General features: G+C 42.1%; 52 protein-coding genes, 2 tRNA genes and 1 pseudogene (1 of these 55 cut by a window edge). 22 read left to right on the top strand and 33 right to left on the bottom strand.

From position 1 onward, the window contains the following. The 7 genes from HMPREF0106_RS09975 to rhaB form a co-directional block, all read right to left on the bottom strand. Positions 1-755: the beginning of a two-component regulator propeller domain-containing protein gene (locus HMPREF0106_RS09975; protein ID WP_009040263.1), read on the bottom strand. 3,271 nt of this gene lie to the left of the window's left edge; 755 of the gene's 4,026 nt are visible here — the first part of the coding sequence; the start codon lies at positions 753-755; its stop codon lies beyond the left edge, outside the window. Between the two features lie 108 nt (positions 756-863). After that, positions 864-1,763 (bottom strand): AraC family transcriptional regulator, encoded by a 900-nt coding sequence (locus HMPREF0106_RS09980; RefSeq protein WP_004310460.1) that lies wholly within the window; start codon positions 1,761-1,763, stop codon positions 864-866. A gap of 184 nt (positions 1,764-1,947) precedes the next feature. Continuing rightward, complete coding sequence (fucO, locus tag HMPREF0106_RS09985; RefSeq protein ID WP_004299884.1) at positions 1,948-3,102, bottom strand: lactaldehyde reductase; 1,155 nt, start codon at positions 3,100-3,102, stop codon at positions 1,948-1,950. 96 nt (positions 3,103-3,198) lie between these two features. Next, positions 3,199-4,008, bottom strand: a complete 810-nt coding sequence (rhaD, locus tag HMPREF0106_RS09990; RefSeq protein ID WP_004299882.1) for a rhamnulose-1-phosphate aldolase — start codon at positions 4,006-4,008, stop codon at positions 3,199-3,201. Positions 4,009-4,100: 92 nt separating this feature from the next. Further along, complete coding sequence (rhaT, locus tag HMPREF0106_RS09995; protein WP_009040262.1) at positions 4,101-5,120, bottom strand: L-rhamnose/proton symporter RhaT; 1,020 nt, start codon at positions 5,118-5,120, stop codon at positions 4,101-4,103. Between the two features lie 3 nt (positions 5,121-5,123). Further along, a complete protein-coding gene (locus HMPREF0106_RS10000; RefSeq protein WP_009040261.1) occupies positions 5,124-6,380 on the bottom strand; it encodes an L-rhamnose isomerase in 1,257 nt (418 codons plus the stop codon). A 50-nt stretch (positions 6,381-6,430) separates the two neighbouring features. After that, positions 6,431-7,888 (bottom strand): rhamnulokinase, encoded by a 1,458-nt coding sequence (gene rhaB, locus HMPREF0106_RS10005; protein ID WP_008645225.1) that lies wholly within the window; start codon positions 7,886-7,888, stop codon positions 6,431-6,433. A 235-nt stretch (positions 7,889-8,123) separates the two neighbouring features. Between rhaB and HMPREF0106_RS10010 the strand changes: the two genes are divergently transcribed. The 9 genes from HMPREF0106_RS10010 (at position 8,124) to HMPREF0106_RS10050 (ending at position 16,110) form a co-directional block, all read left to right on the top strand. Beyond that, complete coding sequence (locus HMPREF0106_RS10010; protein WP_004310466.1) at positions 8,124-8,597, top strand: arginine repressor; 474 nt, start codon at positions 8,124-8,126, stop codon at positions 8,595-8,597. Positions 8,598-8,624: 27 nt separating this feature from the next. After that, entirely contained in the window at positions 8,625-9,203 is a 579-nt protein-coding gene (locus tag HMPREF0106_RS10015) for a GNAT family N-acetyltransferase (RefSeq protein ID WP_004299851.1), read from the top strand. Between the two features lie 13 nt (positions 9,204-9,216). After that, positions 9,217-10,425, top strand: coding sequence for an argininosuccinate synthase (locus HMPREF0106_RS10020; RefSeq protein ID WP_004310468.1), 1,209 nt, complete (start codon positions 9,217-9,219; stop codon positions 10,423-10,425). After that, the gene (gene argC, locus HMPREF0106_RS10025) at positions 10,422-11,390 is read left to right on the top strand and encodes an N-acetyl-gamma-glutamyl-phosphate reductase (protein ID WP_004313800.1); all 969 of its coding nucleotides are present in this window, start codon (positions 10,422-10,424) and stop codon (positions 11,388-11,390) included. The genes HMPREF0106_RS10020 and argC overlap by 4 nt, the downstream gene beginning before the upstream one ends. 12 nt (positions 11,391-11,402) lie before the next feature. Next, positions 11,403-12,524, top strand: a complete 1,122-nt coding sequence (locus HMPREF0106_RS10030; protein ID WP_008776405.1) for an aspartate aminotransferase family protein — start codon at positions 11,403-11,405, stop codon at positions 12,522-12,524. Between the two features lie 136 nt (positions 12,525-12,660). Further along, entirely contained in the window at positions 12,661-13,434 is a 774-nt protein-coding gene (proC, locus tag HMPREF0106_RS10035; RefSeq protein ID WP_008776406.1) for a pyrroline-5-carboxylate reductase, read from the top strand. Between the two features lie 40 nt (positions 13,435-13,474). Then, positions 13,475-14,029 (top strand): helix-turn-helix domain-containing protein, encoded by a 555-nt coding sequence (locus HMPREF0106_RS10040; protein WP_004313803.1) that lies wholly within the window; start codon positions 13,475-13,477, stop codon positions 14,027-14,029. Between the two features lie 7 nt (positions 14,030-14,036). After that, entirely contained in the window at positions 14,037-15,692 is a 1,656-nt protein-coding gene (locus HMPREF0106_RS10045) for an AMP-binding protein (RefSeq protein ID WP_009040259.1), read from the top strand. A 217-nt stretch (positions 15,693-15,909) separates the two neighbouring features. After that, a complete protein-coding gene (locus HMPREF0106_RS10050) occupies positions 15,910-16,110 on the top strand; it encodes a DUF2007-related protein (protein WP_009040258.1) in 201 nt (66 codons plus the stop codon). A gap of 177 nt (positions 16,111-16,287) precedes the next feature. Here HMPREF0106_RS10050 and HMPREF0106_RS0124810 read toward each other — a convergent pair whose 3' ends face one another. Beyond that, the gene (locus HMPREF0106_RS0124810; RefSeq protein ID WP_004305010.1) at positions 16,288-16,722 is read right to left on the bottom strand and encodes a hypothetical protein; all 435 of its coding nucleotides are present in this window, start codon (positions 16,720-16,722) and stop codon (positions 16,288-16,290) included. A gap of 1,063 nt (positions 16,723-17,785) precedes the next feature. On the opposite strand from HMPREF0106_RS0124810, the gene HMPREF0106_RS10055 reads away from it, so the two are divergent. Continuing rightward, positions 17,786-19,870: a BT4734/BF3469 family protein gene (locus HMPREF0106_RS10055; protein ID WP_009040255.1), complete on the top strand. Its 2,085-nt coding sequence runs from the start codon at positions 17,786-17,788 to the stop codon at positions 19,868-19,870. 289 nt (positions 19,871-20,159) lie between these two features. Here the strand turns inward: HMPREF0106_RS10055 and HMPREF0106_RS10060 are convergent, their stop codons facing one another. The 15 genes from HMPREF0106_RS10060 to prmC form a co-directional block, all read right to left on the bottom strand. Next, positions 20,160-20,681 (bottom strand): ORF6N domain-containing protein, encoded by a 522-nt coding sequence (locus tag HMPREF0106_RS10060; RefSeq protein ID WP_008024499.1) that lies wholly within the window; start codon positions 20,679-20,681, stop codon positions 20,160-20,162. Positions 20,682-20,709: 28 nt separating this feature from the next. Beyond that, on the bottom strand, positions 20,710-21,765 hold the full coding sequence (locus HMPREF0106_RS10065; protein WP_008024497.1) for a virulence RhuM family protein: 1,056 nt from the start codon (positions 21,763-21,765) through the stop codon (positions 20,710-20,712). Positions 21,766-22,210: 445 nt separating this feature from the next. Then, the gene (locus HMPREF0106_RS10070; RefSeq protein WP_004310490.1) at positions 22,211-23,353 is read right to left on the bottom strand and encodes a DUF1735 and LamG domain-containing protein; all 1,143 of its coding nucleotides are present in this window, start codon (positions 23,351-23,353) and stop codon (positions 22,211-22,213) included. Between the two features lie 32 nt (positions 23,354-23,385). Continuing rightward, on the bottom strand, positions 23,386-24,507 hold the full coding sequence (locus HMPREF0106_RS10075) for a glycoside hydrolase family 18 (protein ID WP_004310491.1): 1,122 nt from the start codon (positions 24,505-24,507) through the stop codon (positions 23,386-23,388). A 33-nt stretch (positions 24,508-24,540) separates the two neighbouring features. After that, entirely contained in the window at positions 24,541-26,181 is a 1,641-nt protein-coding gene (locus HMPREF0106_RS10080; protein ID WP_009040254.1) for a SusD/RagB family nutrient-binding outer membrane lipoprotein, read from the bottom strand. A gap of 15 nt (positions 26,182-26,196) precedes the next feature. Next, positions 26,197-29,520: a TonB-dependent receptor gene (locus HMPREF0106_RS10085; RefSeq protein ID WP_009040253.1), complete on the bottom strand. Its 3,324-nt coding sequence runs from the start codon at positions 29,518-29,520 to the stop codon at positions 26,197-26,199. A 161-nt stretch (positions 29,521-29,681) separates the two neighbouring features. Continuing rightward, positions 29,682-30,668 (bottom strand): FecR family protein, encoded by a 987-nt coding sequence (locus HMPREF0106_RS10090; RefSeq protein WP_008645190.1) that lies wholly within the window; start codon positions 30,666-30,668, stop codon positions 29,682-29,684. Between the two features lie 70 nt (positions 30,669-30,738). Then, positions 30,739-31,281: an RNA polymerase sigma-70 factor gene (locus HMPREF0106_RS10095; RefSeq protein WP_004314638.1), complete on the bottom strand. Its 543-nt coding sequence runs from the start codon at positions 31,279-31,281 to the stop codon at positions 30,739-30,741. 281 nt (positions 31,282-31,562) lie between these two features. Further along, positions 31,563-31,646, bottom strand: a tRNA-Leu gene (locus HMPREF0106_RS10100). A 16-nt stretch (positions 31,647-31,662) separates the two neighbouring features. Next, positions 31,663-31,735: transfer RNA gene (locus tag HMPREF0106_RS10105), tRNA-Gly, on the bottom strand. 93 nt (positions 31,736-31,828) lie between these two features. Then, positions 31,829-33,169, bottom strand: a complete 1,341-nt coding sequence (gene argH / locus HMPREF0106_RS10110) for an argininosuccinate lyase (RefSeq protein ID WP_004305025.1) — start codon at positions 33,167-33,169, stop codon at positions 31,829-31,831. Between the two features lie 10 nt (positions 33,170-33,179). Beyond that, entirely contained in the window at positions 33,180-33,590 is a 411-nt protein-coding gene (locus tag HMPREF0106_RS10115) for an SRPBCC family protein (protein WP_009040252.1), read from the bottom strand. Positions 33,591-33,685: 95 nt separating this feature from the next. Continuing rightward, complete coding sequence (gene pyrE, locus HMPREF0106_RS10120; protein ID WP_004313008.1) at positions 33,686-34,324, bottom strand: orotate phosphoribosyltransferase; 639 nt, start codon at positions 34,322-34,324, stop codon at positions 33,686-33,688. A gap of 78 nt (positions 34,325-34,402) precedes the next feature. Further along, positions 34,403-34,885: a regulatory protein RecX gene (locus tag HMPREF0106_RS10125; protein ID WP_009040251.1), complete on the bottom strand. Its 483-nt coding sequence runs from the start codon at positions 34,883-34,885 to the stop codon at positions 34,403-34,405. Beyond that, positions 34,882-35,718, bottom strand: a complete 837-nt coding sequence (gene prmC / locus HMPREF0106_RS10130; protein ID WP_009040250.1) for a peptide chain release factor N(5)-glutamine methyltransferase — start codon at positions 35,716-35,718, stop codon at positions 34,882-34,884. The genes HMPREF0106_RS10125 and prmC overlap by 4 nt, the downstream gene beginning before the upstream one ends. A 36-nt stretch (positions 35,719-35,754) precedes the next feature. Here prmC and ribD point away from each other — a divergent pair, with 36 nt between their 5' ends. From ribD to HMPREF0106_RS10170, 8 genes are all read left to right on the top strand, one after another. Then, a complete protein-coding gene (ribD, locus tag HMPREF0106_RS10135; protein WP_009040249.1) occupies positions 35,755-36,810 on the top strand; it encodes a bifunctional diaminohydroxyphosphoribosylaminopyrimidine deaminase/5-amino-6-(5-phosphoribosylamino)uracil reductase RibD in 1,056 nt (351 codons plus the stop codon). Between the two features lie 142 nt (positions 36,811-36,952). After that, positions 36,953-38,461 carry a DUF6242 domain-containing protein gene (locus HMPREF0106_RS10140; RefSeq protein WP_009040248.1) on the top strand — a complete coding sequence of 503 codons (1,509 nt, stop codon included), beginning with the start codon at positions 36,953-36,955 and terminating at the stop codon, positions 38,459-38,461. 25 nt (positions 38,462-38,486) lie between these two features. Beyond that, entirely contained in the window at positions 38,487-39,221 is a 735-nt protein-coding gene (locus tag HMPREF0106_RS10145; RefSeq protein ID WP_004313004.1) for an isoprenyl transferase, read from the top strand. Positions 39,222-39,251: 30 nt separating this feature from the next. Further along, positions 39,252-41,906: an outer membrane protein assembly factor BamA gene (gene bamA / locus HMPREF0106_RS10150; protein WP_004313003.1), complete on the top strand. Its 2,655-nt coding sequence runs from the start codon at positions 39,252-39,254 to the stop codon at positions 41,904-41,906. A 23-nt stretch (positions 41,907-41,929) separates the two neighbouring features. Then, positions 41,930-42,445: an OmpH family outer membrane protein gene (locus HMPREF0106_RS10155; protein ID WP_008776422.1), complete on the top strand. Its 516-nt coding sequence runs from the start codon at positions 41,930-41,932 to the stop codon at positions 42,443-42,445. Positions 42,446-42,501: 56 nt separating this feature from the next. Further along, the gene (locus HMPREF0106_RS10160) at positions 42,502-43,017 is read left to right on the top strand and encodes an OmpH family outer membrane protein (protein WP_004310501.1); all 516 of its coding nucleotides are present in this window, start codon (positions 42,502-42,504) and stop codon (positions 43,015-43,017) included. Between the two features lie 108 nt (positions 43,018-43,125). Further along, positions 43,126-43,968: a glutamate racemase gene (murI, locus tag HMPREF0106_RS10165; protein ID WP_008024472.1), complete on the top strand. Its 843-nt coding sequence runs from the start codon at positions 43,126-43,128 to the stop codon at positions 43,966-43,968. Positions 43,969-44,041: 73 nt separating this feature from the next. Continuing rightward, entirely contained in the window at positions 44,042-44,275 is a 234-nt protein-coding gene (locus HMPREF0106_RS10170; RefSeq protein ID WP_004313000.1) for a DUF2007-related protein, read from the top strand. On the opposite strand, the gene HMPREF0106_RS10175 is transcribed toward HMPREF0106_RS10170, so the two are convergent. After that, positions 44,244-45,392, bottom strand: coding sequence for a pyridoxal phosphate-dependent aminotransferase (locus tag HMPREF0106_RS10175; protein WP_032851424.1), 1,149 nt, complete (start codon positions 45,390-45,392; stop codon positions 44,244-44,246). The genes HMPREF0106_RS10170 and HMPREF0106_RS10175 overlap by 32 nt on opposite strands. A gap of 105 nt (positions 45,393-45,497) precedes the next feature. On the opposite strand from HMPREF0106_RS10175, the gene proB reads away from it, so the two are divergent. From proB to HMPREF0106_RS10190, 3 genes are all read left to right on the top strand, one after another. Next, on the top strand, positions 45,498-46,580 hold the full coding sequence (proB, locus tag HMPREF0106_RS10180) for a glutamate 5-kinase (protein WP_008645179.1): 1,083 nt from the start codon (positions 45,498-45,500) through the stop codon (positions 46,578-46,580). 290 nt (positions 46,581-46,870) lie between these two features. Continuing rightward, a complete protein-coding gene (locus HMPREF0106_RS10185) occupies positions 46,871-48,127 on the top strand; it encodes a glutamate-5-semialdehyde dehydrogenase (RefSeq protein ID WP_008645178.1) in 1,257 nt (418 codons plus the stop codon). Between the two features lie 79 nt (positions 48,128-48,206). Beyond that, positions 48,207-49,163, top strand: coding sequence for an acetylornithine carbamoyltransferase (locus tag HMPREF0106_RS10190; RefSeq protein ID WP_008024468.1), 957 nt, complete (start codon positions 48,207-48,209; stop codon positions 49,161-49,163). A 177-nt stretch (positions 49,164-49,340) separates the two neighbouring features. Here HMPREF0106_RS10190 and HMPREF0106_RS10195 read toward each other — a convergent pair whose 3' ends face one another. From HMPREF0106_RS10195 to rpmH, 7 genes are all read right to left on the bottom strand, one after another. After that, a complete protein-coding gene (locus HMPREF0106_RS10195; RefSeq protein ID WP_009040245.1) occupies positions 49,341-49,733 on the bottom strand; it encodes a rhodanese-like domain-containing protein in 393 nt (130 codons plus the stop codon). Positions 49,734-49,747: 14 nt separating this feature from the next. Further along, positions 49,748-50,449 carry a hypothetical protein gene (locus tag HMPREF0106_RS10200; RefSeq protein ID WP_008024467.1) on the bottom strand — a complete coding sequence of 234 codons (702 nt, stop codon included), beginning with the start codon at positions 50,447-50,449 and terminating at the stop codon, positions 49,748-49,750. Next, positions 50,446-51,594 carry a 1-acyl-sn-glycerol-3-phosphate acyltransferase gene (locus HMPREF0106_RS10205; protein ID WP_009040244.1) on the bottom strand — a complete coding sequence of 383 codons (1,149 nt, stop codon included), beginning with the start codon at positions 51,592-51,594 and terminating at the stop codon, positions 50,446-50,448. The genes HMPREF0106_RS10200 and HMPREF0106_RS10205 overlap by 4 nt, the downstream gene beginning before the upstream one ends. 7 nt (positions 51,595-51,601) lie before the next feature. After that, positions 51,602-52,576: a D-alanine--D-alanine ligase gene (locus HMPREF0106_RS10210; RefSeq protein WP_004312992.1), complete on the bottom strand. Its 975-nt coding sequence runs from the start codon at positions 52,574-52,576 to the stop codon at positions 51,602-51,604. Then, entirely contained in the window at positions 52,573-53,646 is a 1,074-nt protein-coding gene (locus tag HMPREF0106_RS10215; protein WP_004312991.1) for an RluA family pseudouridine synthase, read from the bottom strand. Before HMPREF0106_RS10215 ends, HMPREF0106_RS10210 begins: the two co-directional genes overlap by 4 nt. A 26-nt stretch (positions 53,647-53,672) precedes the next feature. Further along, on the bottom strand, positions 53,673-54,323 hold the full coding sequence (locus tag HMPREF0106_RS10220; protein WP_009040243.1) for a PASTA domain-containing protein: 651 nt from the start codon (positions 54,321-54,323) through the stop codon (positions 53,673-53,675). 371 nt (positions 54,324-54,694) lie between these two features. After that, positions 54,695-54,853 carry a 50S ribosomal protein L34 gene (rpmH, locus tag HMPREF0106_RS10225; protein WP_004299762.1) on the bottom strand — a complete coding sequence of 53 codons (159 nt, stop codon included), beginning with the start codon at positions 54,851-54,853 and terminating at the stop codon, positions 54,695-54,697. Positions 54,854-55,045: 192 nt separating this feature from the next. Here rpmH and efp point away from each other — a divergent pair, with 192 nt between their 5' ends. Next, a complete protein-coding gene (gene efp, locus HMPREF0106_RS10230) occupies positions 55,046-55,612 on the top strand; it encodes an elongation factor P (protein WP_004312989.1) in 567 nt (188 codons plus the stop codon). 67 nt (positions 55,613-55,679) lie between these two features. Here the strand turns inward: efp and HMPREF0106_RS10235 are convergent, their stop codons facing one another. Both HMPREF0106_RS10235 and HMPREF0106_RS26050 read right to left on the bottom strand, forming a co-directional pair. Further along, positions 55,680-57,080, bottom strand: coding sequence for an alkaline phosphatase (locus tag HMPREF0106_RS10235; protein ID WP_008776432.1), 1,401 nt, complete (start codon positions 57,078-57,080; stop codon positions 55,680-55,682). A gap of 75 nt (positions 57,081-57,155) precedes the next feature. Then, a pseudogene (locus tag HMPREF0106_RS26050) lies at positions 57,156-57,425 on the bottom strand (DUF6377 domain-containing protein); the annotation flags it as partial. Positions 57,426-57,671 lie beyond the last annotated feature (246 nt).

Raw genomic sequence — 57,671 nt, 5'->3', positions numbered from 1 at the left:
TCATCCCGGACCGTGTAAACACTCTTGTTGTTATAATCATAATGATGTATGACTGCACCTTGAGGTGAAAAACAGAAAACACCATGATCCTGCGAACCGATCCAAATATTCTGATCGTTACTTTTTATCAGTTTCATCACCTTGATTCCAGGCAAATAAAGCGACATCGATCCACAAGTATCCACACGCATCACCCCGCCATCTTTCAAAGCAACCCAAAGATTTCCTTCCGAACCTTCTACCATTGTCGGCCCGGTGTCCGGCAAATGTACCTCCGCATACATGGGTTTCACGGAACGGGTATTCTTATCATACAAGAAGAGTTTTCCCCCTTCTGCAATCCACACTCCCAGCTTTCCTTTGGCAAGAGTGGAAGGAGAAGGCACCGGAAGAATATAATATTTCTCCGTTTCAAGGTCGAACTGGAAAAGTCCGGTAGAAGTCAAGAGAAAAAGACTCCCCTGGCCGTCCTCCACCATCTGGGTGACATATAGATTACCATAACTGATGGAATCGTTATGAAAATGATTAAAGACTTTGATATGATTGCCATCGAAACAATTCAGACCATCCAGCGTGGCAATCCATATACGCGACTTCTCATCCTGGCAAATATCGCTCACCGTTATTTGCGACAATCCATCCTCCACACCCAATGTTCTGAACTTATATTCCTGTGATTGAAGAGGAGATATAAATCCTAAAAGAGATAACAGAATAAGAAAATGGATCTTAGATAGTTTTTGTCCGCGCATATCAAGAATGATGGTTTATAGCACATTATCTTCGCCACAAAAGTAACAGTTTTTATGATATTCCCAAAATCAGAGCCAAATAACTAATAGATATGGACTTCATCCTATTCATTCTTCCCGCCCGAACGAACGATACTCCAACGGAGTAAGTCCCGTACGTTTCTTGAAGAAAGAGAAAAAATATTCGGTTGACTGGAAACCTAGAAAAAAAGAAATCTCTTTTACTGACTGGGAAGTTCCCACCAGCATTTGTTTAGCTTTACGAAGTTTCAATTCCTGGAAATATTTAGCAGGAGCATAACCTGTATACTCCTTAAAAACACGCCGAAACCATGAATAACTAATATTGAGTCGCATAGCCAACTCTTCCGGGTCCACATTGCCGGAAACATTTTCATTCATAATGATTTTTGCCTGTTCGATCTTCTGATCCACATCACTCATCTCAAAAACCTTATTCTTGGAGACGGAAAGAATCATCCCTATCATGTGGAGCACAATCCCGGAAAGATATTGTTGCGCGGAAATCTTATCCGCTTCGGCTACGGCAAGAGCACGGGAGAATAATGAGACTAACTCTTCATTAAGGCCTATTTCCAGTATTTGCTGTTCCTGCGACAAAAAAGCATCATCAACAATGGCGTCTATCATAGGCCCCTCGAAACCGATATAATATTCCGTCCAACCAGTCTGCCGCAACGGGCGATAAGTATGCCATTGTCCGGGAAACAATACCATCAACCGACCTTTACAAACTTGCTTTTCAGAGGTAGAATCGGATGAAAACAAACCACGTCCCTTGGTGATATAAACCAATTGATACTCACGAAGCACTCTTCCTTTTTCTGCATTAAAGAAGTAACCGGAAGGATGCTCTTTCAACGGATAAGGTGAATCAGGAGGAATGGATTGATAGCCGACGGTATTTACCCATAGCCCGAATTTACGGTCCATGTCATTTACAATCAGATATTTAAATTCTAATCCTAAACTATTATCCTCGATCATACCAGTGTGTTTTCATGCAATTGAGTTGGACAAAAATAGGAATTATTTTCAGAAAAACACCACAGATTACACAGATTACACAGATTTACACAGATTTAATTCTTAAATATCGACTTCCGATTAGAAAATAATCTGTGTAAATCTGTGTAATCTGTGGTGAAAAGAACTTCCGCAAAAACTAACTTTAGAAAGCTTTGCGATATAGAGCTTCGATATCTGCTACCGAAGTAGGACGAGGATTACCGCCTGTACAAACATCATTGAAAGCAGCTACAGCCAGTGCAGGAATATCTTCTTCCTTCACATTGATTTCATGTAATTTCTGCGGTATATTGATACTGGCAGAAAGTGCTTTCACTGCCTCAACAGCCGCTTTTACTCCCTCGGCTTCACTCATTCCGGTAGTGTCCACTCCCATTGCTTTCGCAATATGGATATATTTCGGAGCTGCCGGAGATTCAGCATTGTATTCCATCACATACGGCAACAATAAGGCATTGGCTACCCCATGAGGAGTATCATAGAACGCACCTAGCGGATGCGCCATCGAGTGAACAATTCCTAAACCGACATTCGAGAATCCCATACCGGCAATATATTGTGCCTGTGACATAGCTTCGCGGGCTGCCACATCTTTACCATTATCCACAGCTGCTTTCAAGTTTTGAGCAATCATTTCAATGGCTTTCAATTCGAACATATCGCTCATTACCCAGGCACCCGGAGTGATATAACTTTCGATGGCATGAGTCAAAGCATCCATACCGGTAGCTGCAGTCAATCCTTTGGGCATTGAGTACATCAGTTCAGGGTCTACGATAGCTACGGCAGGAATGTCGTTCGGATCTACGCAAACCATTTTCTTGCGGGCATCTTCATCAATAATCACATAATTGATCGTTACCTCGGCAGCTGTTCCGGCAGTAGTAGGCAGCGCGAAAGTAGGCACCGCTTTGTGTTTGGTATCGGCTACCCCTTCCAGAGATTTCACGTCTGCAAAATCCGGATTGTTCACAACAATACCGATTCCTTTGGCAGTATCAATGGAAGAACCGCCGCCCAAAGCAACGATAAAATCGGCTCCGGAAGCTTTGTATGCTGCCACACCGTTTTGTACATTTGCAATCGTAGGGTTCGCTTTTACATCACTATAAAGTTCGTAAGGAATCTGATTTTCATCAAATACTTTAATGATTTCGGCAGCTACACCAAACTTGATAAGATCTTTATCCGTTACAAAAAAGGCTTTCTTAAAGCCACGTCTGGCTGCTTCCACAGCAATGACACTACGGCATCCGGCACCGAAGTACGAAGTTTCGTTTAAAATAATGCGATTCATGGTTATCTATTTGTTTAAAGGGTTAACCGCAGCACCTTCCAGGGTAGAAAATGCCACGGTTTCTAAAGTAATTAAAATCAATGACTAGTATAAATCTTATTTAGGAAGATTGAAAGCTACTGACATTTCTTTCATCTGTTCCTGACTCATACCATCCGGTTCGAAGCCCATATTTTTAGCTGCGATATAAATCAGAGCCGACTTATTGAGTACATCAATCTGATCGAATGCCTGCATCGCATCGCAATCCACTGCAAATACGCCATGTTTCTCCCACATCACCACATCGTAATCCTGCAATTCTTTGATGGTAGCTTCAGCCAATTCCACCGAGCTAGGTAATTTATAAGGAATGATACCCAAACCACGCGGGCAGAATGCCTTTGTTTCAGGAATCATACTCCACAACAGATTGGTAGCCACATCTTTTTCCAGAAACTTCGGACAATGTGTCATGGCAATCAGTTCGATCGGGTGTGTGTGTACAGATGCTTTATAAGGAGAGTTTTTGCTCAACAGGTCATTGTGTACGCTCAAGTGAGAAGGCAATTCCGATGTCGGGGCTACAGCTTCATCCGCAATAATCACATAGCTGGCACAGTCATCCAGAATACGGATTACCGAACCATTTTCCATCGGCCAGCGGGCTAAATCACGCATGCGTTTATTAGTTCCCTTGCAGTAGAAATAGCAGCCTTTCAGATAAGGAAGAGTCACACCGATAGATTTTACTTCGCTGATCGGCTTCATCTGACGGATTTCATCGTCTACAAACTCTGTGATATTAACAGTGATATTACCACCATTACGTTCAGCCCATCCTTTCTGCCACAAGTATCCGGCAACTTCTGCTACCTTGTTTACTTCTTTGGCAAGTGCCGGACGATTCTCTAAAATTGATTTCATTATATATATATTTTAATTAGGCACGGATTACACGGATTTTGCCGCAAGTTATAAAAAAACTGCGTAACCCGTGTAATCCGTTCTTGATTTTTTTAAAACAAATTTGGGAACACTAAAGAGAAGATAAGGACGATCAGACCAGCTATCAGCACAGTTATGGTCTTGTTTGACACCCCTTTCCATTCTTTCAGAATTATTCCCCAAACATTACTAAAGGTTACGTTCAATGCCATCAGAATACACCAGGAGAAAGCCAGTAACACCGGGCTTTCGGTGAGGAAGCTCTTACCCATTTCCAGTCCGAAAAACTGCATATACCATAGTACACCAGCCAACGCACAGAACACTAGATTATTGCCCCACACTTTTCCTTTAGCATAGTCACCCATCGATTTATTAGCTACATTCTGTTGCAAACAGTAAGCTGCATTTGTCAGGAAGCCTCCAAGCGTAACCAGAAAGATAACAGGAAGACCGGCATAAAGTCCTTCCACTCCACCAGCCAAAGCGGCTTCTTTGATAGGTGTTCCTGCATCCAGTCCCAAAGCAAAGCAGGCACTCATGACACCAGCCAAAAGTGCAACCAGTAACCCTTTTGTCAATGCAAAGTCTTTTACGGCAGCACGTTTTTCTTCTTCACTCATGTTTTGCGCACGCAAGCTACCGGCATACCCGATAATAGCAATACCTGCCAACGTGATGCAAACACCCAACAAAAGAATCAGCCCGTTACCTTCAAACAAGTTTGTACCGGCAAAAAGAGCCGGAAGAAGGGTACCGAACCCGGCACAAGTACCCAGTGAGATACTCTGTCCGAGCGCAACACCCAAATAGCGCATGGAAAGTCCGAAAGTCAACCCTCCTACTCCCCACAATATACCATAAAAGATGCTCATTCCAGCACCTCCTGCTCCCCACAAGTGGAACAAACTGCTCTCTTGGGGTACACCCAGTAGTGAACCCAGGAACGGGAACACTAACCAGGCAAATACACCTTGTATTAACCAGAAGCTTTCCCAGCCCCATTCTTTTACCTTTTTGATAGGTACATAAGAACTGGACTGGCAAAAGCTACCGATGGCTATAATCAATAAGCCGATTAAGATTTCCATAACTTATCGTTTAGAAGTTACTTCGGCTTCGTACTTTTCGATTTCTGCGATGAAATCTTCACCAACAGGAACATTGTTCTTCAAGCAGAACATATCCCAAACTGCATTCCAAGGAAGAGCCTTTTCTTCTTCAAGCAAAGCCAGACGTTGGAATCCCTGTCCGTTTGCTTCGTATTCGCGCAACTTGGCAATCGGTTCGAGCAGAGCACGAGTCATACATTTCTGTGCAGCACGGCTACCGATTACGTATGCACCAATACGGTTGATAGATGCATCGAAGTAGTCAAGACCATAATGTACACGGTCCAAAGCACCGCAGCGAACGATTTCGCTGAACAGTTCCATTGTCGGATCATCCATGATAGTAACATGGTCTGAATCCCAACGAACCGGACGGCTTACGTGCAACATCAATTCAGGCACATAAAGCAACAGTGAAGATACTTTATCAGCTACACTTTCTGTCGGATGGAAATGACCGGTATCCAATGTAATCATCTTGTTACGAGAAGCACCATAACCGATATAGAAGTCATTAGAACCCACTGTATAGCTTTCCAGACCGATACCGAACACCTTAGATTCGATACAATCCTTCATATTCTTATATTCGGTAGCGAAGATCTGATCCAAAGAATCTTTCAGCAATGCACGATATTTCATACGATTTACCGTAATATCCTTGCTTCCGTCATGTACCCAAAGATTCATGATACACGGATCCCCCTGTGCCTTACCCATTTCTTCCGCAACGGCACGACAGCGTTTGGTATGTTCAATCCAGAACTGACGGATACCTTCATCAGGATTAGAAAGAGACAAGTCACCTGATTTCGGATGAGAGAAAGAGGTAGAGTTGAAGTCGAGCTTCATGTTATGCTCTTTACCCCATTCGATCCAGTTCTTGAAATGTTCCGGTTCTACCTGGTCACGGTCTACCACCTTACCCTGGAAATCTCCATAGATTTCGTGCAGGTTCAGACGATGAGTACCCGGAATATAAGAAGCAGCTTTCAAAATGTCAGCACGCAATTCATCAATATTACGAGCTTTGCCCGGATAATTACCGGTTGCCTGAATACCTCCGGTCAATGAGCCGGCCTGTACTTCAAATCCTGCAACGTCGTCAGCCTGCCAGCAGTGAAGTGACAGATGAAAATCCTGCATCGTTTTCAATACTTGTTCAGTGTCTACACCTACTGCTGCATAACGTTCCACAGCAATCTCATACGCTTTCTGAATCAGTTCTTCTTTTTTCATGATATTCTATTAGTTTAAATAAATGATTATTCTGTCGGTTGTTCAATGCATTATCGAACGCAATTCTTAAAATGGATATAAGCCGCGTCCCAAGCTTCCGTATCTTGCGGCTGATAAGTCTTCAACGGGATAGAGCGGTTGATTAACTGGCGCATACCGGCAACATCCGTTGCTTCACCTGCTGCCATTGCCTGAATCATTACATTACCGATAGCTGTTGCTTCAGACGGACCGGCTATCACAGGAATTCCTATCGCATTAGCTGTAAACTGGTTCAACAGATCATTCCGGCTACCGCCGCCAATTACGTGCAATGTATCAATCGGACGGGGAGAAAGCGAACGTAAATTCTCCAATACCTGACGATAACGCAAAGCCAGACTTTCAAAAATACAACGCACCACTTGTCCACGTTTCTCGGGAACTGCTTGTCCGGTAGCCCGGCAATATTCAGCAATGGCTTTTTCCATATCCGCAGGATTCGCGAAACAATCATCATCCGGATTAATCAGACTACGGAACGGCTCGCAAGCATCCGCCTCACTGATTAATTCAGGATAGCTTGTATCTCCCCAATTCAGACGACAACGTTCCAACAACCACATTCCACAGATATTCTTCAACAGACGGATGGTTCCTTCCACCCCGCCTTCATTGGTAAAGTTCAACGCTTCTGTTTCGGCATTAATCACCGGAGCATCTGTTTCAACTCCCATCAACGACCAAGTCCCACTGCTCAAATAAGCAAAGTTGCGATCGAGTGCCGGAACGGCAGCAACGGCAGAACCGGTATCATGTCCGGCTACTGCAATTACAGGAATTGCCCCCAATCCGGTTATCTTTTGCACTTCTTCCGTCAATACTCCCACCTTTTCGCCGGGGAATACAAAACGTCCGAAATTCTTTTCACTCAATCCTACCGCTTTCAACAGCTCCGGTTCCAGACGACGTGTTTGAGCATTTACCAGCTGCGCTGTCGAAGCAATTGTATATTCCGTCACCATCTCTCCGGTCAGCATATAACTTAATGCATCCGGCATAAACAGAATTTTATCTGCCGCCTCCAATGCGCTGTCGTGATTGCGACGTAAAGTATCTAATTGAAAAAGTGAATTAAAATTCATAATCTGAATACCCGTTTTGCCATAGACTTCACTACGCGAAATACGGGAGAAAAGAGCTTCCGGTGCTCCTACCGTATGAGGATCACGGTACGCGTATGGCTGACGAAGCAAGTTACCGTCTTTTCCGACGCACACAAAATCCACTCCCCAGGTATCAATACCGATAGAAGCAATGGATTCGCCACGATGAGCCACCAACTTCAATCCGTCAATAATATGACGATATAATGCATAAATATCCCAATAGAAATGTCCACCCACTTCAATCAGGTGGTTAGGAAAACGATTAATCTCTTCCAGATTTAATCCGCCTTCGATGAAAGTTCCTAAGATTGTACGGCCGCTCGTTGCGCCCAGGTCGACTGCAAAAAAGTTTTGTTTCATGGTATTCTGTCTATATATTTAAGGTATCCATTTACCTACATGGCAAAGATAGGCGATTCCCTCCTCCCTTTCCTTATGTATTTTGATTGAAAGGGTATACATTTTGACACAAAACAAAAAAGCAGGCTCTCACCGTTTAGCATATTTTTCACTTTTATGCAAAAAAACTTTGGTTTTATGCATCTTTTCTCCGAAATAATGCATACTTTTGCACCGTTCTTAGAATAATTATACAATGAAGAAGAAAGCAAATCGGTTAGACGCCATCAAAATGATTATCTCAAGCAAGGAAGTCGGTTCGCAGGAAGAACTGTTGCAAGAGCTGAACCGCGAAGGCTTCGAACTGACACAGGCCACCCTCTCCCGCGACTTGAAACAATTGAAAGTAGCCAAGGCTGCCAGTATGAACGGAAAGTACGTATATGTACTGCCGAACAATATTATGTATAAACGTTCTACCGACCAGAGTGCCGGTGAAATGTTACGTAACAACGGATTTATCTCTTTACAGTTTTCCGGTAACATTGCCGTTATCCGCACCCGCCCCGGTTATGCGAGTAGCATGGCGTATGACATCGACAACAATGAATTCAGTGAAATTCTGGGAACCATTGCCGGTGACGATACAATCATGTTGGTGTTGCGTGAAGGAGTTGCCATCAGCAAAATACGTCAGCTTCTGTCACTCATCATTCCCAATATCGAATAATTATACCTATTATTATATAATAAAGAAATGGACACTCAACAAATAGATGTTATGGTAGCCGACGCCTCACATGAGGTTTACGTTGACACTATTTTGGAAACTATCAGAAATGCTGCCGCCGTACGAGGAACAGGAATTGCGGAACGTACACACGAATACGTAGCGACAAAGATGAAAGAAGGCAAGGCGATTATTGCTCTTTGTGGCGATACTTTTGCCGGATTCACCTACATCGAATCATGGGGAAACAAGCAATATGTGGCTACTTCCGGTCTGATCGTTCATCCCGATTTCCGTGGATTAGGACTGGCAAAACGCATCAAACAGGCTTCTTTCCAACTGGCACGTCTCCGATGGCCGAAAGCAAAAATATTCAGTCTGACCTCCGGAGCCGCTGTCATGAAAATGAACACCGAACTGGGTTATGTGCCTGTCACCTTCAACGAACTGACAGACGACGAAGCTTTCTGGAAAGGATGCGAAGGATGTATCAACCATGATATTCTGGTAGCGAAAAACCGCAAGTTCTGCATCTGCACAGCCATGCTGTACGATCCGACAGAGCCGCGGAACATCAAAAAAGAACAAGAAAGAAATAACATTTAAAAGATACAGCACTATGGAAGAAAAGAAGAAAAAAGTAGTGGTGGCATTCAGCGGCGGACTGGACACATCGTTCACCGTCATGTACCTCGCCAAAGAAAAAGGTTACGAAGTATATGCAGCTTGTGCCAATACGGGTGGTTTCAGCGAAGAACAACTGAAAACAAACGAAGAAAATGCTTATAAACTGGGAGCAGTGAAATACGTGACGCTGGACGTTACCCAGGAATACTACGAAAAGAGCCTGAAATACATGGTTTTCGGAAATGTGCTGCGTAACGGTACTTATCCTATTTCTGTTAGTTCCGAACGTATTTTCCAGGCACTGGCCATCGCACGATATGCCAATGAAATCGGTGCGGATGCCATCGCACACGGTTCTACCGGAGCAGGTAACGACCAGATCCGTTTCGACATGACTTTCCTCGTACTGGCTCCCAATGTAGAAATCATCACATTGACCCGTGACATGGCATTGAGCCGTCAGGAAGAAATTGATTATCTGAACAAACATGGTTTCAGCGCGGACTTCACCAAACTGAAATACTCTTATAATGTAGGTTTGTGGGGTACTTCTATCTGTGGTGGCGAAATCCTCGACTCCGCGCAAGGACTCCCGGAAACAGCCTACCTCAAACATGTTGAAAAAGAAGGCAGCGAACAGCTCCGCCTGACTTTCGAAAAAGGGGAACTGAAAGCTGTCAACGACGAGAAGTTTGACGACCCGATCAAAGCCATCCAGAAAGTGGAAGAGATTGGTGCAGCATACGGTATCGGCCGTGATATGCACGTGGGTGATACAATTATCGGTATCAAAGGCCGTGTAGGATTCGAAGCAGCAGCCCCGATGTTGATTATCGGCGCCCATCGCTTCCTTGAGAAATATACATTGAGCAAATGGCAGCAATACTGGAAAGACCAGGTAGCCAACTGGTACGGTATGTTCCTCCACGAAAGCCAATACCTCGAACCGGTGATGCGTGACATCGAAGCGATGTTGCAGGAAAGCCAGCGTAACGTAAACGGTACGGCTATCCTCGAGCTTCGCCCTCTCTCCTTCTCTACCGTAGGTGTAGAATCGGAAGATGATCTGGTGAAGACTAAATTCGGAGAATACGGTGAAATGCAGAAAGGCTGGACAGCCGAAGACGCCAAAGGCTTTATCAAAGTCACTTCTACTCCGCTACGTGTTTACTATAATAACCACAAAGACGAAGAGATATGATTAAAGCAGGAATCATTGGTGGCGCAGGATATACAGCAGGCGAATTAATCCGTCTGCTGCTCAACCATCCGGAAACTGAAATCGTATTTATCAACAGCAGCAGTAATGCCGGAAACAGAATTACCGACGTACACGAAGGCTTGTATGGAGAAACAGATCTAAGATTCACCGACCAGTTACCTTTGGACGAAATTGACGTTCTCTTTTTCTGCACCGCCCACGGCGATACAAAGAAATTCATGGAAAGTCACAACATACCGGAAGACCTGAAGATTATCGACCTCTCGATGGACTACCGTATTATGAGCGACGACCACGACTTTATCTACGGTCTGCCGGAACTGAACCGCCGCGCTACTTGTACGGCAAAGCACGTAGCCAATCCCGGTTGTTTTGCAACCTGCATCCAGCTCGGTTTACTTCCGCTTGCCAAGAATCTGATGCTGACGGATGATGTAATGGTAAATGCCATTACAGGAAGTACGGGAGCCGGAGTGAAACCGGGTGCTACCAGTCATTTCAGTTGGAGAAACAACAATATGAGCGTGTACAAAGCATTCGAGCACCAGCATGTTCCGGAAATCAAGCAATCACTGAAACAGCTGCAAAACAGTTTCGATGCGGAGATCGACTTCATTCCATACCGTGGCGATTTCGCCCGTGGTATCTTTGCAACGATGGTAGTCAAAACCAAAGTAGCACTGGAAGAAATCGTTCGTATGTATGAGGAATATTATGCAAAAGACTCCTTTGTACACATCGTAGATAAGAATATTGACTTGAAACAAGTCGTTAATACTAATAAGTGCCTGATACATCTGGAGAAACACGGTGACAAACTATTGATTATCTCTTGTATCGACAATTTGCTGAAAGGCGCCAGCGGACAAGCGGTTCATAACATGAACCTGATGTTCAATCTGGAAGAAACCGTAGGACTACGTTTAAAGCCTTCAGCTTTTTAAAAACAAAGAATTATGAAATTATTCGACGTATATCCTTTATATAACATCAACATTGTCAAGGGCAACGGTTGCAAAGTATGGGATGAGAACGGAACGGAATATCTGGATCTCTACGGAGGCCATGCCGTTATCTCTATCGGACATGCACATCCTCACTATACAGCAATGATAAGTAACCAGGTGGCTAAACTTGGTTTCTACTCAAACTCCGTCATCAACAAGCTCCAACAAGAGGTAGCCGAACGACTGGGCAAGATTTCCGGTTACGAAGACTACAGCCTGTTTCTGATTAACAGTGGAGCCGAAGCGAACGAAAACGCTTTGAAGCTGGCTTCCTTCTATAACGGACGTACCAAAATCGTATCTTTCAATAAGGCGTTTCACGGACGGACGTCTCTGGCGGTAGAAGCGACCCACAATCCTTCCATTATCGCCCCTATCAACAATAACGGTCATGTCACCTATCTCCCGCTCAACGATATGGAAGCGATGAAACAAGAATTGTCTAAAGGAGACACATGCGCTGTTATCATTGAAGGAATACAAGGTGTAGGCGGTATCAAGATACCAACCACCGAATTTATGCAGGAACTCCGCAAAGCTTGCAGCGAAACAGGAACGATCCTGATTCTCGATGAAATTCAGAGCGGATACGGGCGTAGCGGTAAATTCTTCGCTCATCAATATAATGACATTAAGCCGGATATCATCACTGTAGCCAAAGGAATCGGTAACGGCTTTCCAATGGCAGGTGTCTTAATCAGCCCGATGTTTAAACCGGTATATGGCCAGTTGGGAACTACTTTTGGAGGAAATCACCTGGCATGTTCGGCAGCTCTCGCTGTGATGGATGTCATTGAACAGGAAAATCTGGTAGAAAATGCTAAGGCAGTAGGTGATTACTTACTGGAAGAGCTGAAAAAATTCCCGCAAATCAAAGAAGTGCGCGGACGCGGACTAATGATCGGCCTCGAATTTGAAGAACCGATCAAGGAACTACGCAGCCGTCTCATCTATGACGAGCATGTATTTACCGGAGCAAGCGGCACGAATGTACTTCGCCTGTTACCTCCTCTCTGTCTCAGCATGGAGGAAGCGAAAGAGTTCCTCGCCCGGTTCAAAAAAGTACTCTAACCGCTCATTTGATTAATAAACAGCCAACGATAAAAGCAGCCTTTATTAGAAATTTATTTCTTATTCTGGCTGCTTTTTGTTTTTTCGTAATTAACTGTTACCTTTGTCTGTAACAACTCATTAAAAACAAGCGTATATGAAAATAGCCATTATCGGTGCAGGAAACATGGGCGGTTCAATAGCCCGTGGCCTGGCAAAAGGAAGTCTGATAGACGATTCGGATATCATTGTATCCAATCCCAGTGCCGGAAAACTAGAGAAACTGAAAAAAGAATTTCCGGGTATCTCCACCACCAACAATAATCTGGAAGCAGCCACAGGAGCAGACATTGTCATCCTTGCCGTCAAACCGTGGTTTATGGAATCGGTGATGCGCGAGTTGAAATTAAAAAGCAAACAGATACTCATCTCCGTAGCTGCCGGCATCAGTTTTGAAGAACTGGCTCATTATGTCGTAGCACCGGAAATGCCCATGTTCCGTCTGATTCCGAACACCGCTATCAGCGAACTGGAAAGCATGACGCTTGTTGCCGCGCGCAACACGAATGATGAACAAGACAACTTCATCCTCCGGTTGTTCAGCGAGATGGGAACCGTGATGCTTATTCCCGAAGATAAAATAGCGGCAGCCACCGCATTGACCTCCTGCGGTATCGCTTACGTATTGAAATACGTTCAGGCAGCCATGCAAGCCGGAATCGAAATGGGACTTCGTCCCAAAGATGCCATGCAGATGATAGCACAATCCTTAAAAGGAGCAGCCGCACTGATTCAGAACAATGACACCCACCCCAGCGTAGAAATCGACAAGGTCACCACTCCGGGCGGAATCACAATCAAGGGGATCAATGAACTGGAACACAACGGATTCACCTCCGCTATCATCAAAGCCATGAAAGCCTCCAAATAATACCATAGAATTATTAATCATAAAAATACGAACCACTTGTATGAATGAACAAATTAAACAGATCGCAGAACGCCTCCGCGGATTACGTGATGTACTGGAACTGACCGCAGAGGATATCGCCCGCGACAGCGACATCTCTGCCGAAGAATACCGACTTGCAGAAACCGGAGACTACGATATCTCTGTCAGCATGTTACAAAAAATAGCCCGCACGTATAATATAGCTCTCGACGCCCTGATGTTTGGTGAAGAGCCTAAAATGAGCAGCTACTTCGTGACCCGTGCCGGCAAAGGAGTCAGCATCGAACGTACCAAAGCTTATAAATACCAATCACTGGCTTCAGGATTCATGAACCGTACCGCCGATCCGTTCATCGTCACTGTTGAACCGAAAGCAAACGACGAACCAATCCATTATAACCAACATAACGGACAAGAATTCAACCTTGTCATCGAAGGACGTATGCTTATCAACATCGAAGGCAAAGAAATCATCCTCAACCAAGGCGACAGTATCTATTTTAACTCTAAACTTCCACATGGCATGAAAGCGCTCGATGGCAAAACAGTACGTTTTCTGGCAGTAATTATGTAATAACATCATGGTAGAAAGATTTTTATCACAGACCTCTTTCAGTTCACAAGAGGATTTTATCAAAAACTTGAAAATAAACGTCCCGGAGAACTTCAACTTCGGCTATGACGTAGTAGACGCCTGGGCTGCCGAACAACCTGACAAGAACGCTTTACTTTGGACAAATGACAAAGGCGAAAGTCGCCAATTCTCATTTGCCGACATGAAACGATCTACGGACATGACCGCTTCTTACTTCCAGAGCCTGGGTATCGGCCGTGGCGACATGGTGATGCTGATTCTGAAACGCCGTTATGAGTTCTGGTATAGCACCATCGCTCTTCACAAACTAGGAGCAACCGTTATTCCGGCCACCCACTTGCTGACCAAAAAGGATATTATCTATCGCTGCAACGCTGCCGACATCAAAATGATCGTAGCTGCCGGCGAAGGAATCATCCTGCAACATATCAAAGATGCTCTTCCCGAATGTCCCACGGTTGAAAAGTTAGTCAGTGTCGGTCCGGAAATCCCGGAAGGCTTCGAAGATTTCCATCAGGGTATCGAAAATGCTGCTCCATTTGTACGTCCGCGCCATGCGAACACTAACGACGACATCTCTCTGATGTATTTTACTTCCGGCACTACCGGCGAACCTAAGATGGTGGCACATGACTTTACTTATCCGTTAGGTCATATCGTTACCGGTAGTTTTTGGCACAACCTGGACGAGAACAGTCTTCACCTCACCATTGCCGATACCGGCTGGGGAAAAGCAGTATGGGGAAAACTCTACGGACAGTGGATTGCCGGAGCCAATATCTTCGTCTACGACCACGAGAAGTTTACCCCGGCAGCTATTCTGGAAAAAATCCAGGAATATCATGTCACCTCTCTCTGTGCACCTCCTACCATCTTCCGGTTCTTGATTCACGAAGACCTGACAAAGTACGACTTGTCTTCACTTAAATACTGCACCATTGCCGGAGAGGCATTGAACCCTGCCGTATTTGAAACTTTCAAGAAGCTGACGGGTATCAAACTGATGGAAGGTTTCGGACAAACAGAAACAACCCTCACCATCTCCACCATGCCTTGGATGGAACCGAAACCGGGAAGCATGGGGCTGCCGAATCCTCAATATGATGTAGACTTGATCGACCATGAAGGTCGCTCTGTTGAAGCGGGTGAACAAGGACAAATTGTAATCCGCACCAGCAAAGGTAAACCTCTCGGACTTTTCAAAGAATACTACCGGGATGCGGAACGCACTCATGAAGCTTGGCACGATGGTATTTATTACACCGGCGATGTTGCCTGGAAAGACGAGGACGGCTACCTTTGGTTTGTCGGTCGTGCAGACGACGTAATCAAGAGTTCCGGTTACCGCATCGGCCCATTCGAAGTGGAAAGTGCGTTGATGACTCATCCGGCTGTTGTGGAATGTGCTATTACCGGAGTACCCGACGAGATTCGCGGCCAGGTAGTAAAAGCTACGATTGTTCTATCCAAAGACTATAAAGCACGTGCCGGAGAAGAACTGATTAAGGAATTACAGAACCACGTGAAGAAAGTGACTGCTCCTTATAAATATCCGCGTGTGATCGAGTTCGTAGAAGAGCTTCCTAAGACAATCAGCGGTAAGATCCGCCGGGTGGAAATTCGTGAAAACGATAAGAAATAAGTAAAAAAGCACCTATTTATCGATAAATCCTCCTTCACTTGTCTTTTGGCAACCGAAGGAGGATTTCTTATATGAATCATACTACAAACTGGTCAATTAATACAAATCCTGATTCAATGAATCATTTGTATACTATATATGAAACAATATTGCACCTCTATGTTGCTTTTCTCCCTTATCTTTGTTGCAGTATAAACAAAAACACACTATAAAGATTATGATTACAAGTAGAAAGATTTCTCAAGTCAATGTTTTTGCTGGTAGTCCTTGGGAGGTAGCCAGCGTAAAAAATTTATTGAATGAAGCCTATATTCAAGTTTCAATGAAAGACAATGGTTTAAACAGTATTTTGATTTCTGTTCCTTGCGAATACTATACTGCGGCCATGCGTGTAATTAATAACAGAAAAGTTTCATAGGTTTTAGGTTTACATATAAATTGGAGGGTTCTTATTGTCAGCAGGAGTTTTAGCTGGATAATACGGTGACTAGCAACTCATTGCACCCTGACAATAAGCCATGACAATAGGCTGACAATAAAAAGATCGTACTTTTATTGTCAGCCTGTTATTTAATAGATTAAATTCACGACAGAATTATAGAATTCGTTTCAATCTCCTACATATCTTTCTGATCCAGCAGTTGCTACAAATAGCGTTGTCCGACATAGAATTCTTCTCAAAGGATCGCAGTCTTTCGTATTGTTCCTCCACCATTTTCCATAAACCGTCCAGTCGCGAACTTTGGCCTCTAATTGCCATTAATTCCTGATCCCGCATATTCAAGAGTGAAGCATACAGTCGGCTGGTTTTGTTTTTTTCCATGCAAAGTTGCTCTAACTCATCGATATATTCAGACGTAATTCCCAGCTTAGTCCGTTTTATAAATTGCTGAATACTATCATCATCTATGGAAACTGTATCGTTCTCATAAGACACTGTGATTTTTTTCATTTCCACCCAGAGCCAGATATACTCTTTTTCGAGTCGGTATTTCTCGGCTGCCGCTTCTATGCTAATCCATTGTGACATAGTGTTTGTTTTTAATTTGTTATACAACAAGGAATAAATAGTGCTCTGTTGATGTTGATTCAACAAACATTCGCGCTTTTTGCATTCCGGGCGGACAGGAGATTGGGGTTGGGGATTTATAAGGATCATGAAACCAACCGGGTACAATAAAAGCGTGAATGCTGTTGAACCATTATCCGTATTTGAGGCCTAGCAAACCCGTCCGAAAGATAATGATAACAACAGACATCCACGCTAATTGTGTATATATAACACATCTTTCATCGATATGTTGACATACGGCCATTCACGTGGAATATCTGTTGAACCACCCCTCTACGGACAGAAACTTGCTAGATTTCAAATACGAGGGATAAGTCGTAAATATTCCTATTTATAAATATAAAAAACGCTTCTTACCTATTTCATCACGCTGATGAACAGAAAGCGTATGACAAAGATATGCTTTTTTTTTCGAAACAAAGTGGAAATACGGAAATAAATACAGGAAGTTTTGTATTGAAAGAGAAGAAGTTCAATATTAGCAAAGAGCGTATAAGAAATATAAACTCGCTACGAAGCGAATGTCGCCCCCGTTAAATGAATGCTGCGCATCTGGTATCTTTCACTAAAGAAGCAGGTATTGTTCTGCTAAAGTAACAGTATTGTTCAGCTAAGGCAGCAGTATTGTTCGGCTAAAGCAGCAGTATTGTTCAGCTAAAGCAGCAGTATTGTTCAGCTAAAGCTACGGTATCTTTACCTTCCCACGGCCGTGGTAACTTCTTTCCACAGCCGTGACGAATTCCTACCACGGCCGTGGGAAGATCTCGTCACGGCCGTGGCGAACTACCAATACCGGTAAGTTAACGTACGAATAACGGTGTCTTTATGCAACAATACACAGTGGCGAGCATATCTTTACTTACTTGTTAATGTTTCAAGTCCGCCTTCTTGAATAGAGTATAACAAGAAAACACATTCTTTATCGCGATAAAGCGCAAATAGTTTGTTTTACAAGTACCTTATCCGTACCTTTGAAACCAATAACAAACACTTACTCTCATTAAATATCAAGAGAAGAAAAATGAAGATTACACAAATCAGGGAAAACGGAGATACGGAGGCACTAAGCGTGACAGACATCGACTTGCTGATAGAAAAAATGAAAAAAGAAACCAAGCTCCGCCCGGTAACCGGATTACGTCAGGCCCTGCATTTTGTTCTACCCGACGAGCCTTGTTCCCTCGCCAACAAACTACCACGAGTGATTCCCGCAGCAGCCTTCGGACGAGTGAACGGAGTGAAGCGAATGAAAACCTACAATGGCATTGTAGAACTGACCATCGGTCCGCTAGCCGGAAAGACAGAAGTGGAAATCGTGAAGCAAAAGGCAGCCGAACTTCCCCAAACAATGCTGGCTTTTATGGGAGCAAGTGGTAAAAGCGTCAAGATATGGACTTGCTTCACCCGTCCGGACGGCACTTTACCGCAAACAACGGAAGAAGCCGAAGTGTTTCAGGCACATGCTTACCGGCTTGCCATTAAATGTTATCAGCCTCAACTTCCCTTCAACATTCTATTGAAAGAGCCGAAACTGGAACAATTCTCACGTCTTAGCTATGATCCGGACTTGATTTACCGTCCCACCCCTGTCCCTTTCTATCTTTCACAACCCATCGGTATGCCCGGCGAGATGACTTATCATGAGAAATCGAGCACTGAAGCATCTCCACTGAATCGAGCACTGCCGGGGTATGACACGGAAGATACAGTAGCATTGCTTTATGAAGCGGCATTGCGGAAGACATTCGAAGAAATAGAAACAGACTGGCATCGGAACGATCATGATTTGCAAACGTTAGTAGTCCCGCTTGCCGAAAATTGTTACTACTCCGGCATCCCGGAAGAGGAGGTAACCCGACGAACCATCATGCGTTATTACAAAAGAAAAAATCCGATGCTGATACGCGAGATGATAAGAAACGTATACAAAGAATGTAAGGGAGTGCCCAAAAGCAACTGCCTGACTAAAGAGCAACGCCTTAGCCTGCAGATGGACGAATTTATGAACCGTCGTTATGAGTTCCGTTATAATACGCAGATCGGGGAAGTGGAATACCGGGAGCGTTTCTCGTTTCAGTTTTATTTTCATCCTATTGACAAACGGGCACAAAACAGTATCATGCTTGATGCCCAATCCGAAGGTATTGGCGTATGGGACAGGGACATAGACCGATACTTACATTCCAACCGTGTGCCAATCTACAATCCGTTGGAAGAGTTCCTGTTTCATCTGCCTCATTGGGACGGCAAAGACCGTATTCATGCTTTGGCAAACAGGGTTCCTTGCAAAAATCCGCATTGGGAATTGCTTTTCCACCGTTGGTTCCTGAATATGGTTTCACATTGGAGAGGAGTAGATAAAATGCACGCGAACAATACGTCGCCCATATTAGTGGGCCGACAGGGAACTCATAAATCAACTTTCTGCCGTGAAATGATTCCGCCTGCGCTTCGCGCTTACTATACAGACAGCATTGATTTCAGCCATAAACGGGATGCAGAACTGTATCTGAATCGGTTTGCGCTCATCAACATCGATGAGTTTGACCAGATAACTCTGCCACAACAGGGATTTCTGAAACATATTCTTCAAAAGCCTGTGGTCAATCTACGGAAACCGCACGGTCGCTCGGTACTTGAATTGCAGCGGTATGCTTCATTTATCGGTACAAGCAATCAGAAGGATTTGTTGACTGATCCTTCGGGAAGCCGCCGTTTCATTTGTATTGAAGTGACGGGAAACATCGACACTACACAGCCGATAGATTATGAACAGCTTTACGCACAAGCCATGTACGAGATTCATCATGGCGAACGCTACTGGTTTGACAGTGAGGATGAGCAGATTATGACGGAAAACAACCGTGAGTTTGAGCAGACACCGGCTATGTTGCAATTGTTTTACCAGTATTTCAAGACTGCACAAACGAAAGAGGAAGGGGAATTTCTTACTCCGGTTGAAATATTGAATTATCTGAAGAAGAAAAGCGGTATGTCATTGTCTGATAACAAAGTATACCACTTCGGGAGATTGCTGCAAAAATGCGGTATTCCTTCGAAGCATACTTATAAAGGTACTGTTTATCAGGTAATAAAGCTATCATAAGAGATAAAAGCAAGGCTGACAATAAAAGTCTGGATATTTTATTGTCAGCCTATTATCAATGGTTATTGTCAGGTGATAGAACGTTGATATTCATTCACTTGAATGTATTCCTGACAGTATGACAATAAAACAGGTACAAATCATTATGAGATTCAAATTTCCAGGATACTTGTCTTCCACCTTTCTGTTGAGCTATTAAGTTTTTCTAAATAGTTGTATTTGCATCCAACTCTCCATGTAACCAATAGAGCAACCAACGAATAGCCAACGGAACAACCGGACCGCCTATTTACTCTTTCTTCTTGGGAGTAACGAAGCCGATAGGATTACGCGGCTTATCTGCTAAAGCCTTTTGCGCCTGCAATTCGGCTAACGTCTGATTTATTAATTCTAACTGCGTCCGAGTGTCGTCATTGATGTCGTTATAGTCTGCAAATACTTCCTCTATGTACTCCTTTAGTTCCTTGACTTCGTTTTGAAGTTCATATACTGGATCGGTCGGCGGGTTTAACAGTAACTGACGAACCGCAACGAAAGCACGCATTATACCCCTGTTTATTCCAATAGCAGTATCAGAGTTTAGAACACTACTAAGCATTGCTACGCCTAGTTCCGTAAAAGCAAAAGGCATATATTTAAAATTGCTGCCTCTTCCTTTGTTCAAGGTCACAATTTGTGATCTTGAAAGTTCGTCCCTCGTGAGTTCAAACATAAAGTCCTCACCTTCGAACCTTTTTAAATTACGTCTAACAGCTTGTTTTAGCACCCTGTTTTCTATTCCGTACATTTCCGCCAAATCAAAGTCTAACATCACCTTTTACCCGCGTATGTCGTAAATCTTACTTTGTATTACTTCGAGTTGTATTCAACTTGTCGAAATCAGACTGAAACACACGGTCCTGAAAGATACGGTATTTCTCAAATTCGGTTTCTGCATAATCTTTCGCTTGTTCGGCAGACATCTTTCCTGAATCATTTAATATGGGGCGGTCATCGCTATCCAAGAATTTATCTATACGTTTTGCCCAATCTTCCATTGTCATAGGAATATGCCGCTTTGCCCGGTCTTCTGCCAAATCCAGAAAAGCATTGACCAACCGTCCCATTGACTCCAGTTCTTCTTCTTTCAAATAATTCTTTGCTATCGACACATCTGTTTTTACAATCTTTCCGTTAGGAGCTTTCTCCCAGGTAGTTAGTCCCATGTGTTCCTTCTCTGCATCGGCACGCTCTACAATAAGTTCTGCCGCCGTGTGTCCATGAACTGCATAGTGCATTTTGTTCTGGACTTTTTTGAAAAACAAACGTGTGGTCGGGGCATTGAGGTTATAGTCTATGCTGGTAGCATAAATATCTGTTAGCTTTTGGTAGAAACGTCGCTCACTCAATCGTATTTCCCGGATTTCAGCAAGCAAATGTTCAAAGTAATCTTCATTGATGAATGATCCGTTCTCCATTCGCTTTTTATCAATGACATATCCACGAATGGCAAACTGCCGAAGTATAAATGTACACCATTGCCGAAATTGAGTGGCGCGCACGGAGTTGACGCGATAGCCGACTGAAATGATGGCATCAAGACTATAAATAAAAACTTCACGAGAAATATTCCGATTACCTTCTTTTTGAACTATCCGGTTTTTCCGGATAGTTGTATTCTTATCTACTTCTCCTTGCGAATATATATTTTTCAAATGTTCATTAATTGTGCGTATATCAACATCGAACAATATCGACATCGTCTTCTGCGTCAGCCACAAAGTTTCGTCCTGATAAAGCACTTCAATGCCTTCTTCTTTATTCTCTATCTGAAAAATAAGAAATTCAGCCGTACTATTGCGTATTTGCAGTTTCTTGCTTCCGTTATTACTTTCTTCCATATTCATCTTGAACATTCATTTCTTTTATCAGAAACAAATGTACTTAGAACATATCGAACTGCCAAAGATAATATCTCCTATTTTATCTCCACCTTCGTCTGTAATCTTATGTCATTGGAAGCAGCGCCAATCATTATCTGAGAAGTTCCCTAAAAAGATCATAATTACAGTAGAAAGCTTTCTCCGTAATATCTTCGCTTTATGGATTCAACAGATTTTATTCGTATTTTTCCGGTTTACATATTGGTTTACATGAACCGCATAAATTATATGTATAAAGGTACTGGCAAAAACATTTAGATGGAAAAGATATAAACAGGGGAAATAGTAACTTCTTCATAAAACAAACATAAATAAAAGAAACCTGCTTACCCAAAGAATATTATCTTTTCAGTAAGCAGGCTTTCACTCATATTCAAAAATGCAAAGAGCAAAATCTCTCACAAATTTGTGTGTTCCATTAATTGATAGCTATCGGAGCATCCAACGTCTTAATAGTAATTCCATTTGTAGTACCGTTTATACGCCCTGTGGCATCTTTGATAACTCCACCTTCCTGAGTCTCCGATCCGTCTAGTTTATAATAAAGTGCCAAGCCTTCTGAAGCAGGGTCAACACCCAGCATATTCTGCTTAAGTTGATTTTCCGTACGGGCTACACTCCAAACACGGACTTCACTCATTTTACCATGGAATGGACGTTCACCCCATTTAAAACCATAGATTCTACCAATATAAAAACCCATATCCGAATTCGGATCAAAACCGTCAATCCCCCAATCTGAACCAGCCCATTTCTCACCATTTACATAAATGCCTGTTTTTCCTGTCGGTTGATCATAAGTCAACGCTACATGATACCAACGATTTGTTAACAACGGTTTCGTTACACGGTAGTTCTGTCTTCCGGCCACTTCCAAATAATCTTTAGGAGTAATTCCTCCTCCCGCATCACCGATACGGAGGATCATCACACCTTCAGTTCCCATAATCGTATTATTATCGAGGAAATAATCCACATTAATCAATGCTTCGTAAGTGAATGACGAGAAGAAAGTACCGACAGGGAACTTCACAGAAATATAGTGATTACTGAAGTTACCAGCTTTGGTAATTTTCAACGGTTTGGAGAAAAAGAAATATGCAATGTTTGTTCCGGAAAGAGTCGACACCGAAGACGAATGCACCCGCATAGGCAAAACATACGAGTTCCCGGCTTTCAAGGCTTCTAACCCGGAAAGTTCGACTTCTACATTATCCGCATACAATTTTCCACTCGAAATAGAAGATGTCGTACTGCTTAGCTTTACCTGCGAAACATCAAGCATCTCATAATTTGTGCCATACTTTGCATTGTATTCGTCTACTACACTTGGTTCGGCTACACTATATGATACGTCTACCTGAGAGGAAGTTGCTGACGAGAGTCTTGAAACCAGATCAAATGTCATTACATCCATTTCATCTTCCACCGAGAAATTATATTCCTTGCTTTCGAAATAAACCTTAGGCTCCAGCAGGTCATTCATGCTGTCGTTGCAAGCGCCCAACAATAACGCCATACTACCTACCATCAAATAATAGAATATATGTTTATTCATCATCTTTTTACTGTTTTAGAATTTTATAAGTCCACTTATTCCTGCGGTTTATTTTCCGCTTCGTTTTGTTTCGCTTTCCATTCATTGAAAACCCGCTGATTGATTTGAATAGCCTGACGCATCCATTTATAATTTGGCGTATTGTCATAATCATTATCGAAGCGATAAGCTCCTACTCCACCTTTATAACCTTCTCGCGGCATAGCAGCTGCCTGCTTCAGCAATTGACCTCCATTAGTGGCATACTTTTCAAAGTTCTCTGTGCAGATTATTTTCTTAGGATCAACGCCATAACCATCAAAACCGGGATTGGAACTACCATAACTTTGTATAATCCAATAATCGACATACTCATCCAATTCATGGGTAAGCCCATAAATATTTCCATCAATACAGATCATTTTATGTCCTTTACCTTCCGGATCGCTTTTCGGGCCAATGTAATTATTCATTTCTTTAACCAAATGAATCAAATGCTTATTCTGACTCAATGTGCCATCCATATCAAACACACCACTACCGATTTCCCAGTCTACATCATAACCGTCCCATTCGTTTGCATACAAAGAATCGCACAGAGCTTTGGCAAACTTCGCCAGACATGCATAATGGTTTTCACTTTCAAACTGACCTTCAAATCCCCAATATTTCCAACGGGCTTGTTTCTTCGCCGTTTCCAATTGAGCCGCCGACCAGCCTTCTTCCTCCGCTTGTTTTTCCACTTCGAGGTATACCGAATTTGGTGTCGCACCCTTACCAAGATAAGAAAGCAGACTTACCTGCAACAGTTTCGTTCCTTTCACCTTTTGCACAAACTCTTTATCTGCCTTCTGCTCCGGAGTGATTTCATAACGTCCTGGAGCGCCACTCCACATTGAAACAAAATCCATACTATCGGGCATAGCAGAGAGATATCCTCTTCGATAAGCTCCAGCAGGCGCCCAATTGGAATACCATCCGAAAGCTACGGGACGATTGTAATTCCAAGCAGTCGCCTTATAGGCGCGCAGATTGGCATAATATGCCTCACTCTCCGCATTGTTCATTGTGGCATACCCGCCTATATGGTCTATCTCAATATTCTCCACATCCATGCAAGAAGTTACCATCATGCCTGTCAATGGAATAATATATAACAATTTTCTTAATGATTTCATATTCTTCATCTGTATTAAAATGATACATGTAGGTTATCTCTTACAATCCCACCACAAACGGGTAGAAGACTTATCTTCGCCACCTGCACCGTTATTGAACAACTTCAAGGCTGCTTCATAAATAGCCTTTCCCTCGTTAGTCTGAGAAAAACTGGTGGGATAAATCATACGGCGAATACCGCCCTCAAGAGTTGCGCCTTGCACTGCTCCTTTCAAAGTCTTAATGACATTCAACTTCGGATAACCGGTTCTTCTCCATTCCGTCCACGCTTCCTGTCCGTTAGGAAACAAAGCAATCCACTTCTGAATCATAATTTTTTCCAACTTCTGCTCTGTTGTTCCTTCAAACTTGACAGTAGTCTCACACGGAGCAGAAAGTGTTTGCCCATACTGATAATGGGAAAAAACATATGCCCGAGGTGACAAATTGGAATTCATATAATCGTCTACAGGATCGGTCACACCATTCTCCTGAAAAGACATATCAATGCCCTGTTTATACCATGAATCCGCACTGCCGAAACCTTCCCACACTAAAGCTGCTTCCGCACGCAAAAAATAAACTTCCGATGCACGCAGCCAATATGTAGGAGTTCCACTTTGAATATTGGGCTTTGAGCAAGATTTGTAGATATCATTCTGCGCATTGGCATGCCCTGCCGGCACCGCTTGATACGTTTTTCCGTCGAAAGCCTCAACACCATAAGAGACATTACCATCCATCGGCAAAAAATAAACGCTCAAACGCGGGTCTTCATATCCCATCAGATAAGAAAAGATGGAAGAACCCATACGAGCTTCATTATAGTTGCCTGCCAGCCATTCAATGTTGTTGCGGAAAGTCATACCCGCTCCTTGACTCATTTGAGCCGCATCATCCTTAGCCGTCATCACACCGATAGAATGATTTACTGCTTGAGTAGCATACTTTTTCGCCAGTTCCGCATCAGCGAAGCGGACACGCATAGCCAAACGAAGCATCAGCGAATTGCCGTATTTCACCCATTTGGTAGCATCTCCGGCATATACCGCATCATAAGCGCCCATTACATTCACCCCATTTGCCGCCTTTTCTGTTAATTCTTCAATGGCTGCGGTCAATTCTTCAAACATCGCCGTATACACCTCTTTCTCCGAATCGAACGGAATGTTCATTGTAGCGTCCGCCGCATGAGAATAAGGCATCGGACCGAAACTTTCAAGTGTCTTGTGCCAAGCGGAAATCTTCAGAATTTGAGCCAAAGCAAAGACTTCGGGCGTACCATTTTTCTCGGACGCTATTTTCAATTTCTTCCAAGGATCAAGAGCATTGGTATAAGACTGTGTATAGGTCGCTTTTATCCAATTGTCCAACAAATAATAAGTAGTATTGTTACTACCTGCGTTCCAACCGTTACTGTTGTTCTCACCAAAAAATCCACTCCAATTATCGGCCGACAGATGATAAGCTATTTGATATTCATTGATAACATCTGTATCATCAGCCTGTGTGCCTACGGGAATCACTGTCCGTTGCATAGCTGTAATCAGCCCTCCGACTTCAAAACCATCCATCGCACCTTCTCCGTCGCTCATCTCAAATTGGTTGGTATTGATTTCTTCAAAATTGCATGAGGCAAATAGCGCCATTGCGCATATCACCGCTAATAGTTTAAAATGATTCATTTTTCTCATAATAAAGAAGGTGTATTATAATTTAAATTTAATACCGAAGCCAAAGCTACGAACACTCGGTTGCATAAAATAATCATTACCTTGTCCGTAAGTACTAGTGGAAGGAGTCAGTTCCGGATCGAACGGAGCTTCGCAATACAACATCCAAGGATTGTTGGCTATAAACGAAACTGTAACATCTTTCAACACGTTACCAAACCACTTATTAGGCATAGTATAGCTAAAGGTAAGTTCTTGCAAACGAATATTGGTGGCACTGTATACATAGTAACCGGAAGTTTCATAATTTCCCGTACCTGTCATCTGATAATAAGACTTCGCATCTACCAGACCTTGTCCCTTCAACAATACGCCTCCCGCTTCACGAGCCTCAGCCGAACGTTTGGACACACCGTAACGATCAAGCAATGCCTCTGTAGAAGAGGTCACCACACCACCAAAACGCCCGTTGATTTGGAATCCGAGTCCAAAGCCTTTGTATGTCAACATATTACTCCATCCCAGATTAAAGTCAGGAGAAGTTTTTCCCAAATAAACAGGTTCCCCCTTTTCCATTCCAAAGATTCCGTCGCTCTTTACCTCAACATATCCCAGGTGGTCTTTCTTCAAGAAGGTGTTGGCATAAATATCGTGGATACTTCCGCCTTCTTTCAAGATGACACGACCACCATCCTTTAAAACCTCCGGAATATTAATCGGTTCATCCATCAAATCCGTATGATAGTTTTCAACCATCTCCTTAATCTCGTTTATATTTCGAGAGAATGTCAATGTTGAAGAGATTCCTAATCCGAACTTAAACTGATCGGAATAGCTTAATGAAGCCTCCCAACCACGATTTTCCACATTACCGGCCTGCAAATAAATCTGCTTGTATCCGGTATATTCCGGAAGATCACCCAAGAAGGTCTGATTGTATGTATTAGAATGATAGTAGGTTACCTCCGCACTTAATTTATTCCACAACTTCAGACTTAATCCAAATTCGTATGACTTTGTACGCTCTGCCTTGAAATCAGTAAACGGATAGATACCGGTAGGATCTAATGCACCACCCACAATAGGGGTAGTTACCGTACCCGGAGTCAGTCCCGAACGGGATACAGGCGCACCGACTTCCGTATACGAACCACGAACTTTCAGGTAAGAGATAAATTCGGGCAATTTGACCATCTCGGAAATAATCCCGGACAGACCGATTGAGGGATAGAAGAAAGATTCTTCATCGGTATTCACCAAACGTGAATTCCAGTCATTACGTCCGGTCAGCGTCAAATAAAGCATACTCTTCCAACCAAGTTCCAAATTGGCAAAAACAGCATGATTACGTACACGACTATCACCACCCTTTTCTGAGATACGACCATTAGCCGGATCGATATTAGAAGCCGCAAATTTATTGGGCACTCCCAATAATGTCCCTTTGTATCCTCTCTCCAATGCCCAATAGTTAGAATAGTTCCAACCCGCATTGGCAGAAATACTGAAATCAGCTATATGTTTATTTACGTTCAACATAAAGTCGGCATATTCCTGACGGTCTTCATAGTTATTGTATCCATACAGTCCTTTCTTTCCTTCCGCAAATTTATCGTCGGATGAAGCGTAAATCTTGCGTTCAAACAATACATGTGTGTCATCCATTCTGAAACGGGCTGTCGCATTCAACCAATCGGTAATATTATAAGTCAACCCTACGTTGAACATATAACGACTCTTTTCATTCGTAGCTACATTGCGATAAGCAGTCCAGTAAGGGTTCTGTGAAGCATATACCGGATCTGCCACCGGCCAATACTGAACCGGAAGTTGGCGACTTTCATCGAAATGTTCGAATGACTTAATTCCATCAAAGTCTTCACCACGAGGGAACAAATAGGCGGCCATCACCGGATTCCAATATTGTCCTTGCGATACCATATTCTTGTCTTTCTGTTTCACATACGACGCACCTAAATCGAGTTGTAATTTATCATTAAGGAAAGTTGCCGTATTACGGATTGTGAAATTCAAACGATCATATTCATTATTAGGTACAATACCTTTGGAATTGGTAGAAGAAACAGAAGCAAAAGTCTGATTCGATTTCGTACCGGTGGTCAACGTAACCGAATTAATAAAGTTTGTTCCGGTATTAAAGAAATCCTTCTTAGGATCATAACTTGTAGGAGTCAACAGTTTCTCACCCCAGCTTTCATACATATCTTTTTTGTTACCATACGTATTTTGAAACTCAGGAGTCATATAAGCTTTGCTGAACTCTGAAGAAGAAGAGAACTGCACTGAAAGTTTTCCTTCTTTTCCTTTTTTAGTGGTAATCAAAATTACACCGTTAGCGGCACTACTACCATACAACGCAGCAGCCGAAGGACCACTCAAAACAGAAAGACTTTCAATATCTTCGGGATTGAAGTCGGCGATTCCTTCTGTTCCGGCCTTACCTTCACCCATAATACCACTGTCGGTATTTCCCATATTGGTATTGAACAAAGGAATACCGTCCACCACATACAAAGCATTATTATCACCTTCAATAGATTTTGCACCACGCATTACAACACGTGTCGCACCACCAACTCCACTAGCACTTTTGTTTATACTCACTCCGGCTATCTTACCGTTCAGCGAGTTTACGAAGTTAGCATCTTTTACCGTAGTCAGAGCATCTCCCTTGACTTGTTGTACATTGTAAGACAACGCCTTTTCTGCACGTTTGATACCCAATGCCGTCACAACAACTTCATCGAGCACTTCTGTATCCTGCTTCATTACAACCGGATAGAAATCTTTCTTGGAAACAGGAATTATCTGTGCAGCATATCCGATATAAGATACTTTGAGAATAGATTTCTCTGCCGCCTTGATCGTAAAGTTACCATCGAAATCGGTAATCGTACCTGTAGAACTACCATCCACAGATATATTTACTCCAATCAACGGTTCACCGCTTTCATCAGTAACCTTTCCTTTGATATTTTTAAGGGTTTGTGCAACTACAGGCTTCTTTTCAGCTATTATGATGTAGTTACCTTGAATCTGGAATGAAAAGCCCGTCCCTTTTAAGATGGTATCAAGTGCGGTCTCGAGGGATGCATTCTGCAAGTTTAACTGGGCTATTACTTTTCCTTTTAATTCGGAATCACTATAATTTATAGACTTTTTGGACTGTTTTTCCACAGTTTTTAAGGCATCAATGACAGTGATGTTCTTCTGCTGGATAGTTATTTTACTATCATTTTGAGCCAAAGCGAAAGTCTGTATAAGAATAAGACTTAAAAAAGTGAGAAAGACCCGCTTATGAGCTATTTTTTCTGCTATTTTTTCGTAGATTTGTAGCATCTTTAGTATTAGTTAATTGGTTATTATTCTAGGATCATTCAGAATAGCGTCAATATTACGCTAATATTAAAAGAGATTGATTTCATATCCGGGAGGAACGGCCATTCCTTCCGGGTATTTTTTTGCATTACGTATTAAATTTAAAAGGTTCTACAATATATTTATTCTTTACTAGTTACATAGCACTTATTTCCCTTGATAACATAGTTTACATTTCCTACAACTTGCGATATAATCTTCATAACTTCCTCCAGATTCGCCTGTTTGGAGAAGCGGAAACTATATGTATTCTTTTTCAAGCTATGAAGGCTATATACAAAAGCATAAGGAAATTTGCGTTCAAGACTTGTAAAAATATCCTCCAGATACATATTACTAAAAACCAATTCCCCACGTTGCCATGCCGTCACATCATCTATCTCAGGCATCCGCAGATTGTGCGCTTTCGTATGTTTGTCATATACCAACTGTTCATTAGGCTTTAAAATAATATTGGACAGCAAGTTATTGAATTCAACTTTCACACTACCTTCCAGCAAAGTAGCCATCAGTTCGCTATTTTCCGGATAAGCATTTACATTAAATTCAGTACCTAAAGCAGTAACTTGATAATCATTGGCCTTTACAATGAAAGGATGCTTCTTATCCGGTTTCACTTTAAAGTTGGCCTCACCAATCAAATATACACTTCTAGTCTCTCCTGTAAATTTTTCCGGATATAGTAGTATACTCTTCGAATTCAGCATGACATTTGTACCATCCGGTAATGTAAGTTCACGAATTTCCGCTGTCGGTATATAGCATTCAACTAAATCTTTTTCCGGCCGTTCCTTTTCCAACATCAAATAAATAGAAACGGATGAGACTGCTAACAAGAAAATAGCTGCAGCTCTCCATATAAGCAACTGGTAATTTCTACGTGAAGTGATAGACTGCATTCCCAGATTCTGCCGCATTCGTTGTATTGATTGTTGCATGCCATCAGGCACTTTCTGTTCTCCTGCTTGTTTCCAAAGCTCACGAAGAGCCTCACTCTTTTCATCAACATGCTCCTCATCAGCCAACCACTGTTGCACTTTCTTCTGTGTTCCGGCTGAATAGCTATTATGGCCGAATAATTCTACGAGTTGTTGAATATAATTTTTCATGAATCTTTTTCTTTCTTTTTTGGGCTTTATACACTAAATACAACTACTACATACATACTACTTAAAAATATTAGAGAAAAAAAATAAAAAAGAGGAGTACCTTCTTTAATTCGATCAATGCCAAATAAACCTGATGCTCTATTGTTCGGATAGAAACATCGAGTTTATCAGCTATTTCTTTATGACTTAATCCCCTGAAACGACTAAGTTCGAATATCAACCTCCGACGCTTCGGCATTTTCTCCAGGGTGAGTTGAATAATCATCAACATCTCCTTATAATATACGTTATTCAAGATCTCTTCCTTTTCTGTTAATTCATAAAGAAGAGTCTTCTCTATAACTTCCGACTGATATTCCTGTTCTACTTGTTGATGTTTAAAGATATTCAGAACTATATTTCTAGTCATTATAAAAATATAATTGTCTAGTTCTTTATCATTATCCAGCCACAACTCAGGCTGCAACCAGAGCTTACAGAAAACATCTTGAGCCACATCTTCTGCATCCGCTTCCGATTTTAGCAGCATTTGAGCAAAGTTCTTTACCTTTGGAAAATTTACAGTGAAAAACCTCTGAAACTTTAATTCAATCTGCCTGTCATTATTCTCCATCTCTCTAGTATTTTTCAGTGTTAGCGGTTAAATCAAATATTACATATATTTAGGTCTAAGGAATGATTCAATATAATATTATACATTAAATCATAATCTAAAAGCAAAATAAAAGATTAATAACACAATAAAAAAATATTATAACTCTTTTTTGGTTTATTTCTTCCAAGCAGCTATCATATAGAGCTTTCCAGAAAATAAATAAAATGTATATTATACACCCATAAAAATAAAAAGGCTTCATGAATCAATGATTCATGAAGCCTTATAAAGAATACTCGTACTCGAAGCGGGACTTGAACCCGCACAGCCGCAATGGCCAAAGGATTTTAAGTCCTTCGTGTCTACCATTCCACCATTCGAGCATCCTTTCAAAGAAAGAGCGGAAAACGAGACTCGAACTCGCGACCCTAACCTTGGCAAGGTTATGCTCTACCAACTGAGCTATTTCCGCGTTTTTTCAACGGGTGCAAAGATAAGTAGTTTACTTGTTTCTGCCAAATCTTTTCGGAGGAAAGTTTAAAAAACTATCCTCCGAAAGTCTATTTTATCTTCCAAGCAGTGCTTTCTCCGCTTTCTCCATTCCACAAAAGTTGAATCCATCAATCACTTGCTGCATCAATGCGGAGATTTCTGCATTACAGAGGTTGCCGATACTACCTTCATGAGTATGGTGTACTTCTTTAGTATGCGAGAATTTACCTGCTTCAATATCCAAACCAACCTTCTTATATGCATCACGGAAAGGCATACCTTCACGTGCCAAACGATTTACCTCTTCCACGCTAAAAATAAGGAGGTATTTGTCATCATCAAGAATATGTTCATTTACCTTTATTTCATTCATGATATAGGTTGTCATCTGCAAACAGTCTTTCAGTTCCTGAAAAGCAGGAAGGAAAACTTCTTTGATAATCTGCAAATCACGGAAATAGCCAGAAGGCAAATTATTCGCAATCATCATGATCTGTTGGGGAAGCGATTGCAGTTTATTACATTTAGCACGTGTCAGTTCAAAGACATCGGGATTCTTCTTATGAGGCATAATGCTGGACCCCGTGGTACAGTCATCAGGCAACTTAACGAAACCGAAGTTTTGACTGTTAAACATACAGGCGTCAAAAGCTAATTTGGAAATCGTCCCGGCAATCGTAGCCAATGCAAAAGCAACATTGCGTTCCATCTTTCCACGCCCCATTTGAGCATATACAACATTGTAATTCATTGAATCAAAACCTAATAAGTCAGTCGTCATGGTACGGTTCAAAGGAAAAGACGAACCATATCCGGCTGCTGAACCTAATGGATTACGATTGCACATTTTAAATGCTGCCTGCAAAAACAGCATATCGTCCATAAGACTCTCGGCGTAGGCACCAAACCACAAGCCAAAAGAAGAAGGCATTGCAATCTGCAGGTGTGTATATCCCGGCATCAAAACGTTTTTATACCGTTCGCTCTGACGGATCAAGACATGAAATAGTTGTTCTACCGCTTCGGCAACCTCTTTTATTTGCGTACGGGTAAAAAGTTTCAAGTCCAACAGAACCTGATCATTTCTGGAACGGCCACTATGTATTTTCTTTCCGATATCACCCAAACGACGGGTCAACATCAATTCTACCTGCGAATGTACATCTTCCACCCCGTCTTCTATCACAAATTCGCCTTTTTCAGCCGAGGCATAAATACTCTTCAATTCCACCAGCAACTGGTCCAGTTCTTCTTTCGTCAACAACCCAATGCTTTCAAGCATCGTAATATGAGCCATAGAACCAAGCACATCATGCTTGGCCAAATAAAGATCCATCTCACGATCACGACCTACCGTGAAACGTTCGATATCCTTATTTACCTGTACGGACTTCTCCCAAAGTTTCTGTGCCATAAAAAAAAGTTTAATATTCAATAACTGCCAACATATCAACCATCTTCTCCAAACCTTCCTGGAGAGGTTTCTGCACCATTGCTTTCATAAATGGATTAAGATCCATTCCGATAGTTACCTTCACTTTACACTCTTCTTCTGCAGTTTCAACCAGTTGAATCCACATATTAAAAGGAAGAGGAGAGTTAGTTGTCGCCAACTTTATACATTTACAAGGATCGCGCTCTATAATTTGCAAAGTCAATTGTCCAATAGGGGAAACACTAAAACTCAACGTGTCCGAATCAAAACTCAAATCCTGCACCTTATCTTTTGGCAAACGGTCTTTGACTGCTTCCAGATTACTTAAATCCGAAAGTTTATTATATACGCGCTCCTGGCTGTAAGGTATTACCTTGACACTACTCTCAAAATTACTCATAAACTTCTATTAGTATAAAACAAAAAAAGAACAATCCGGCCAGATATTGTCCGAACAGTTCTTTTTACCAAATATGTTTGATCAAAAAATGAATCTTATTTTCCAGCATCCCAATGAGCAGGGTCTTTACGCCATTCGTTCAATGTCTGTATGTCTTCTTTTTCAATATAACCTGTACGAAGAGCAACATCAAGCACTGCTTCATAATTGGTCAACGTTACCAAAGTCACTTTCGCATTTTTGAATGCCTCTTCTGCTACCGGGAATCCATACGTATAAGCTGCAACCATACCGATCACTTCGCAACCATCGCGACGAATTGCTTCAACAGCCTTCAAACTACTACCACCTGTAGAAATCAAATCCTCTACGACTACGACTTTCATACCCGGACGAAGTTCACCTTCAATCAGGTTCTCCAATCCATGATCTTTGGGGGTAGAACGAACATACACGAACGGCAGATTCAATGCATCAGCCACTAAAGCTCCCTGCGGGATAGCACCTGTAGCCACACCAGCAATCGCATCCACCTGTCCGAATCGTTCCAATATCAGACGTGTAATTTCAATCTTCACAAAATTACGAAGAGAAGGATAGGACAGAGTTTTACGGTTGTCACAGTAAAAGGGGGATTTCCATCCAGAAGCCCATGTAAAAGGGTTAGCGGGTTGAAGTTTAATAGCTTTAATCTTCAACAGTTTCTCCGCAAATAGTCTCTCTAAGTTTTTCATAACTAAACTAACTATTAATTATTTGCCGCAAAAGTACAGAAATTGAACGAGAATAAAAAGAAGAATCCGTTTATTTTTTCAGTCAATTTGTTCCTCTTCATCGGGAATGTCGATACAACGCTTAATATCTTTCAGTTCAAAGCCACGACTCATAGCGAATCGCTTCAGCTTTCCATTCAATTCATAATCGTCTGCTGCATGGATACTTTTCCGTTTGGAAGCCAGCAGGTCACGCAGAATAGAAAGGTATTCTTCTTCATCAATCTCGTTCAGATAACGCCATGCCACATCAGATGGGATCTTCTTCATATAAAGCCCTTGGGCTATTTTCATTTTCCCCCACTTGGCAAAGCGGAACTTGTCATTCACAAAAGCTCTGCAGAAACGTTCATCATCGATAAACTTCTCTGATTCCAGTCGGTCAAGAATACGCGCAATGGTATCATAGGCAATTCCCCAACGTTGTAACTTCTCATTTATTTCTGCCCGACAATGCTCGGCAGTGGAGCAGTAAGAGGCTACGCGATTTAAAGCCTCTTCATCAGTTAATTGTGCACTCATCGGTTAGCTGTAACTATTCTATCTTTTCCAAATATGTCTCTTATAACACGAACATCACGATATTGGTTCATTTCAAGTATGTGTGCTGTTTCCCGGCCATAGGCCTGGTTGATTTCAAAATAAAGTTTCCCACCCGGCAAGAGTAATTCACTTCCCAGACGGGCTATACGATTATAAAACCGTAAAGGGTCCTCGTCAGGAACAAACAGAGCCAGCCCCGGTTCCCATTCAAGGACATTAGCGTCCATTTCGTTCTTTTCCGTTTCGGTCACATAAGGCGGATTGCTGACAATAACATCGAAAGACGGTATCTTTTCCCAGTCATCGGCTAGAACATCTCTTTGTAGAAATCTCACCCGAGCTTCCAAGGCGTCATTGTTTTTACGAGCAATAGCTAATGCTTCTTCGGAAATATCCCAAGCTTCTACTTTTGCATCCGGAAGTTTTTTATCCAAAGAGATTGCAATACATCCGCTTCCCGTACCTATATCTAATAGACGACGAGCATTTGGATTCTCCTCTACTATTAGTTCCACAAGCTCCGCGGTCTCCGGCCGGGGAATCAGTACGCCGGAAGCAACCTTAAAATTCCTTCCACAAAACTCCGCAATACCATGAATGTACTGTATAGGTTCATTTTTCTGTAAACGGAATATAATGTTTTCTAATTCACGCTGTTTGCATTCGGATAAAATTATATCTTTGCCCATGTAAATATCGAGCGCATCTAAACCTAACATGTCGCAACAAATCAGCATCGAAAGGGCTTTTACCTCCTCCGGTGGATAGATTTCCTGCAAAGATTGGCGAATGTAAGCGGTGATACGATTCATATTTTCACAATTTCGGAGTGCAAAAGTAAGAATAATATGGCGAAGAGCACCAAAATGGAAGAAGAAAAATACATGAGACGTTGCATTGAGCTTGCAAAGAATGGGTTATGCAACGTATCTCCAAACCCGATGGTAGGGGCCGTTATCGTATGTAACGGGCGAATTATCGGTGAAGGTTACCACATTCGCTGTGGCGAGGCGCATGCGGAGGTTAATGCGATCCGTTCTGTCAAAGATGAGTCATTGTTGAAACGTTCCACGATTTATGTCAGTCTGGAGCCTTGTTCCCACTATGGGAAAACGCCTCCTTGTGCCGATCTTATTATAGAGAAGCAAATTCCACGCATTGTTATCGGTTGCCAAGACCCTTTTTCAGAAGTGGCCGGACGGGGAATTCAGAAATTACGGGATGCCGGACGAGAAGTGACAGTTGGTGTATTAGAGGAAGAATGTAAATCGCTGATTCGCCGTTTTATCACTTTTAATATGCTTCACCGTCCTTTCATTACACTGAAATGGGCAGAATCAGCCGATCACTTTATTGATATAGAACGTACAGACGGAAAACCGGTAGTCCTCTCCTCTCCTCTTACTTCCATGCTAGTGCATAAAAAAAGAGCGGAGGCGGATGCGATTATGGTAGGCAGGCGAACTGCTTTATTGGATAATCCGGCACTTACGGTACGCAACTGGTATGGGCACAACCCGATACGCGTTGTGTTAGATCGCACGCTATCCCTCCCTAATGATTTACAAATATTCGATGGCAACGTGCCCACATTAATCTTTACTGAAAAGCAACAGCCAGAAAAAAAGAACATCACATATATCACCATCAACTTTAGCCATAACCCATTGAAACAGATCATAGAAGCATTGTATCAACGAAAAATACAATCATTATTGGTGGAAGGAGGCAGGCAATTGCTGCAATCATTCATTGATAATGAGCTATGGGATGAAGCCTATATCGAAAAGTGCCCCAGCCGGTTACACTCCGGTGTTAAAGCACCTCAAATGGACGATAATTTTAGTTATTCGATAGAAGAACACTTCGAAAGACAAATTTGGCATTATGTTCGTCGATTATAGCTAAGATAGTTCTATTCAGGGGGTTTTACGTCGATAAAAACAGTGTTATTATCTATAATTTTATATAAAACTTACCTGTAATGTTCATTATCGGAAAAAATGTTTCTATTTTTGCAACTTGTAAATAAACACAATCTTTCAAATGAAAATAAAGTTTTTATCATTCATTGCGAGTTTTTTCATGGTGTCATTTGTTATAACGTCATGTCTTGATGACGATAATAACATCGAATATAGCCCGGATGCAACTATACATGCGTTTGCACTTGACACAGCAGGCCTTGGGAGTTATAAATTCACTATTGACCAATTATCACGTGAAATCTATAACGAAGACTCTCTTCCTGTTCATGCCGATACCATCATTGACAAGATTTTAATCAAAACATTAACAACGGCATCAGGTGTCGTTACGATGAAGGACAAAAGCGGAAACGATTCTGTCTTAAACATTAATGATTCAATCGATCTTCGGAAAGAACTTATTATAAAAGTATGGTCAACAGAAGCATTAGCGGGTATATCTCCTAATCAAACTAAGGAATACAAGATCAAAGTAAATGTGCATGACTATGATCCGGATTCGTTAAGGTGGAAATATATGAATAAAATAGATGACCAAATTGTAGGAGAACAAAAATCTATTATTTTTGGAAGTGAAGTTCTCACATACTCTGTAGTTGGCACAAAGTTATATGCATACAAAAACTCTTTAACAAACTTTGGCAGTTGGGAGTATAAAGAAATAGAGGGATTACCAAAAGGCAAACTTCCGACTTCTATCATTGCCTTCCAATTCAACAGAAGCAGAACCATGTTATATGCCACCTCCAATGGTGATGGTAAAGTATATGAATCGGCAGATGGAGAAAAATGGAATGAATCAACGATGTTTGGTGAGGGAGTGGAATTGCTACTAGCCACATTGACTAATAACGATGTCAGCAGAATTTGTTATATAAAGAAAGGAGCAGATAACCAACGCTATTTCTATTATCAAACAAATGATGTACCAAAAGAGACTTTGGATAACGCTGAAAATGGAGGAAAAGTGCCATCTAAATTTCCAACTAAAAATATATCCTATACAGTATATAAGTCTTCGACAAATATTAATTCAGTCCTTCTAGTAGGAGATACAGAAACTGCGACTTTGGCTGATGACAGTAAATTAGAAACGACCATTGTATGGGCATATGACGGAAACAAATGGGTTGAGTTCTCAACTACTTCCTCTGTTGCATACTGCCCTAAATACACTCAACCATCTATTATATATTATAATGACTTAGTATACATATTTGGTCAAGACTTCAGTTCTATTTATGTTTCCAATCAAGGATTATTCTGGAAAAAGGCGAATCCTAAGTTCTCTTTCCCCCATAGAGATTGGAGCAAAGGAGGAACTCCAGATCCCGATGTAGATCCTGAATTCAGAGGCAAAACCAACTATTCAATGGTACTAGATCCTGACACTCAAAATCTATGGATTATCTTTAGTAAAGGAAGTGCAAGTTTTGAAGAAGAGGTAGAGAAAGAAGAAAGTACAAAGGCAACCACAACTGAACCACGCACATATGAGCATGATTCAGAGGTATGGCGTGGTCGTCTTAATCAGCTATGGTTTGATTTGGCAAATGCCAAGAAATAAAAACGTATACGTTTAAAATAAAAAGATGTCCTATATAGAACAAATAGACAAAACTCGGATACCACAACACGTAGCCATCATTATGGATGGAAACGGACGATGGGCAAAACAACGAGGGGAAGAACGTACTTACGGTCACCGTGCTGGCGCAGAAACGGTACAGAATATTACTGAAGATGCTGCCAGACTGGGGATTAAGTACCTGACACTTTATACCTTCTCAACCGAGAACTGGAATCGGCCGCAAGACGAGATAGCGGCTTTGATGAATCTATTGCTAGAATCTATTGAAGAAGAGACACTGATGAAGAACAATATTCGCTTCAACGTAATCGGTGATTTCAAGAAGTTACCGGTTGAAGTTCAGAAAAGTTTGACGTCATGTATAGAACGCACATCCAAGAATAGTGGAATGTATATGGTACTAGCTCTTAGTTACTCATCCCGTTGGGAAATAACAGAAGCGGTACGGCAAATAGCAACGCAGGTAAAAACGGGAGAAATATCTCCCGAGCAAATAACCGATGAGTGTATCTCATCTCATCTGGATACTAATTTTATGCCCGACCCGGATTTACTGATCCGCACGGGAGGAGAAATCCGGTTAAGCAATTATCTCTTATGGCAATGTGCTTATTCGGAGCTTTATTTTTGTGATACCTTCTGGCCGGACTTCGACAAAGAAGAACTCTACAAAGCCATTTGGGAATACCAACAAAGGGAACGCCGATTCGGCAAAACCAGTGAACAGATCAGCTAATATAACTCGAAACATCAAATTATAACATAAATGCATTATCGTATTTCCTTTATATTCATAACGTTTGTCTGCCTGTGCTGCTTTGCGACAACAGGCGTTGCGCAAAATGCTAACACTGATGAAGACTCAAAACCTGTCATCTTATACTCCGGAACACCCAAAAAGTATGAGATAGCAGATATTAAAGTCGAAGGCGTAAAGAATTATGAAGACTATGTATTGATTGGACTATCCGGACTATCGGTAGGACAAACAATTACTGTGCCGGGTGACGAAATCACTGGAGCAATCAAACGTTATTGGCGTCATGGTTTGTTCTCAAATGTACAAATCACAGCCGAGAAAATAGAAGGCAACAAAATCTGGTTAAAAATCAGTCTGACACAACGCCCACGTATCGCAGATGTACGCTACCACGGTGTGAAAAAGTCAGAACGTACCGACCTTGAGGCCAAGCTAGGAATGGTAAAAGGTATGCAGATTACTCCGAATACCGTAGACCGTGCCAAAACATTGATTAAACGTTATTTTGATGACAAGGGATTTAAAAATGCCGAAGTAATCATCGCACAGAAAGACGATCCTTCCAGCGAGAATCAGGTGATTGTGGATATTGATATAGACAAAAAGGAGAAAATCAAAGTACACAAAATCACCATTGCAGGAAACACTGCAATCAAGGCTTCCAAGCTGAAAAAAGTAATGAAGAAAACCAATGAGAAAGGTAAACTTCTAAACTTGTTCCGCACCAAGAAATTCGTGCCGGAAAACTTTGAAGCAGATAAACAACTTATCATCGACAAGTATAATGAGCTGGGATATCGTGATGCAATGATCGTTAAAGACAGCGTTTCACAGTATGATGAAAAGACGGTAGATGTATATTTGGATATAGACGAAGGTCAGAAATACTATCTTCGTAACGTGACATGGGTAGGTAATACTCTTTATCCGTCGGAACAGTTGAACTTCCTGCTTCGTATGAAGAAAGGCGATGTATACAACCAGAAGTTGTTGAATGAGCGTGTTTCTACAGACGACGATGCTATCGGTAACTTATATTACAATAACGGTTACCTCTTCTACAACCTTGATCCGGTAGAAGTAAATATCGTAGGCGACTCTATCGACCTCGAAATGAGAATCTATGAAGGCCGTCAGGCTACTATCAATAAGATTAAGATCAGTGGTAACGACCGTTTGTATGAAAACGTTGTTCGCCGTGAACTTCGTATCCGCCCGGGACAGCTGTTCAGCAAAGAAGACTTGATGCGTTCTTTGCGTGAAATCCAGCAAATGGGCCACTTTGACCCGGAAAAACTGCAACCGGATATTCAACCGGATCCGATGAACGGAACTGTTGACATAGGCTTGCCTTTGACTTCCAAAGCCAACGACCAAGTAGAGTTCTCTGCCGGTTGGGGACAAACGGGTATCATTGGTAAGTTGAGTTTGAAGTTTACCAACTTCTCCGTAGCCAACCTGTTACACCCGGGTGAAAACTACCGTGGTATCCTGCCGCAAGGTGACGGCCAGACATTGACTATCAGCGGACAGACAAATGCTAAATACTACCAATCATACAGTATTTCATTCTTCGATCCATGGTTTGGCGGTAAACGTCCGAACTCATTTTCTGTATCGGCCTTCTTCTCTGTACAGACAGACATCAGTAGCCGTTACTACAATTCCAGCTATTTCAACAACTACTACAACAGCATGTATAGTGGTTACGGTGGTTATGGTATGTACAATTACGGTAACTATAACAACTACGAAAACTATTATGACCCGGACAAGTCTATCAAGATGTGGGGACTTTCCGTAGGTTGGGGTAAACGTCTGAAATGGCCGGATGACTATTTCACTCTTTCTGCCGAATTAGCTTACCAACGCTACAACTTGAGCGACTGGCAATACTTCCCGGTAACCAATGGAAAATGTAATGACCTTAGCATTTCATTGACTTTGGCACGTAACTCTATTGACAACCCGATCTTCCCCCGTTCAGGTTCAGATTTCTCATTGTCAGTTCAGCTTACACCGCCTTACTCATTGATGGACGGTAAAGACTATAAGGGATATTATAGTAACCCTGAAACAGGTAGCATTACCCAGGACAACATGAATAAACTTCATAAATGGATAGAATACCACAAATGGAAATTCAAAGGCAAAACGTATACTCCGTTGATGGACCCGATTGCACATCCGAAATGTCTGGTGTTAATGACACGTACTGAATTCGGTTTGTTAGGTCACTACAACCAATACAAAAAATCTCCGTTCGGAACATTCGACGTGGGTGGTGACGGTATGACCGGTTATTCAACTTATGCAACTGAAAGTATCGCTTTGCGCGGTTACGAAAACAGCTCATTAACTCCATACGGATCTGAAGGTTATGCTTACGCACGCCTCGGCATTGAATTAAGATATCCGTTGATGCTGGAAACAAGTACTAACATTTATGTGTTAGGTTTCCTAGAAGCTGGTAACGCATGGCACGATATCAAGAAATTCAATCCATTCGAGTTGAAACGTTCTGCCGGTGTCGGTGTTCGTATCTTCCTGCCGATGATTGGTATGATGGGTATTGACTGGGGTTACGGTTTCGATAAAGTATTTGGTTCTAAACAATACGGAGGAAGTCAATTCCACTTTATCTTAGGACAAGAATTCTAATGTATCATCAAAAACTAAACGTTATGAGAAAGTCTGTTCTATTAATCATGATGCTGTTTGCTGTCAGCATGGCGGCAAATGCACAGAAGTTTGCACTGATCGATACGGAATATATCATGAAGAATATTCCGGCAGCTCAAAGCGCTAATGAGCAAATGCAAGAAGCTACGAAGAAATACCAGAGCGAAGTAGAAGCCCTGGCAAAAGAAGCACAGAAGATGTTCCAGGACTACCAGGCAAAATCTTCCACTCTTTCTGCCGCACAAAAGACAAAGACAGAAGATGCAATCGTAGCTAAAGAAAAAGCGGCAGCCGAGTTGAAGCGTAACTACTTCGGTCCGGAAGGCGAATTAGCCAAGATGAGAGACAAGTTGATTACTCCAATTCAGGACGATATTTATGAAGCCGTGAAAGCTATATCACAGCAACATGGATATGATTTGATTATCGACAGAGCCTCTGCTACAGGTATAATATTTGCAAATCCACGCATAGATATTAGTGATGAAATCCTAAGAAAATTAGGATATTCAAATTAATTTCATACATTTGCAGCTGGAAATAACTAAAAATCATTCAAATAAATTATAGAACTATGCTAAAAAAAATTGCACTTGTAATGTTGCTTGCACTCCCAATGGGTGTATTTGCACAGAACCTGAAATTCGGCCACATTAATGCACAGGAAATCATCACTGTGATGCCCGAATTCACCAAAGCTCAAAATGACATTCAGACTTTAGAAAAACAACTTACTGCTGAACTTCAGAGAACGCAGGAAGAATTCAACAAGAAATATCAGGAATTCCAACAAGCTATCGCTAAGGATTCTCTTCCTCCCAACATCGCTGAAAGAAGACAAAAAGAATTGCAAGATATGATGCAAAGACAAGAGCAATTCCAACAAGATGCTCAACAGCAAATGGCGAAAGCACAAAATGATGCCATGGCTCCTATCTATCAGAAGTTGGACAATGCTATCAAAGCCGTAGGCGCTGCTGAAGGGGTAATCTACATCTTCGACCTGGCAAGAACTTCGATTCCATACGTAAACGAATCACAGAGCATCAACTTGACTAGCAAGGTAAAAGCAAATCTTGGTATCAAATAGGAACTGAGCAAGAATAAAGAAATACCAAAAGGGAAAGAGAAAGAAGTTGATCCTTCTTTCTCTTTCCCTTTTTTTGGCGTACATTTGCGTATATAAATCAAGTGTGTCATGAAGCAACATCTATCCAATACGCCCGGACCGATCGGAGTATTTGACTCCGGTTACGGAGGTCTGACCATCTTAGACAAAATAAGAGAAGTATTACCGGAATATGATTATATCTATTTGGGAGATAATGCACGTGCTCCTTACGGAACACGTTCTTTTGAGGTCGTATACGAATTTACCCGGCAAGCAGTCAACAAACTATTTGATATGGGCTGCCACCTGGTTATATTAGCTTGCAATACAGCTTCCGCAAAAGCTTTGCGCAGTATTCAGATGAATGATTTACCAGGCATCGATCCGGCTCGCCGTGTGCTCGGAGTCATCCGCCCTACCGTAGAGTGTGTCGGAGAGATAAGCAAAAACCAGCATATCGGTGTACTGGCAACAGCAGGCACCATCAAATCCGAATCGTATCCGTTGGAAATACACAAGTTGTTTCCTGAAATCCAGGTCAGCGGCACAGCCTGTCCGATGTGGGTATCACTAGTTGAAAACAATGAATCACAGGACGAAGGAGCAGACTATTTTATCCGGAAGTACATCAACCAATTGCTATCGAAGGATCCTCAAATAGATACTGTCATTCTCGGATGTACTCATTTCCCCATACTTCTACCCAAAATCCGGCAATATATTCCGGAGCATATCAGTGTAATTGCGCAAGGCGAGTATGTTGCGGAAAGTCTGAAAGACTATCTGAAAAGACATCCCGAAATGGATGCAAAATGCACGAAGAATGGGAACTGTCAGTTTTACACGACCGAAGCGGAAGAAAAGTTTTCAGAATCGGCCTCTACTTTCCTGAAACAGCAGATTAGTGTAAAACACATCACGCTCGAATAAAATTTAAGAAAAAAAGTAACCGTTTCTCTCTCTTTTTTGTTATATTTGTAGATAACCCCTAATAAGCAAGATCATGAAAGAAGAAGATTATAGCAAAGCAATAGAAGTATTCTCCGGATCCCCATGGGAAGCCGAGATCATCAAAGGGCTATTAGAAAGCAATGACATCCGTTGCGTAATCAAAGATGGGATTATGGGTACACTGGCACCCTATATCGCTCCTTCCGTATCCGTTCTTGTCACCGAGGACCAATACGAAGCAGCCACCGCACTTATCAGGAGCCGGGCCGAGAAAGATAACGACTGATGCGGTCGAGCCCTTCGCGGATATTCTCCAATGAATTTGCATAGGAGAAACGTACATATCCTTCGCCTCCCGTACCAAAATCTACCCCGGGAGTAATACCGACGTGTGCATGTTCGAGTACATCGAATGCAAAACGATAAGAGTCGGTAGTAAATTTGCGTGCGTCAGCAAAAATGTAAAATGCCCCTTGAGGTTCTACTTTTATTTCAAAACCCATTTCCCGGAGACGGGCAATCATATATCGGCGACGCTCATCATAAACCTGCTTCATCCGTTCCACGTCCGGTTCAGCCTGCCGCAATGCGGCAATCCCTGCCTGCTGAGCAACACTGGACGCACAGATAAACAGATTTTGCTGTAACTTTTGCAAAGATCGCATACAAGATTTAGGTGCGATCAAATAACCCAACCGAAGCCCCGTCATCGCAAAGCGTTTAGAGAATCCGTTCAGGACAAAAGCCTGATCCGTATATTCAAGGATGCTGTGCGCACGTCCTTCATACACAAGGCCGTGATAAATTTCATCTGAAATGACAGGAACTCCCAACGCTGCCACTTCTTTCAGGAACTTTTCATCCAACAACATTCCGGTCGGATTCATCGGAGAATTGATAAAGATAGCCGCAGTATGCGGATTCACACACTTACGGATAGCCTCTATGTCGTATTGCAGATATTCTTTAGACAAAGGAACCAAAACAGGTTTGGCTTGCGTTGCCAACACAAAATTGCGATAGCAAGCGTACCCCGGATTGGAAAGAATCACTTCACTATCCGGATTGCAGAGCAACATCAATGCAAGAAGAATAGAAGGAGAAGACCCGGAAGTCACGACAATACAATCCGGATCTACCGTTACCCCATATTCGCGCAGATAAAAAGCGGCAATTTCCCGTCGCAGTTCCGGATCACCCAAAGAATGTGTATAATGAGTCAGATGACGATCATAAGCCGCTTTTGCCGCTTCCGCCACACAGGCCGGCACATCAAAATCGGGTTCGCCAACTTCCAGATGAATAATATCAATGCCTTGTTTTTGCAATTCGTTCGCCCTCTCCAACACATCCATTACGATGAAAGAGGTCATCTGTTCTACTTGTGGGTTTGTATGTTTCATTGTTTTTCTTTTCTCTATCTGACTGCAAAGATAATTCTTTTTAGCCTGTTTTGGTAACATATCGGCAAAAAGCTCTATATTTGTGCTTTCAAATCGTTAGTAGGAATGAAACAGGAATTTACACGAATCGCAGTAAAAGTAGGAAGCAATGTATTGACACGCCGCGACGGAACGCTGGACGTTACCCGTATGTCGGCACTTGTTGACCAGATAGCGGAATTACATAAATCCGGGGTGGAAATCATTCTGATTTCTTCAGGAGCTGTTGCTTCCGGGCGCAGTGAAGTGCATCCACAGAAAAAGCTCGATAGTGTAGACCAACGCCAGTTGTTTTCTGCCGTAGGTCAGGCTAAGCTCATCAACCGTTACTACGAACTTTTCCGCGAGCATAGTATTCCTGTTGGTCAGGTGTTGACCACGAAAGAAAGTTTTGGTACCCGCCGCCATTATCTGAATCAGAAAAACTGTATGACGGTAATGCTTGAAAATAATGTTATTCCTATTGTCAACGAGAATGATACAATTTCCGTCAGCGAGCTTATGTTCACTGATAATGATGAATTGTCCGGACTCATCGCTTCCATGATGGATGCACAGGCTCTCATTATCCTAAGCAACATCGACGGAATTTACAATGGTTCTCCTGCTGATCCGGGTTCTTTTGTTATCCGGAAGATCGATCACGGAAAAGATTTATCCAATTATATTCAGGCAACTAAGTCCAGTTTCGGACGGGGAGGAATGTTGACGAAAACAAATATTGCCCGCAAAGTAGCTGATGAAGGAATTACAGTGATTATTGCCAACGGGAAACGGGATAATATTCTGGTAGATTTGCTTCAGCATCCGAAAGAAACGCTTTGTACACGTTTTATCCCTTCAAACGAACCGGTATCCAGTGTCAAAAAATGGATTGCTCATAGCGAGGGGTTTGCCAAAGGAGAAATTCACATCAACGAATGTGCGACAGAAGTTCTAAACTCTGAAAAGGCTGTCAGCATCCTCCCCATCGGAATTACTCACGTTGAAGGTGAATTTGAGAAAGATGACATTGTGCGTATCATGGACTTTCAAGGAAATCAAGTGGGCGTTGGAAAGGTGAACTGCGATTCCAAACAGGTGCAAGAAGCAATCGGTAAGCATGGAAAGAAACCGGTAGTACATTATGACTATCTATACATTGAATAATCAATAATAAGGTCAACTGTAGATAGGGTTAGTAATATTGCAAGTCAACCCGAAGCAGTGATAAGAAATTGAAGCTATTATTCTGGAGAATATTAGCATCTTGATTGAAGGAAAGCGTTTATTTTCGGTTGTATAATGTATTGTAGATAAAACATCTGCATTGAGACGCCCGTATATTGCTGATATACCACTACAAAAGCAACATTTATTTCTGTTCTCAACAAGTTTTATTCACATCATTCACTATATTTGCATAGTTTATCTTTCCATTTAATGCAAAAAAGGAGCAAATGACTACAAATTTAAACGAGACCTTTGCTGCCGTACAGGTGGCAAGTCGGGAATTAGCCTTGCTGAATGATGACATCATCAATCAGATTTTAAATGCAGTAGCTGACGCAGCAATTGCAGAAACACCTTTCATTCTTGCAGAGAATGAAAAAGACCTCGCACGGATGGACAAAAATGATCCGAAGTACGACCGGTTGAAATTAACGGAAGAACGTTTAAAAGGCATTGCTGCCGATACACGCAATGTAGCGACACTCCCCTCTCCTTTGGGTAAAGTGTTGAAAGAAAGTGTTCGCCCCAATGGCATGAGATTGACAAAAGTCAGCGTTCCTTTCGGAGTGATAGGAATTATTTATGAAGCCCGTCCGAATGTCAGTTTTGATGTTTTCTCCCTTTGTCTAAAGAGTGGAAATGCCTGCATATTGAAAGGAGGAAGTGATGCCGATTGTTCCAACCGGGCTATCATCAGTGTGATTCATGAAGTATTGAGGAAATTCAATATCAATCCGCACATTGTAGAACTACTTCCGGCTGATAGAGAAGCTACGGCAGCATTGCTGAATGCAGTGGGTTACGTAGATCTGATTATCCCCAGAGGCAGCAGCAGCCTGATTCATTTCGTACGCGAGAATGCAAAGATTCCCGTTATTGAAACAGGGGCAGGTATCTGTCACACTTACTTTGATGAATTTGGAGATGTAAACAAGGGGGCAGCTATTATTCATAATGCGAAGACACGCAGGGTTAGCGTATGTAACGCGCTGGACTGCACCATTATACATGAGAAGAGACTGACCGATCTCCCTATGCTTTGCGAGAAACTAAAAGACAGCCATGTCATTATCTATGCTGACGCACAGGCTTATCAAGCATTAGAAGGCCGCTATCCTGCCGAACTTCTGGAACACGCAAAAGCAGAAAGTTTCGGCACAGAGTTTCTGGATTATAAAATGGCTGTCAAAACCGTAAAAAGCTTCGAAGATGCCTTAGGACATATTCAGGAAAACAGCTCCAAACATAGCGAGTGTATTGTTACCGAAAACAAGGAACGTGCAGCCTTATTCACAAAGATTGTGGATGCAGCTTGCGTATACACCAATGTATCTACTGCCTTCACTGACGGAGCGCAATTCGGATTAGGAGCAGAAATCGGAATCAGTACGCAAAAACTACATGCGCGCGGTCCGATGGGACTGGAAGAGATCACCTCTTACAAATGGGTCATCGAAGGAGACGGGCAAACAAGAAGAAATTGAGACGATACCTTTATCGTTAAAAATCAAACAAGGTATTGAACGAAACTAATTGAAAATTAAGAATTAAAAGATAAATGATATGAAGAAATTTACTTGCGTACAGGACATCGGCGATTTAAAATCAGCCCTTGCAGAAGCATTCGAAATTAAAAAAGATCGTTTCAAATATGTAGAACTGGGACGAAACAAGACTTTGATGATGATCTTCTTCAACTCCAGTCTGCGCACCCGCCTTAGCACACAGAAAGCTGCAATCAACTTGGGAATGAATGTAATGGTACTAGATATCAATCAAGGTGCATGGAAATTGGAAACCGAACGTGGCGTAATTATGGATGGCGATAAACCGGAACATATCTTAGAAGCCATTCCGGTGATGGGCTGTTATTGTGATCTCATCGGAGTACGTTCTTTCGCCCGTTTCGAAAACCGCGACTTTGACTATCAGGAAACGATTATCAATCAATTTATCCAATACTCCGGACGTCCCGTCTTTTCGATGGAAGCGGCAACACGCCACCCATTGCAGAGCTTTGCCGACTTGATTACCATTGAAGAATACAAGAAAACAGCACGTCCTAAAGTGGTCATGACCTGGGCTCCACATCCACGTCCATTGCCACAAGCTGTTCCCAATTCTTTTGCCGAATGGATGAACGCAACGGATTACGAATTTGTCATCACCCACCCCGAAGGTTATGAACTCGCCCCGCAATTTGTAGGCAACGCAAAAGTAGAATACGACCAGATGAAGGCTTTCGAAGGAGCCGACTTTATATATGCCAAGAACTGGGCAGCTTATTCTGGCGACAATTACGGACAGATATTAAGTAAAGATCGTGATTGGACAGTCAGCGACCGTCAAATGGCAGTTACCAACAACGCTTATTTCATGCATTGTCTTCCGGTTCGCAGAAATATGATTGTGACAGACGATGTGATCGAAAGCCCGCAATCAATCGTTATTCCGGAAGCTGCTAATCGTGAAATCTCGGCAACTGTCGTTCTGAAGAGACTATTGGAAGGACTAAAATAACCGAAAAATAAAGAGGCCGAAAAGCCTTTTCCATCAACGCATAAGAACAAAAGAACATCTCCTTAAAATCCTACTTATAAATATAAAAACAGGATTTGAAAATTGAGATGTTCTTTTGTTCTTATTGTATTTAAAATAAAAGCAGGCTATTACTTACCGCCCGCTCTTTACTTTACCTTATTTCTCTATTTCTTTGCCAGCCTCCTGCCAGGAATTAAATCCTTTATCAAGCTCAAAGACCTTATAGCCCTTCTCACTCAAAATTGCCGCAGCCTTCTTGCTCCGATTACCACTACGGCAATACACAGCCACCGGTTTATCCTTCTGTAATAATGAATCAGCCATTGAAGCAAAAGAATCATCCATCACATTGATGTTGATTGTCTTCGTGATGTGCCCCTCCGAATATTCCGCAAGTGTGCGGACATCCAGACGTTGTATATCCTCATTCTGAATAAGAGAATCAAATTCCTCTACATTCATGGATTGAAAATCTCCTTTCTGCTGACAAGAGAAAAGGGAAGAGAGAAATAAAAATATCTCCACGATTAATTGATTCAATTTAAACATATATACTCTATTATTCAATTCTGCCCAGGAGTATAGTCAAACCCGGGATCACAATACTTTTCAGATACTACCGCAGATCCATCCTTATCGTACGTACAATATTTAAACTTAATATTCATAGTCCGGCCAGGATGCTCTTCATCAATATATTGCGCCAAAGGAACAGAGATGTAAGCACGCCGATTATAGTATTCTTCATCACTGTTCGCATCATGGTATAATAACATATTCACAATACCATTTGTTTTAAGTTCAGACACATCTTCCACTATGCCGAAAGTATGTCCTTTGCCTGTACTGACTTTTAGATTCAGAATCATATTCAGATAATCCCTCCCCAGCCAGATACTGACCACCTCTACCGGGTCTTGCTTTATACCGTCTTTATACACAGGATCATCTTCCGGCTTAGGCACCGGCACAATGAGCGATTGCAAAGAATATATAGTAGCCGCACTTCCATCCGGAAGCACTTCATAGTTACTCATTACACGTCTGGAGGTATTTGCGGCAATAGTAGAACCCGTACGGTCTTCCGCCACAGGCAAAGCCTCTCCCTTATCAGGAATAAGCGTTTGTATACGACCGTCTTCCCCGGCCTCTACAGTCACAAATTCCAGTTTCACCGAAGGATAATAATAATCATCATCTCCACAGGCAGTCATCAGGAAAAGCAATCCCCACAACCAAATAACATGTAATTTTCTTCTTTTCATCGGCAAGCTGCTAAATAATTAACTAACGGATTGGAATACATTAATAACAACTTCTCACGCAAAAAGTCTTCATCCTTATTCGGAATCTTGATCTTTGCCAATTGTTGTTCAATATAGTTCATAAACTGTTGTTTCTCTTCTTCCGTGTAATTGGACCCGAATTCCGTCGTGCCATTCAGCCAATCGTACGCCACATAATTTCCCGGATATATCCGGTAATTACGATGAATGCGGCGGTCAATACAAGCAGAAATACGGGCAAACAAATCCGGTTTCGGCAACGAACGGTCCAACTCTTTCAGATCATCATTCAGACAAGGGGCAACCTGAAAATGTACCCTGCCTTTATATCCGAAAAGACCGGTTTGCATATTAATCAAATCGTCCTGCGTCGTCTTCTTATACCCTTCGATGTCTCTCTTCAACTGAAACTCCTGCGCTTTCAGAAAATCACACGGGTCATATTCGTATGAAATAGCAAGCGGAGCAATATTCATTTCCATCAAACGGTCTATCAAATCACCTTCACCACCCATTGCCAGCATTTTCAACACACTGTCTTGTGTACGGTCATTCGAATCTTTTGCACGTCCTTCACGCTGCGCAATCCAAATAGACTGTTTGTTCTCCGAAATGGTGTAATGCATATAACGGGACATACGTGCTGAAGATTCCAACATCTGCCGCATTGTCAATGCCCGCTGCACAATGAATGATTTATTGACACGTACCAGTTTCTTAATCCAGGGATAAATCAGCAAATTATCTCCAATCGCTATTTCTACCGTATCCATTCCCTGGTCAATCAACAAAATAGAGAGAAAGCCCGAATCGAGAATAATGTCTCTATGATTCGATATATACGTATAAGCTTTACTTTTATCCGGTATGGCGGTATGATCCAGTGTCAGCCCGGCGGTATGATCTGCCGCTATCTTCCACAAAATGCCATAGCAAAATGCCTCCTGAAAATCAAGTTTAGTCTTACAGGCACGCATTTTCTGCGCCAGAAGTTCAAATGGAACGTTCGGTATAGCCCCGGTAGCAGCTTTCTGAAAAGCCGGATCGGCAATCAGTTCCTCAAAGATTTGAGGAAGTTCCTCATCATTGTAAGGACGAATTTCATTAAACTCTGTCAGATCCATCACGTGATTAAAATTTGTTTTCAATAATATCGGTCATCACATCCTTTATATCCAGTCCGGCTGCACGCACCTGCTGGGGAATAAAGCTGGTAGTAGTCATTCCCGGAGTAGTGTTTACTTCGAGAAGATTCAGTTTTTCACCGGCAGTCACAATATAATCTACACGGATAATGCCGGAGCAACCTAATATATCATAGATAGCCGAAGTCAACATCTGCACACGCTTGGTCAGTTCGTCCGAGATACGCGCAGGAGTGATTTCATCTACCTGTCCATTATATTTAGCATCATAATCAAAGAACTCATTGTGCGTCACCACTTCCGTAGGCGGGAAGATGACTGTCTTCTCTTTGGTCTTATAGCAGCCGCAAGTCAGTTCCGTTCCATCCATAAACGCTTCTACAAGCACTTCTTGCGCCTCTCCGAAAGCTTTAACAATAGCCGGCTGTATTTGTTCTTTTGTCTTTACTTTCGTAACTCCGAAGCTCGAACCTCCCAGACTAGGCTTGATAAAACAAGGCAGACCGATCTTTTCCACTACTTCCTCGTCAGAAATCGATTGTCCCTGGCGCAGCAACAATGATTCGGCAATGCGCACTCCAAAAGCTTTCAGATATTGATTGCAGGTAAACTTGTCGTATGTAATGGCAGCTGCCAATACTCCACAACAGGAATACGGTATACGCATCATATCAAAATAGCCTTGCAGGCGACCATCCTCACCGGGCGTACCATGGATGGTAATATAAGCAAAGTCGAACACAACCTTTTCCGTTCCGTTCGTAAAACTAAAGTCATTTCTATCTACCGGCACTTTATTTCCGTCCGGCAATTGTACTTCCCAGCGACGGCCTTCCATCTCCACGATATACAAATTATACTTTTCCTTATCAATAAAGGAATAAATGCCCTGTGCACTACGCAGGGAAACTACGATTTCAGAGGTATCCCCTCCTGCTACGATAGCGATGTTGCGTTTCATTCTAATTCTCTATTACTTATATAGCCTCTCCACTTCTCGATAAGCCGGGTCATGTCATCCGGAAGTTCGGAAGTAAAGTACATCTCCTCACCTGTGACGGGATGCACAAACCCCAACGTCATAGCATGCAAAGCCTGTCGGGGACAAGTGTCAAAGCAATTATTTACAAACTGTTTGTATTTACTAAAATGAGTTCCTTTCAGTATCTCATGCCCGCCATAGCGTTCGTCATTGAATAATACATGGCCGATATGCTTCATGTGGACACGAATCTGATGGGTACGTCCTGTTTCAAGTATACATTCCACAAGGGTTACGTATCCCAGTCTTTCCAATACACGGTAGTGCGTAACGGCATGTTTGCCCACTGTCGGGTCGGACATCACCGCCATCTGCATCCGGTCTTTCGGATTGCGGGCGATATTACCGACAATCGTTCCTTCATCCTGTTCCACAACGCCCCACACCAGAGCACGATATCTGCGTTTGGTAGTCTTATTAAAAAATTGGAGTCCCAGATTTGTTTTGGCATCCGGTGTCTTGGCAATCACCAGCAAGCCCGAAGTATCTTTATCGATGCGATGAACAAGTCCCACGTGCGGGTCATTGGCATCGTAATCCGGTATATCCTTCATGTGCCAGGCGAGCGCATTGACGAGCGTACCGTGATAGTTTCCGTGTCCCGGATGCACTACCAACCCTGCCGGTTTATTCACCACCATTACGTAAGGATCTTCATAAACAATAGTAAGGGGAATATCTTCAGGAATAATTTCGTTTTCATAACGGGGGCGATCCATCATCACCGTTATGACATCCAGCGGTTTCACTTTGTAGCTACTCTTCACCGGCTTGCCATTGGCCATAACGAACCCGCCTTCAGCAGCCTTCTGAATACGGTTGCGCGAAGCATTGACAATACGTTCGAACAGATATTTGTCGACTCTGACCATCGCCTGTCCCTTATCTACAACCACGCGGAAGTGTTCGTAAAGCTGGGATTCGTCGCCGACTGGTTCTATATCGTCTAAATCATTCTCCAGTTCATCCGGAAGTTCTTCCTCTATCATGCGAGTCCGTTTCTGTTATTTATCTATTAAAACCAACTATCATCTTGAGCAGATGATGATTCCGACGTAATCGGCTGGTACGTATCTACGGAAACATCGGCTGAATCTTCTTCCGACGTATCACCGGAGCCGTTTCCGACCATCAATGTTAACGAAGATCCCACAGGTATTTTCTCACCCGCAGCCAACTGGCGTCCCTGGTACTTCACGCCGTATACCCAGTCTTTCTCACCATTTACCAATTGAACCTGATTCAGTTTGAAACCGGCATTTAGCAATTTAGCCTGCGCCTGGCGGAGCGAGCTGTTGTCCGCCACATCAGGAATAGCACGCAAAGGGACATCCAACGTATTGACAGTCAGATATACCGTACGTCCTTCTTTCACTTTCTCGCCGACTCCCGGCTTCAGTTCGAGAATGATACCTGCTGCTTTATCCTTTACATATTTGGTATCGGAAATCACATATACCAAACCGTGATTCCGGAACATTTTCGCTGCTTCGTCCACCGTCATCCCTTTCACATCGGGAACGGCAACAGTTTCACCATGATGAGTATGTATATCAAGCCATTTCAATACACCGAATATCATCACTACCACCACAACAATCATGGCGATAATGTTCACCCAGAAGAATTTATTTGTTTTAAAAGAAAAGAATTCTTTAATAGTCATACGCATTGCTGTTAATATGCGCCAAAGATACGACAAAATAGTTGAACTTTTAAAAAGTAGGCGATGAAAAATGTCCTCATCTATTATGCAAGAACGCTTATCATCGCCAGAATTGCTGCAACTATAATCCCCACTCCTATAGATTTCAACAACCTTATTATATTTATGCGGGGTTTCAAATCCCCCGAATCTGCTCTTCTATTACGTATGTTTGTTTATGAGTCTTGTTCTATTCCACAAAGAAAAGCAAAAAGTCATAAACAAGAGCAAACAATAGCGCTTTTTAACATACTATTCTCCTGAAAATCAGGAAACAAAAAAGGCGAAGATTAAATTCCCCGCCTTTTTTGTTTCCTGATGACAAGTGATTATCACTTTTGTCCGTTGTACTCATCAGAAACAGTCAGTTTCTTTCTGCCTTTTGCACGACGAGCAGCTAATACTCTACGACCATTAGCCGATGCCATTCTCTCACGGAAACCGTGTTTGTTCTTTCTCTTTCTGTTAGAGGGTTGAAATGTTCTTTTCATTACTGTATCTTGTTTTTATGTTATTATTCTACGTAATCGGGCTGCAAAAATAGGCACTTTTTTTAAATTAACCAAGAGATAACTCATTTTTGCTCAAAAGTTTTTGTGTTTTTTACCGATTTAGATTACTTTTGCAATCGAATTCCTGCGAAAACAATTAAATAACAATAATATATTAAGAAAAATAGCAGTATGATTAATGCTCAAGACATCAAAAACGGAACTTGTATCCGTATGGACGGAAAGCTCTATTTCTGTATCGAATTCCTGCATGTAAAACCAGGTAAAGGTAATACTTTCATGCGTACTAAACTGAAAGATGTAGTCAGCGGTTACGTTCTTGAACGCCGTTTCAACATCGGTGAAAAGTTGGAAGATGTACGCGTAGAACGTCGTCCGTACCAATTTTTGTATAAAGAAGGAGAAGATTATATCTTCATGAACCAAGAAACATTCGACCAACACCCTATCGCTCACGATTTGATTAACGGGGTTGACTTCCTGCTCGAAGGTGCAGTATTGGAAGTTGTTTCTGACGCTTCTACTGAAACTGTTCTTTATGCAGATATGCCGATCAAGGTTCAAATGAAAGTGACTTATACAGAACCGGGCGTGAAAGGTGATACAGCTACCAACACGCTGAAACCTGCCACTGTAGAATCAGGAGCAACCGTACGTGTTCCGTTGTTCATCAACGAAGGTGAAACAATTGAAATCGACACTCGCGATGGTTCTTACGTAGGACGTGTAAAAGCATAATTGACAAGAACATATATAAAAAACCGGAAGTTTTGGACTCCCGGTTTTTTTATGTCTTTACCAATATTTATTTGTATCCGGCTGCTTTCGCAATTCTTTTAGGAATCTCCGTGTTATCAATCTTTTCTCCAAACAGTTGAGAACCTGCGCCGATAGCGAATACAGGTACATAACCGGCAGAGTGACCGCCACTTACCCAACCTACCATAGCAATCTCATCCATCACTTCCTTAGCACGTGCAGCCATCGGTTCACTCTTAGAGTACATACTTTCAGCAAATACGACTTTATTCTTCACAAATGATTTTTCAAACTCATCACGTAATTTCTTTTCCTGTTCCCAAGAAATAGGGAATTGTTTCCAGAAACCCATTTCTTCGCCCAAGAATGTTTTCATATCTTCCCAAGTCACTTTATTGCCTTTTGATTTTCTCAATTCGCTGATACGTTGTGAAAGTCCGTCAGCAGAATGTTTCTGATGCTGCAATGCTTTCAGGTTCAATTCATATTTTCCTGTACCCAGCACGATACCACCTGTTTCATGGTCGGCAGTAACGACAATAAGGGTTTCTTTCGGATGCTTTTTATAAAACTCATAAGCTACCTTGATAGCATTATCCATATCCTTTACTTCGTTGAACACTGTAGCAGCATCATTCGCATGACACGCCCAGTCTATTTTGCCACCTTCTACCATCAAGAAAAACCCTTTCTTATTATCTTTAGTAAGAAAATCAATGGCACTTTCTGTAATCTGTGCTAAAGTCAAATCACCTTCTTTACGATCGATAGCATAAGGTAAACAAGATGGATTAGCACCTTCTTCCTGAATCAGGATCATCTTTTCTGCTTTTGCAGCTTTTGCCTTATAGTCATTGTAGCCACGTGCTACTGTATATCCGGCTTCTTCAAAAATAGGGAAAATACTTGGAGCTTCTTTCTTGTCAAAAGATGTAGTCGGTTTAAGAAAACCACCACCTGCATAAAAATCAAAATTTGCTTTTGGCAAATCCAAAGCTATTTCATAATATCTATTACGATCGGGTTGATGTGCATAGAATGCGGCAGGAGTAGCATGATCTACACTAACAGAAGTAGTTACACCAACTTTCTTACCAGCTTTCTTTGCCTTTTCAGCTACAGTCTGAATAGCATTCTTGTCCTCTCCCACAGAAATTGCATGATTATAAGTCTTCTTGCCTGTTGCTAATGCAGTACCTGCAGCAGCAGAGTCGGTTACTGAATTTTTAGCTGAGAAAGTAGTTGCCATAGTAGCAACCGGGAATTGAGTAAATAACAAAGGCTCGACGCCAATGCGACCATTTTGAATTTCCGCCTGATACATCTCCGTACCATTTACTTGGTTCACTCCCATCCCATCCCCGATGAAATAGAATACGTACTTTGCCTGACCGTTTGCAACAACGGAGATAAGAACAAAGAACAGTGTGTAGATTAACTTTTTCATTTTTTAGTAAGTTTATTATTAGATTAGTCGTCTACAAAGGTAGGAAAAAAAAGAAGAAATTATCCGGATGCCATATTACAAATTCATCACATCTTGCTCAAACCTGTCCTTATCACCGGCAGCCTTGTTACGCATCCGGCTACGATAATTATAGATAGTCGCCAAAGAGTAGCCCAGAAAATGGGCTATCTTGTTACTATCTATCACTCCCAGGCGAATAAGGGCAAAAATGCGGAGTTCCGTTGTCAGCAGTTCATCGGATTTCGGGTATATGCGCCCTTCTTCTACCAGCAGTTCATTAAAGGCGGTAATAAAGTTCGGGAACAGTTTCAGGAAAGACTTATCCTTAATTCCGCAACACTATTATAAATTAAACTTTTTAAGTACCTGAGCAACAAAAAGTTGCTCAGGATTTTGCCATGTCAGAATTTTCACTTATCTTAGTGTTGCAAAAAAAACAAGAGAATCCGACGATAGACATGGCGAAGATACAAATTAAATCTGAGAGACTCACTCCTTTTGGGGGATTATTTTCAATCATGGAGCAATTTGACTCCACATTATCATCTGTAATCGACTCAACCCTCGGTC

Source organism: Bacteroides sp. D22, from assembly GCF_000163675.1.
Taxonomy (GTDB): Bacteria; Bacteroidota; Bacteroidia; order Bacteroidales; family Bacteroidaceae; genus Bacteroides; species Bacteroides xylanisolvens.
Note: the sequence above shows the minus strand (reverse complement) of the source record. Positions and strands in the feature narration are given on the sequence as shown.

Coding starts and splice junctions, on each gene's coding strand:
- HMPREF0106_RS09980 (WP_004310460.1), bottom strand. CDS start 1,763: ATGATCGAGGATAATAGTTTAGGATTAGAATTTAAATATCTGATTGTA.
- fucO (WP_004299884.1), bottom strand. CDS start 3,102: ATGAATCGCATTATTTTAAACGAAACTTCGTACTTCGGTGCCGGATGC.
- rhaD (WP_004299882.1), bottom strand. CDS start 4,008: ATGAAATCAATTTTAGAGAATCGTCCGGCACTTGCCAAAGAAGTAAAC.
- rhaT (WP_009040262.1), bottom strand. CDS start 5,120: ATGGAAATCTTAATCGGCTTATTGATTATAGCCATCGGTAGCTTTTGC.
- HMPREF0106_RS10000 (WP_009040261.1), bottom strand. CDS start 6,380: ATGAAAAAAGAAGAACTGATTCAGAAAGCGTATGAGATTGCTGTGGAA.
- rhaB (WP_008645225.1), bottom strand. CDS start 7,888: ATGAAACAAAACTTTTTTGCAGTCGACCTGGGCGCAACGAGCGGCCGT.
- HMPREF0106_RS10010 (WP_004310466.1), top strand. CDS start 8,124: ATGAAGAAGAAAGCAAATCGGTTAGACGCCATCAAAATGATTATCTCA.
- HMPREF0106_RS10015 (WP_004299851.1), top strand. CDS start 8,625: ATGGACACTCAACAAATAGATGTTATGGTAGCCGACGCCTCACATGAG.
- HMPREF0106_RS10020 (WP_004310468.1), top strand. CDS start 9,217: ATGGAAGAAAAGAAGAAAAAAGTAGTGGTGGCATTCAGCGGCGGACTG.
- argC (WP_004313800.1), top strand. CDS start 10,422: ATGATTAAAGCAGGAATCATTGGTGGCGCAGGATATACAGCAGGCGAA.
- HMPREF0106_RS10030 (WP_008776405.1), top strand. CDS start 11,403: ATGAAATTATTCGACGTATATCCTTTATATAACATCAACATTGTCAAG.
- proC (WP_008776406.1), top strand. CDS start 12,661: ATGAAAATAGCCATTATCGGTGCAGGAAACATGGGCGGTTCAATAGCC.
- HMPREF0106_RS10040 (WP_004313803.1), top strand. CDS start 13,475: ATGAATGAACAAATTAAACAGATCGCAGAACGCCTCCGCGGATTACGT.
- HMPREF0106_RS10045 (WP_009040259.1), top strand. CDS start 14,037: ATGGTAGAAAGATTTTTATCACAGACCTCTTTCAGTTCACAAGAGGAT.
- HMPREF0106_RS10050 (WP_009040258.1), top strand. CDS start 15,910: ATGATTACAAGTAGAAAGATTTCTCAAGTCAATGTTTTTGCTGGTAGT.
- HMPREF0106_RS0124810 (WP_004305010.1), bottom strand. CDS start 16,722: ATGTCACAATGGATTAGCATAGAAGCGGCAGCCGAGAAATACCGACTC.
- HMPREF0106_RS10055 (WP_009040255.1), top strand. CDS start 17,786: ATGAAGATTACACAAATCAGGGAAAACGGAGATACGGAGGCACTAAGC.
- HMPREF0106_RS10060 (WP_008024499.1), bottom strand. CDS start 20,681: ATGTTAGACTTTGATTTGGCGGAAATGTACGGAATAGAAAACAGGGTG.
- HMPREF0106_RS10065 (WP_008024497.1), bottom strand. CDS start 21,765: ATGTTCAAGATGAATATGGAAGAAAGTAATAACGGAAGCAAGAAACTG.
- HMPREF0106_RS10070 (WP_004310490.1), bottom strand. CDS start 23,353: ATGATGAATAAACATATATTCTATTATTTGATGGTAGGTAGTATGGCG.
- HMPREF0106_RS10075 (WP_004310491.1), bottom strand. CDS start 24,507: ATGAAATCATTAAGAAAATTGTTATATATTATTCCATTGACAGGCATG.
- HMPREF0106_RS10080 (WP_009040254.1), bottom strand. CDS start 26,181: ATGAGAAAAATGAATCATTTTAAACTATTAGCGGTGATATGCGCAATG.
- HMPREF0106_RS10085 (WP_009040253.1), bottom strand. CDS start 29,520: ATGCTACAAATCTACGAAAAAATAGCAGAAAAAATAGCTCATAAGCGG.
- HMPREF0106_RS10090 (WP_008645190.1), bottom strand. CDS start 30,668: ATGAAAAATTATATTCAACAACTCGTAGAATTATTCGGCCATAATAGC.
- HMPREF0106_RS10095 (WP_004314638.1), bottom strand. CDS start 31,281: ATGGAGAATAATGACAGGCAGATTGAATTAAAGTTTCAGAGGTTTTTC.
- argH (WP_004305025.1), bottom strand. CDS start 33,169: ATGGCACAGAAACTTTGGGAGAAGTCCGTACAGGTAAATAAGGATATC.
- HMPREF0106_RS10115 (WP_009040252.1), bottom strand. CDS start 33,590: ATGAGTAATTTTGAGAGTAGTGTCAAGGTAATACCTTACAGCCAGGAG.
- pyrE (WP_004313008.1), bottom strand. CDS start 34,324: ATGAAAAACTTAGAGAGACTATTTGCGGAGAAACTGTTGAAGATTAAA.
- HMPREF0106_RS10125 (WP_009040251.1), bottom strand. CDS start 34,885: ATGAGTGCACAATTAACTGATGAAGAGGCTTTAAATCGCGTAGCCTCT.
- prmC (WP_009040250.1), bottom strand. CDS start 35,718: ATGAATCGTATCACCGCTTACATTCGCCAATCTTTGCAGGAAATCTAT.
- ribD (WP_009040249.1), top strand. CDS start 35,755: ATGGCGAAGAGCACCAAAATGGAAGAAGAAAAATACATGAGACGTTGC.
- HMPREF0106_RS10140 (WP_009040248.1), top strand. CDS start 36,953: ATGAAAATAAAGTTTTTATCATTCATTGCGAGTTTTTTCATGGTGTCA.
- HMPREF0106_RS10145 (WP_004313004.1), top strand. CDS start 38,487: ATGTCCTATATAGAACAAATAGACAAAACTCGGATACCACAACACGTA.
- bamA (WP_004313003.1), top strand. CDS start 39,252: ATGCATTATCGTATTTCCTTTATATTCATAACGTTTGTCTGCCTGTGC.
- HMPREF0106_RS10155 (WP_008776422.1), top strand. CDS start 41,930: ATGAGAAAGTCTGTTCTATTAATCATGATGCTGTTTGCTGTCAGCATG.
- HMPREF0106_RS10160 (WP_004310501.1), top strand. CDS start 42,502: ATGCTAAAAAAAATTGCACTTGTAATGTTGCTTGCACTCCCAATGGGT.
- murI (WP_008024472.1), top strand. CDS start 43,126: ATGAAGCAACATCTATCCAATACGCCCGGACCGATCGGAGTATTTGAC.
- HMPREF0106_RS10170 (WP_004313000.1), top strand. CDS start 44,042: ATGAAAGAAGAAGATTATAGCAAAGCAATAGAAGTATTCTCCGGATCC.
- HMPREF0106_RS10175 (WP_032851424.1), bottom strand. CDS start 45,392: ATGAAACATACAAACCCACAAGTAGAACAGATGACCTCTTTCATCGTA.
- proB (WP_008645179.1), top strand. CDS start 45,498: ATGAAACAGGAATTTACACGAATCGCAGTAAAAGTAGGAAGCAATGTA.
- HMPREF0106_RS10185 (WP_008645178.1), top strand. CDS start 46,871: ATGACTACAAATTTAAACGAGACCTTTGCTGCCGTACAGGTGGCAAGT.
- HMPREF0106_RS10190 (WP_008024468.1), top strand. CDS start 48,207: ATGAAGAAATTTACTTGCGTACAGGACATCGGCGATTTAAAATCAGCC.
- HMPREF0106_RS10195 (WP_009040245.1), bottom strand. CDS start 49,733: ATGTTTAAATTGAATCAATTAATCGTGGAGATATTTTTATTTCTCTCT.
- HMPREF0106_RS10200 (WP_008024467.1), bottom strand. CDS start 50,449: ATGAAAAGAAGAAAATTACATGTTATTTGGTTGTGGGGATTGCTTTTC.
- HMPREF0106_RS10205 (WP_009040244.1), bottom strand. CDS start 51,594: ATGGATCTGACAGAGTTTAATGAAATTCGTCCTTACAATGATGAGGAA.
- HMPREF0106_RS10210 (WP_004312992.1), bottom strand. CDS start 52,576: ATGAAACGCAACATCGCTATCGTAGCAGGAGGGGATACCTCTGAAATC.
- HMPREF0106_RS10215 (WP_004312991.1), bottom strand. CDS start 53,646: ATGATAGAGGAAGAACTTCCGGATGAACTGGAGAATGATTTAGACGAT.
- HMPREF0106_RS10220 (WP_009040243.1), bottom strand. CDS start 54,323: ATGACTATTAAAGAATTCTTTTCTTTTAAAACAAATAAATTCTTCTGG.
- rpmH (WP_004299762.1), bottom strand. CDS start 54,853: ATGAAAAGAACATTTCAACCCTCTAACAGAAAGAGAAAGAACAAACAC.
- efp (WP_004312989.1), top strand. CDS start 55,046: ATGATTAATGCTCAAGACATCAAAAACGGAACTTGTATCCGTATGGAC.
- HMPREF0106_RS10235 (WP_008776432.1), bottom strand. CDS start 57,080: ATGAAAAAGTTAATCTACACACTGTTCTTTGTTCTTATCTCCGTTGTT.